At 71.3% G+C, this 52,990-nt stretch carries 52 protein-coding genes; 28 read left to right on the top strand and 24 right to left on the bottom strand.

The features are described from left to right. Both AC5020_RS12820 and guaA read left to right on the top strand, forming a co-directional pair. Positions 1-316: DUF3817 domain-containing protein (locus AC5020_RS12820; RefSeq protein WP_464988589.1), on the top strand; the 316-nt coding region annotated here is incomplete at its 5' end. 155 nt (positions 317-471) lie between these two features. After that, positions 472-2,073, top strand: coding sequence for a glutamine-hydrolyzing GMP synthase (guaA, locus tag AC5020_RS12825; protein WP_464988590.1), 1,602 nt, complete (start codon positions 472-474; stop codon positions 2,071-2,073). 311 nt (positions 2,074-2,384) lie between these two features. On the opposite strand, the gene AC5020_RS12830 is transcribed toward guaA, so the two are convergent. The 4 genes from AC5020_RS12830 to AC5020_RS12845 form a co-directional block, all read right to left on the bottom strand. Continuing rightward, a complete protein-coding gene (locus tag AC5020_RS12830; protein ID WP_377803413.1) occupies positions 2,385-2,990 on the bottom strand; it encodes a hypothetical protein in 606 nt (201 codons plus the stop codon). A gap of 123 nt (positions 2,991-3,113) precedes the next feature. Next, positions 3,114-3,578: a hypothetical protein gene (locus AC5020_RS12835; protein WP_377803412.1), complete on the bottom strand. Its 465-nt coding sequence runs from the start codon at positions 3,576-3,578 to the stop codon at positions 3,114-3,116. Between the two features lie 70 nt (positions 3,579-3,648). After that, positions 3,649-4,761, bottom strand: a complete 1,113-nt coding sequence (locus AC5020_RS12840) for a GNAT family N-acetyltransferase (RefSeq protein ID WP_464988591.1) — start codon at positions 4,759-4,761, stop codon at positions 3,649-3,651. Between the two features lie 104 nt (positions 4,762-4,865). After that, positions 4,866-6,692 carry an MDR family MFS transporter gene (locus AC5020_RS12845; protein WP_464988592.1) on the bottom strand — a complete coding sequence of 609 codons (1,827 nt, stop codon included), beginning with the start codon at positions 6,690-6,692 and terminating at the stop codon, positions 4,866-4,868. Positions 6,693-6,868: 176 nt separating this feature from the next. Here AC5020_RS12845 and AC5020_RS12850 point away from each other — a divergent pair, with 176 nt between their 5' ends. Further along, complete coding sequence (locus AC5020_RS12850) at positions 6,869-7,480, top strand: TetR/AcrR family transcriptional regulator (protein WP_377793346.1); 612 nt, start codon at positions 6,869-6,871, stop codon at positions 7,478-7,480. A 37-nt stretch (positions 7,481-7,517) separates the two neighbouring features. Here AC5020_RS12850 and AC5020_RS12855 read toward each other — a convergent pair whose 3' ends face one another. Then, positions 7,518-8,522 (bottom strand): acyltransferase domain-containing protein, encoded by a 1,005-nt coding sequence (locus tag AC5020_RS12855; protein WP_464988593.1) that lies wholly within the window; start codon positions 8,520-8,522, stop codon positions 7,518-7,520. Between the two features lie 108 nt (positions 8,523-8,630). Here AC5020_RS12855 and AC5020_RS12860 point away from each other — a divergent pair, with 108 nt between their 5' ends. Then, positions 8,631-10,292, top strand: coding sequence for a helicase HerA-like domain-containing protein (locus AC5020_RS12860; RefSeq protein ID WP_377793344.1), 1,662 nt, complete (start codon positions 8,631-8,633; stop codon positions 10,290-10,292). A gap of 95 nt (positions 10,293-10,387) precedes the next feature. On the opposite strand, the gene AC5020_RS12865 is transcribed toward AC5020_RS12860, so the two are convergent. The 4 genes from AC5020_RS12865 to AC5020_RS12880 form a co-directional block, all read right to left on the bottom strand. Then, complete coding sequence (locus tag AC5020_RS12865; RefSeq protein WP_464988594.1) at positions 10,388-11,014, bottom strand: C39 family peptidase; 627 nt, start codon at positions 11,012-11,014, stop codon at positions 10,388-10,390. Between the two features lie 174 nt (positions 11,015-11,188). After that, entirely contained in the window at positions 11,189-11,935 is a 747-nt protein-coding gene (locus tag AC5020_RS12870) for a phosphoglyceromutase (protein WP_377016330.1), read from the bottom strand. A gap of 47 nt (positions 11,936-11,982) precedes the next feature. Beyond that, positions 11,983-12,408, bottom strand: a complete 426-nt coding sequence (dtd, locus tag AC5020_RS12875) for a D-aminoacyl-tRNA deacylase (protein ID WP_377803405.1) — start codon at positions 12,406-12,408, stop codon at positions 11,983-11,985. Positions 12,409-12,464: 56 nt separating this feature from the next. Further along, positions 12,465-14,285 (bottom strand): phosphotransferase, encoded by a 1,821-nt coding sequence (locus AC5020_RS12880; protein ID WP_464988595.1) that lies wholly within the window; start codon positions 14,283-14,285, stop codon positions 12,465-12,467. Positions 14,286-14,340: 55 nt separating this feature from the next. Here AC5020_RS12880 and AC5020_RS12885 point away from each other — a divergent pair, with 55 nt between their 5' ends. From AC5020_RS12885 to purM, 7 genes are all read left to right on the top strand, one after another. Beyond that, a complete protein-coding gene (locus tag AC5020_RS12885; RefSeq protein WP_377016336.1) occupies positions 14,341-14,769 on the top strand; it encodes a DUF3151 domain-containing protein in 429 nt (142 codons plus the stop codon). A gap of 264 nt (positions 14,770-15,033) precedes the next feature. Beyond that, complete coding sequence (locus AC5020_RS12890; protein WP_464988596.1) at positions 15,034-16,332, top strand: adenylosuccinate synthase; 1,299 nt, start codon at positions 15,034-15,036, stop codon at positions 16,330-16,332. A 1-nt stretch (position 16,333) separates the two neighbouring features. After that, a complete protein-coding gene (locus AC5020_RS12895) occupies positions 16,334-16,738 on the top strand; it encodes a sterol carrier family protein (RefSeq protein WP_377793340.1) in 405 nt (134 codons plus the stop codon). Continuing rightward, positions 16,735-17,532 (top strand): copper homeostasis protein CutC, encoded by a 798-nt coding sequence (locus tag AC5020_RS12900; RefSeq protein ID WP_464988598.1) that lies wholly within the window; start codon positions 16,735-16,737, stop codon positions 17,530-17,532. The genes AC5020_RS12895 and AC5020_RS12900 overlap by 4 nt, the downstream gene beginning before the upstream one ends. Beyond that, complete coding sequence (locus AC5020_RS12905; protein ID WP_377016344.1) at positions 17,529-17,906, top strand: hypothetical protein; 378 nt, start codon at positions 17,529-17,531, stop codon at positions 17,904-17,906. The genes AC5020_RS12900 and AC5020_RS12905 overlap by 4 nt, the downstream gene beginning before the upstream one ends. Positions 17,907-18,051: 145 nt before the next feature. Continuing rightward, positions 18,052-19,542, top strand: coding sequence for an amidophosphoribosyltransferase (gene purF, locus AC5020_RS12910; RefSeq protein WP_377793337.1), 1,491 nt, complete (start codon positions 18,052-18,054; stop codon positions 19,540-19,542). Further along, positions 19,539-20,702 (top strand): phosphoribosylformylglycinamidine cyclo-ligase, encoded by a 1,164-nt coding sequence (gene purM, locus AC5020_RS12915; protein WP_464988599.1) that lies wholly within the window; start codon positions 19,539-19,541, stop codon positions 20,700-20,702. The genes purF and purM overlap by 4 nt, the downstream gene beginning before the upstream one ends. Positions 20,703-20,788: 86 nt before the next feature. Here the strand turns inward: purM and AC5020_RS12920 are convergent, their stop codons facing one another. Then, positions 20,789-20,983 (bottom strand): DUF3073 domain-containing protein, encoded by a 195-nt coding sequence (locus tag AC5020_RS12920; protein WP_377016350.1) that lies wholly within the window; start codon positions 20,981-20,983, stop codon positions 20,789-20,791. A gap of 372 nt (positions 20,984-21,355) precedes the next feature. Here AC5020_RS12920 and AC5020_RS12925 point away from each other — a divergent pair, with 372 nt between their 5' ends. From AC5020_RS12925 to AC5020_RS12935, 3 genes are read left to right on the top strand one after another with little or no spacing between them, the layout of a single operon-like run. Continuing rightward, entirely contained in the window at positions 21,356-21,574 is a 219-nt protein-coding gene (locus AC5020_RS12925; protein ID WP_377016352.1) for a BldC family transcriptional regulator, read from the top strand. Next, positions 21,571-22,626 (top strand): alpha/beta hydrolase, encoded by a 1,056-nt coding sequence (locus AC5020_RS12930; protein WP_464988600.1) that lies wholly within the window; start codon positions 21,571-21,573, stop codon positions 22,624-22,626. Before AC5020_RS12925 ends, AC5020_RS12930 begins: the two co-directional genes overlap by 4 nt. Next, the gene (locus AC5020_RS12935) at positions 22,607-23,092 is read left to right on the top strand and encodes a hypothetical protein (RefSeq protein WP_377016356.1); all 486 of its coding nucleotides are present in this window, start codon (positions 22,607-22,609) and stop codon (positions 23,090-23,092) included. The genes AC5020_RS12930 and AC5020_RS12935 overlap by 20 nt, the downstream gene beginning before the upstream one ends. Before the next feature lie 72 nt (positions 23,093-23,164). On the opposite strand, the gene AC5020_RS12940 is transcribed toward AC5020_RS12935, so the two are convergent. After that, complete coding sequence (locus AC5020_RS12940; RefSeq protein ID WP_464988601.1) at positions 23,165-24,331, bottom strand: lysylphosphatidylglycerol synthase transmembrane domain-containing protein; 1,167 nt, start codon at positions 24,329-24,331, stop codon at positions 23,165-23,167. Positions 24,332-24,391: 60 nt separating this feature from the next. Between AC5020_RS12940 and AC5020_RS12945 the strand changes: the two genes are divergently transcribed. Together AC5020_RS12945 and AC5020_RS12950 are read left to right on the top strand one after the other, a co-directional pair. Beyond that, positions 24,392-24,727, top strand: a complete 336-nt coding sequence (locus tag AC5020_RS12945; protein WP_377016360.1) for a hypothetical protein — start codon at positions 24,392-24,394, stop codon at positions 24,725-24,727. Positions 24,728-24,951: 224 nt separating this feature from the next. Beyond that, on the top strand, positions 24,952-27,834 hold the full coding sequence (locus AC5020_RS12950) for a UvrD-helicase domain-containing protein (protein ID WP_464988602.1): 2,883 nt from the start codon (positions 24,952-24,954) through the stop codon (positions 27,832-27,834). A 9-nt stretch (positions 27,835-27,843) separates the two neighbouring features. On the opposite strand, the gene AC5020_RS12955 is transcribed toward AC5020_RS12950, so the two are convergent. Then, a complete protein-coding gene (locus AC5020_RS12955; RefSeq protein WP_464988603.1) occupies positions 27,844-28,395 on the bottom strand; it encodes a hypothetical protein in 552 nt (183 codons plus the stop codon). Between the two features lie 29 nt (positions 28,396-28,424). Here AC5020_RS12955 and AC5020_RS12960 point away from each other — a divergent pair, with 29 nt between their 5' ends. Next, positions 28,425-29,018, top strand: coding sequence for a TetR/AcrR family transcriptional regulator (locus tag AC5020_RS12960; RefSeq protein WP_464988604.1), 594 nt, complete (start codon positions 28,425-28,427; stop codon positions 29,016-29,018). 249 nt (positions 29,019-29,267) lie between these two features. Here the strand turns inward: AC5020_RS12960 and AC5020_RS12965 are convergent, their stop codons facing one another. The 3 genes from AC5020_RS12965 to AC5020_RS12975 are packed head-to-tail and all read right to left on the bottom strand — an operon-like array spanning position 29,268 to position 30,738. Continuing rightward, positions 29,268-29,810, bottom strand: a complete 543-nt coding sequence (locus tag AC5020_RS12965) for a GNAT family N-acetyltransferase (protein WP_377020249.1) — start codon at positions 29,808-29,810, stop codon at positions 29,268-29,270. Beyond that, on the bottom strand, positions 29,807-30,448 hold the full coding sequence (locus tag AC5020_RS12970) for a hypothetical protein (protein WP_464988605.1): 642 nt from the start codon (positions 30,446-30,448) through the stop codon (positions 29,807-29,809). Before AC5020_RS12970 ends, AC5020_RS12965 begins: the two co-directional genes overlap by 4 nt. Positions 30,449-30,462: 14 nt before the next feature. Next, positions 30,463-30,738: a hypothetical protein gene (locus AC5020_RS12975; protein WP_377020251.1), complete on the bottom strand. Its 276-nt coding sequence runs from the start codon at positions 30,736-30,738 to the stop codon at positions 30,463-30,465. A 199-nt stretch (positions 30,739-30,937) separates the two neighbouring features. Between AC5020_RS12975 and sucC the strand changes: the two genes are divergently transcribed. From sucC to AC5020_RS13000, 5 genes are all read left to right on the top strand, one after another. Next, the gene (gene sucC / locus AC5020_RS12980) at positions 30,938-32,107 is read left to right on the top strand and encodes an ADP-forming succinate--CoA ligase subunit beta (RefSeq protein WP_377793328.1); all 1,170 of its coding nucleotides are present in this window, start codon (positions 30,938-30,940) and stop codon (positions 32,105-32,107) included. Between the two features lie 12 nt (positions 32,108-32,119). Then, positions 32,120-33,010, top strand: a complete 891-nt coding sequence (gene sucD / locus AC5020_RS12985) for a succinate--CoA ligase subunit alpha (protein ID WP_377020253.1) — start codon at positions 32,120-32,122, stop codon at positions 33,008-33,010. A gap of 212 nt (positions 33,011-33,222) precedes the next feature. Beyond that, positions 33,223-33,942, top strand: a complete 720-nt coding sequence (locus tag AC5020_RS12990) for a metal-dependent transcriptional regulator (RefSeq protein ID WP_377803392.1) — start codon at positions 33,223-33,225, stop codon at positions 33,940-33,942. A gap of 188 nt (positions 33,943-34,130) precedes the next feature. Continuing rightward, positions 34,131-35,027 carry an NlpC/P60 family protein gene (locus tag AC5020_RS12995; protein WP_377020255.1) on the top strand — a complete coding sequence of 299 codons (897 nt, stop codon included), beginning with the start codon at positions 34,131-34,133 and terminating at the stop codon, positions 35,025-35,027. Between the two features lie 108 nt (positions 35,028-35,135). Further along, positions 35,136-35,957, top strand: a complete 822-nt coding sequence (locus AC5020_RS13000; RefSeq protein ID WP_464988606.1) for a hypothetical protein — start codon at positions 35,136-35,138, stop codon at positions 35,955-35,957. Between the two features lie 9 nt (positions 35,958-35,966). Here AC5020_RS13000 and AC5020_RS13005 read toward each other — a convergent pair whose 3' ends face one another. Genes AC5020_RS13005 through AC5020_RS13015 form a run of 3 tightly spaced genes read right to left on the bottom strand, consistent with a single transcriptional unit; the run spans position 35,967 to position 40,196 of the window. Further along, positions 35,967-36,794, bottom strand: a complete 828-nt coding sequence (locus AC5020_RS13005) for an HAD hydrolase family protein (RefSeq protein WP_464988607.1) — start codon at positions 36,792-36,794, stop codon at positions 35,967-35,969. A gap of 52 nt (positions 36,795-36,846) precedes the next feature. Further along, the gene (locus tag AC5020_RS13010) at positions 36,847-37,749 is read right to left on the bottom strand and encodes a putative RNA methyltransferase (protein ID WP_494564439.1); all 903 of its coding nucleotides are present in this window, start codon (positions 37,747-37,749) and stop codon (positions 36,847-36,849) included. Positions 37,750-37,769: 20 nt separating this feature from the next. Continuing rightward, positions 37,770-40,196: an ATP-binding cassette domain-containing protein gene (locus tag AC5020_RS13015; RefSeq protein WP_464988609.1), complete on the bottom strand. Its 2,427-nt coding sequence runs from the start codon at positions 40,194-40,196 to the stop codon at positions 37,770-37,772. Positions 40,197-40,330: 134 nt separating this feature from the next. On the opposite strand from AC5020_RS13015, the gene AC5020_RS13020 reads away from it, so the two are divergent. Next, on the top strand, positions 40,331-41,128 hold the full coding sequence (locus AC5020_RS13020) for a MerR family transcriptional regulator (protein WP_464988610.1): 798 nt from the start codon (positions 40,331-40,333) through the stop codon (positions 41,126-41,128). Next, positions 41,125-42,570 (top strand): mycothione reductase, encoded by a 1,446-nt coding sequence (locus AC5020_RS13025; RefSeq protein ID WP_464988611.1) that lies wholly within the window; start codon positions 41,125-41,127, stop codon positions 42,568-42,570. The genes AC5020_RS13020 and AC5020_RS13025 overlap by 4 nt, the downstream gene beginning before the upstream one ends. 58 nt (positions 42,571-42,628) lie before the next feature. Here the strand turns inward: AC5020_RS13025 and AC5020_RS13030 are convergent, their stop codons facing one another. Then, positions 42,629-44,176: an LCP family protein gene (locus tag AC5020_RS13030; RefSeq protein ID WP_464988612.1), complete on the bottom strand. Its 1,548-nt coding sequence runs from the start codon at positions 44,174-44,176 to the stop codon at positions 42,629-42,631. A gap of 1,370 nt (positions 44,177-45,546) precedes the next feature. On the opposite strand from AC5020_RS13030, the gene AC5020_RS13035 reads away from it, so the two are divergent. Together AC5020_RS13035 and galE are read left to right on the top strand one after the other, a co-directional pair. Next, complete coding sequence (locus tag AC5020_RS13035) at positions 45,547-47,034, top strand: GuaB1 family IMP dehydrogenase-related protein (protein WP_377794208.1); 1,488 nt, start codon at positions 45,547-45,549, stop codon at positions 47,032-47,034. Positions 47,035-47,050: 16 nt separating this feature from the next. Continuing rightward, complete coding sequence (galE, locus tag AC5020_RS13040; protein ID WP_377794207.1) at positions 47,051-48,049, top strand: UDP-glucose 4-epimerase GalE; 999 nt, start codon at positions 47,051-47,053, stop codon at positions 48,047-48,049. Between the two features lie 124 nt (positions 48,050-48,173). On the opposite strand, the gene ilvA is transcribed toward galE, so the two are convergent. Genes ilvA through AC5020_RS13055 form a run of 3 tightly spaced genes read right to left on the bottom strand, consistent with a single transcriptional unit; the run spans position 48,174 to position 50,313 of the window. After that, positions 48,174-49,523: a threonine ammonia-lyase IlvA gene (gene ilvA, locus AC5020_RS13045; RefSeq protein ID WP_464988613.1), complete on the bottom strand. Its 1,350-nt coding sequence runs from the start codon at positions 49,521-49,523 to the stop codon at positions 48,174-48,176. Beyond that, on the bottom strand, positions 49,520-50,017 hold the full coding sequence (gene ispF / locus AC5020_RS13050; RefSeq protein WP_377020266.1) for a 2-C-methyl-D-erythritol 2,4-cyclodiphosphate synthase: 498 nt from the start codon (positions 50,015-50,017) through the stop codon (positions 49,520-49,522). The genes ilvA and ispF overlap by 4 nt, the downstream gene beginning before the upstream one ends. Then, positions 50,014-50,313, bottom strand: a complete 300-nt coding sequence (locus tag AC5020_RS13055; protein WP_377020267.1) for a PTS sugar transporter subunit IIB — start codon at positions 50,311-50,313, stop codon at positions 50,014-50,016. Before AC5020_RS13055 ends, ispF begins: the two co-directional genes overlap by 4 nt. A gap of 148 nt (positions 50,314-50,461) precedes the next feature. Between AC5020_RS13055 and AC5020_RS13060 the strand changes: the two genes are divergently transcribed. Both AC5020_RS13060 and AC5020_RS13065 read left to right on the top strand, forming a co-directional pair. Continuing rightward, entirely contained in the window at positions 50,462-51,214 is a 753-nt protein-coding gene (locus AC5020_RS13060) for an IspD/TarI family cytidylyltransferase (protein ID WP_377020268.1), read from the top strand. A gap of 10 nt (positions 51,215-51,224) precedes the next feature. After that, positions 51,225-51,536 carry a hypothetical protein gene (locus tag AC5020_RS13065; protein ID WP_377020269.1) on the top strand — a complete coding sequence of 104 codons (312 nt, stop codon included), beginning with the start codon at positions 51,225-51,227 and terminating at the stop codon, positions 51,534-51,536. Positions 51,537-51,674: 138 nt separating this feature from the next. On the opposite strand, the gene AC5020_RS13070 is transcribed toward AC5020_RS13065, so the two are convergent. Continuing rightward, positions 51,675-52,454 carry an IspD/TarI family cytidylyltransferase gene (locus tag AC5020_RS13070; RefSeq protein WP_464988614.1) on the bottom strand — a complete coding sequence of 260 codons (780 nt, stop codon included), beginning with the start codon at positions 52,452-52,454 and terminating at the stop codon, positions 51,675-51,677. A gap of 14 nt (positions 52,455-52,468) precedes the next feature. After that, on the bottom strand, positions 52,469-52,951 hold the full coding sequence (locus tag AC5020_RS13075; RefSeq protein WP_377020271.1) for a CarD family transcriptional regulator: 483 nt from the start codon (positions 52,949-52,951) through the stop codon (positions 52,469-52,471). Positions 52,952-52,990 lie beyond the last annotated feature (39 nt).

The following is a 52,990-nucleotide window of genomic DNA, read 5'->3' on the forward strand; positions in this document are numbered from 1 at the left end:
GATGCGCTACGTCGTCTTCGGCGGGGAGACCTGGTTCTCCTCCACCTCGGCCACCTGGGACCAGATCTCCGAGGTGTGGTCCCCGATCCACGGCCTGATCTACATGGTCTACGTGATCCTCGGCTTCGACCTGTGGCTGAAGATGCGATGGGCACTGCCGCGCATGCTGCTGCTGATGTTCTTCGGGGTCGTCCCCGTGCTGTCCTTCTTCGGGGAGCGCTGGACCCACCAGGCCGTGGAGACCGACCTCGCCCAGCGGCCGACTCTGCAGGACGAGGACGGCGCCGGCCGCGGTGGCCGGTCCAGCACGGCCTGAGCCACCGTGGCTGCAGGTGGAGAACGCTCCGCCCGCAGCCGCCGATCCAGCCCTGGCCGCATCCGCGTGCCACGCCTTGCCAGCGTGACGAGCATTGCGCCGCCCGCACCCGGACGGAGCACCCTGACGGCGCGGCGCGCCCGTAGACTCGGAGGGTGACCGACACCGATCAGCGCCCCGTCCTCGTCGTCGACTTCGGCGCCCAGTACGCCCAGCTCATCGCCCGCCGAGTCCGCGAGGCCCGCATCTACTCCGAGGTCGTCCCGCATACGACGCCGGCCGCGGAGATCCTCGCCAGGCAGCCGCGCGCGATCATCCTCTCCGGCGGGCCCAGCTCCGTCTACGAGGAGGGCGCCCCGCGCCTGGATCCCGAGCTGCTGACCGCGGGCGTGCCCGTGCTCGGGCTCTGCTACGGCTTCCAGTCGATGGCAGCGGCCCTGGAGGGCACCGTCGCCCCGACGGGTGTGCGCGAGTACGGCGCGACCCGTCTGGAGGCCGTCGATTCCGCCTCGCAGCTGCTGTCCGACCAGGATGTCGATCAGAACATCTGGATGAGCCACGGCGACTCCGTGACTGCGGCTCCCGAGGGATTCCGCGTCATCGCGACCTCCGCAGGCAGCCCGGTCGCCGCCTTCGAGCACCCCGAGAAGTGCCTGTACGGCGTGCAGTGGCACCCCGAGGTTGGCCACTCCGACCGCGGCCAGGAGGTGCTGGAGAACTTCCTGTACCGCGGGGCGGGCCTCGAGCCGACCTGGACCACCGGCAACGTCATCGACGAGCAGGTCGAGCGGATCCGTGGGCAGGTCGGGGAGGGCACCGCCATCTGCGCGCTCTCGGGCGGGGTCGACTCCGCCGTCGCCGCCGCGCTGGTCCAGCGCGCCATCGGCGACCGCCTCACCTGCGTCTACGTCGACCACGGCCTGATGCGGCAGGACGAATCCGCGCAGATCGAGAAGACCTTCGGCGAGTCCACCGGCGGCGCGAAGCTCGTCGTCGTCGACGCCGAGGAGCAGTTCCTCACCGCACTCGCCGGGGTCGATGACCCCGAGCAGAAGCGCAAGATCATCGGTCGCGAGTTCATCCGCACCTTCGAGCAGGCCCAGGCGGACATCCTCCGCGAGCGCGGCGTCATCGAGGACGAGGGCGGCGAGGCGCACGCCGAGGCGAAGGCCTTCCTGGTCCAGGGCACGCTGTACCCCGACGTCGTCGAGTCCGGCGGCGGGGAGGGCGCCGCGAACATCAAGAGCCACCACAACGTCGGCGGCCTGCCCGAGGATCTCAACTTCGAGCTGGTCGAGCCGCTGCGCACCCTGTTCAAGGACGAGGTGCGTGCCGTCGGCTCCCAGCTGGGCCTGCCCGACGAGATCGTCTGGCGACAGCCGTTCCCCGGGCCGGGCCTGGGCATCCGCATCATCGGCGAGGTCACCAAGGAGCGCCTGGACGTGCTGCGCAGGGCCGACGCGATCGCCCGCGCCGAGCTCACCGCCGCCGGCCTGGACCGCGACATCTGGCAGTGCCCCGTGGTGCTGCTGGCCGACGTGCGCTCCGTCGGCGTCCAGGGTGACGGCCGCACCTACGGCCACCCGGTGGTGCTGCGCCCGGTCACCAGCGACGACGCCATGACCGCGGACTGGGCCAAGGTGCCCTACGAGGTCCTCGGCCGCATCTCCACCCGCATCACCAACGAGGTCGCCGAGGTCACCCGAGTGGCGCTGGACATCACCAGCAAGCCACCGGGGACCATCGAGTGGGAGTGAGCCTCCCGGCCAGTAGAGCCACGTATGTCGAATATCGCGCGGGCGCGCCAAATCCCGTCTTGATGCCATTGGCAGATCTTTGTGAGTAGGCATGTTCATGAGGTTGGGTTCGATGGGGGCGCGGCATCACCGGTTGTCTCTTAGGTTTCGCCCTAGAGTGACTTTTCCTCGCGTCGCTGGCTCTGGCAGCGGTTCGGTCCTCGACAGCGGGTTGGAAACCACGGAAATCGTGGGCGGCATTCGATCTTATTCGATCGGAAGGTTCCTGGCGCTGGAAAGGTCCGCTTCGATCCGAGGAAAGCTGGTCGCCGTCACTCAGAAGGCGAGACCGCCCAGTCGACCTCAAGGAATCTGACCGAGGTGATCTCTACGTCAGGTGGCCCGTCGATTAGGACCCAGCCTCGGTAGCACTCATTCGCGGCTGGCATTGCGCTGTAGAGGTCGAGCAGCGGCTGAACGATGTCATCCGAATGAGAAGACGGAAAATCGAGCACGTACCCTTCCTCGGTTCGCATGATCCAGTCCATCGTGAAGCTCTGGAAGGCGTACGCATCGGGCACGGTGTCGCTCAGGCAGTAGGACACATCGACGGCATGCCAGGCGCCGCCACCGTCGGACTCCCAGTCGTAGGGGATGTTGAGTCGGACTTCGTGCGCGGTGATCTCGCTTCCGAGATCGGTGGTGAAGGTGTCGCCGAGCTCGAGCTCGACCAGGCCGCTATCGGCTGGCTGGGTGGTGGGTTCTTCGCTGTGCCCTGCAGCCTCAGGGTTCTCGGTCGGACTGGCTGAAGCCTCTGTGGTGGTCTCAGGTGCGGCAGACTCATCGTCGGCGGGTGGAGAGCTGCAGGAAGCCAGGGCGAGCACCAGGCCGGCCATCACGGCCGCGCAGCGGGACGACGGCAGGATAGTGCGGCGCATGCGGGAGCTCCTCGAAGGTGTGGCGATGCCTTGAGGGTAAGGGACTCGAATGCCTTTCCGGGCGGGCGTGATGGGACCGTGATGATGCGGGACTGCGGCCATCGCCTGACCGTTGATGAGCTCTCATGCCTTAGCGCGATGGGCTCGTCTGGGAGATGTGTTGTCGCTGGCTGGGACCTCATAGAGCTGGCTGACCCCCGCCAGTTCGAGCAGCAGGCAGAAAATTGCGACCGGCGAGGCGACGAGCCACGCCCACCAGGTCGATGCCCAAAGGGCAAGTCCCACAGAGCCTCCGCCGACGAGCGCCACGAACACGACTGTCGCGGCAGTCGTGCCGCTGAGCTTCCGAACTCGCAGGTAATGGTACTCCGCGCGGAGGTCCGAGACGTATTCACTGATCTCGGCCTCAAGCGGTCCGTGGTGGCAGTCCGAGACTTTCGGGATCAGTTCAGCGAGTTCATTGCATCGCTCCCTCAACTTTTCGGCAGGGGACTTGCGCCCCCGAAGAAATCCAAGCACCGTGAGGAGAGCGGTGATGAGGGGAGCGATGAGAGGTGTTGCCTGGCGGAGGAAATCGAGAACGGCCATGCGGGGGATCGTAAATGAAGGTTGCCTGGCCCGGGGCGCGCCATGTGCCCGGGTCGAGCGTGGCGCGCGCTCAGGCCTCCGGGGGCTCGAGCAGCCGGGACGGGTGCGCATCGGCCCCGGCGTGCCAGGACTGAGTGCGCTCGAAGGTCTCCCAACCCATTGCGGCGTAGAGCCCGTCGGCGCCGGTGGGGGAGTCGGCGTCGACCTCGAGATCGACGTGGGTGCGGCCGCGCTCGGCGGCGTCGGCGATGGCCACACGCAGCAGCGCCTTGGCGATGCCGAGCCCACGTGCGGAGCGGTGCACGCCGAGGTACTCGAGGTAGGTGCCCTCTCCGCGGGCCACGGGATCGGTGAGCTCCGGGCGCGCACGCAGTTTGGCGGTGACCAGGCCTCCGGCGGGCAGCCAGCGACCGTCGCGCTCGGCCTCGGCGATCCACCAGTGGTCCCAGTCCGCCTCGTCGGGCCCCTCGATCAGGCGCTGGGCGAACTCGACGAACGACTCCCGGTACGAGCTGAAGTGATCGGCGAAGGACTCCTCGAGCATCCGGTGCACGGTGCGTACGTCCTGTGCGACGGGAAGACCCGAGGGGTGGCAGTGCACGCGGCGCACGCGGGTACCGGGTCGCGTGGCCGGCGGTGGCCCGGTCTCCTCGAGCGTGACGGGGCGGCGCATGTGCAGCCAGGTGCGCATCATCGTGTAGCCCGCGGCGGTGAGCAGCCGAGCGCGGTCGGTGTCGGCCTCGTGCGCGCTCACGTCGAGCTGGGTGGTCTTCACGCCGCGATGGCGGGCGAAGGACCCGGCCGCCTCCTCCGCCCAGTCCAGCAGCGCCGCCGCCAGCTGGTCCCGCTCGGGCACCTCGCGGCCCACGACGAACTGCACGTCCGAGCGTCCCGCGGCCCGGTCCTCGACGGCCACCCAGGCCACCGGTGGCTGATCCAGGGTCGGGGAGCCGTCGGGCGCGGAAGGGACCACGACGACCTGTCGCCGGGCCCACGACCTCAGCCCCACGAGCCGGGAGCGGAGCCCGTCGACATCCTCGACGCCATCCGGCGTGTGGGAGCGGATGTCTCGCGTGACCAGCTCGGCGAGCGGTTCGACGTCGGTCTCCACCGGCAGCCGGGTGGTGAGGGAGCCGGTGAGCGCGGCGGGCATCGTGGGCGGGAAGTGATCAGTCAGAAGCACCCGTTCATGGTCCCACGCCGCCGGTGGACGCGGCAGAGAGAACGGGCCGGCGGCACCGTGGTGGTGCCGCCGACCCGTTCTCTCTCTATCCTCGTCCGGGGAACTCAGCTTTCGGTGTGCTGGTCCTCGTCGGATCCGGATCCGGTCGCGCCGGAGAGCCCGGTGGCGCCGGAGCGCGCGTACCCCTCGGTGCCGCTGGTCTCGAGGCCGTCGCCGGAGCCGGTCACCGATTCGGTGGCCCCGACCGCGGCGATCGCCCCGGTGCTGGTGCTGACCAGCTCCTCCTCGCCGAACTCCTCCGCGGCGGGGCCGGCGCCGGCGGGTGCGCTCGCAGCGGCGTCGTCGGCGGAGTGCAGGGTGTTGCGCAGCGGGACCTGCTTGACGAACAGCGAGAGCAGCAGGGCCGCGGCGACGAACGGCACCGCGGTCAGGAACACGGCGTGCATCGCCTCGCCCATGCCCATGCGGATCGGCTCCACCAGGAAGCCGGGCAGCTGGGAGAGCGCGTCGGGCTCGAGCACGGCGGACTCCAGCTGCGAGGCGTCCATCTGGGTGCCGGACTGCTGCAGCGCGGCCTGCTGCTCGGCCGGCAGGGCCTGCATCTGCTCGCGGATGGAGCTGCCCATCTGCGCAGTCATCACGGTGCCCAGCACCGCGGTGCCGATGGTCGAGCCGACGTTGCGGAAGAACTGGACGGCGGCGGTGGCCACCCCGAGCTCCCGCTGAGGCACGGCGTTCTGCACGACCAGCGTGTACACCTGCATGCACAGCCCCAGCCCGAGGCCGATGACGATCATCGCCAGGGTCAGGTGCCACTGCGAATCGCCGTACTGCAGGCGCGTCAGCAGCCAGTAGCCCGTCACCAGCACGATGCCGCCGAGGACGAGGAACACCTTGTAGCTGCCCAGGCGCGTGATGAGCAGGCCCACCACGATCGAGGTCAGGATCATCGCCACCGACAGCGGGATGAGGATCGCCCCGGAGTTGGTGGCCGAGACGCCCAGGACGCCCTGCGCGTAGACCGGGATGTAGATGATCGCGCCGAACATGGCGACGGCGATCGCGAACGACGCGGCCACCGACAGCGCCACGATGGGGCGGGTCAGCAGATGCATCGGCAGCAGTGGCTCGGCGACGCGGTTCTCGATCAGCACGAAGGCGATCAGGAACAGCGCCGCGACGGCGTACATGCCGATGATGATCGAGGAGCCCCAGTCGTAGGACGTGCCCCCGAGGCTGGTGGCCAGCAGGGCGATCACGAGGCCGGGGGTGAGGGTGGAGATGCCCCACAGGTCGACCTTGCCGTGCTGGGCCGCGCGCTCGAGGTGGAGGAACTTCCAGATGAACACGAAGGCGACCACGCCGACGGGCAGCGTGAGGTAGAACAGCCAGCGCCAGCCCAGGTTGTCGGTGACGGTGCCGCCGATGAGCGGGCCGATCACACTGGTCACGCCGAAGACGGCGCCCATGATGCCCTGGTACTTGCCGCGCTGGCGCGGGGGGATGATGTCGCCGATGATCGTCTGGGACAGCGGCAGGATGGTGCCCATGCCGGCGCCCTGGACGGCGCGGGCGAAGACCAGGAACCAGAAGCCCTGGGACATCCCGGCCAGGATCGAGCCGATCATGAACACGGCGACGCCGCCGAGGTAGAACCAGCGGCGCCCGTAGAGGTCCGAGAGCTTGCCGACGATCGGCACGGCCACGGCGGAGACCAGCATCGCGGCGGTGGCGATCCAGTTGTAGTGCTCCACGCCGCCGAGCTCGGCGACGATGCGCGGCATGGCGGGGCCGACGATGGTCTGGGACAGGGATGCGACGAACATCCCCAGCATCAGGCCGGCGAAGACGAGTTTGCCCGTGCGGTCCAGGCCGGTGAAGGCGGTGGGGGCGGTGCCGTCGGGCGCCGCCGGGGTCGTTGCAGTGCTCACTGAGCTCCTCGGGGAGAGTCGAAGGGACGAAGCTGAAGGATCCGGACGTGGCTGGACGCGGCCGGAGGTCGCAGCACATCGGTGGGCCTCGACCGCTCCACTCTAACCAAGTGTTGCATTCACTGCACTATTTCACTCAGTGCAACTTCTGTGACATCGCGGACTACGATGGGCGCGTGAACGACGACGAGACATCTGATGAGGCCTCCATGGGCCTGCGAGAGCGCAAGAAGCGCCTGACCAGGGTCGCCATGCACCGCGCCGCGCTCGAGCTGGTGCTCGAAGAGGGGCTGTCGAACGTGACGGCCGACATGATCGCCGCGCGCGCCGGCGTCTCGACCCGCACCTTCTTCAACCACTGGAGCACCAAGGAGTCCGCGATCCTCGGCATCCTCTCCGGGGAGGGGGAGAGGCTGGTCGAGAGCCTGCATGAGCGGATCGTGCGCTCCGGCACGCGGGACGCGCTGCGTTCGGTGCTGCGGGAAGCGCTGGAGTCGACACCGGCCGATCCCAGCCTGCGAGAGCTGAAGAAGCAGGTCATGGCGAGGGAGCCGAAACTGCACTCGATCTCCTCGGGCAACCTGATCTCGGTCCAGACGGAGATGGTCGACGCCATGGCCGAGGCCTTCGACGGGCCCGATGCGCACGAGCGCGCGGTGATCACCGTCCAGCTGGGCTTCGCCCTGACCCGCAGTGCATTCGCCGTCTCCATGGCGCGCGGGATCGACCTGGTCACGGCGTTCGACGAGGTCGTGGCCCTGCACGATGCGGGGCGAGTGCCCTTCTAGAGCGCGGGATCGCGGCGCTGCCGAGCCAGCGCAGAGGTCAGCGCACCAGGGCGCCGGTTCCGCTATCCCACCCGCGGCCGTCGGCCAGCCGCTCGGCGACCGCGCGCTCGAGCCGGGTGGAGCGCGGCAGCGTGGCCGGGTCGTAGGGCGGGCGAACACCGAAGACGAAGAACGCGGCTCCGTCGCCCCCCGGCGCGGTGTCGATGATCTCCCAGCGGCTGACGAACGCGCCGATGTTCGACTCCGCGCCGAGCTCCTCGACGAGCACAGGGTTCATCAGCCACGACTCGCAGCGGAACTCGTGGCCGAAGCGAGGGGCATCGGCGGGGCGAGCGGTGTCGAGGTCGCCGAAGTGCTCGGTGAAGAACGCTGTGGCGCGGGCGAAGGAGTCCTCGACGGCGTCGGGATCCAGCGGGCCGTCGGCAGGGATGTGCGTACCCACCACCCAGCGTTCCCGGCCGGTGCCCTCGTCGATGCGGTGCAGGTCGAACTGCAGCCGCCCCAGATGGAACAGCCGCCCGGCCCAGTTCAGCGCCGTCCACCCCACCTGGTGCAGCCCCAGGCGCCCGCTGCTGCGACGGTGGACCCGCATCTGCTGGCCGAGGTCGGCCAGGACCAGCCACGACTGCTGCGCGGTGAGGCCGCGCGCCGCGTGCCACTCGCGCACCGTGCTGGTGCTGACCAGGTGCGCCAGGATCGCGATCAGGCCCTCGCCGGGCACCAGTCGCTCCTGCAGGGCATTCTGCGCCTGCGCGAACGACTCGAGGCCGACGGTCGGCGTCGTGAGCCCGGCGCCGGCCCGCAGCAGGTTCGCCGTCCTCGTGACCTCCGCGAGGATCTCCGCGTCCTCCGCAGCACGCGGCAGCAGGGGAGCGAGCTCCTCGGCGTCCTGACCCGTGATGCCCAGTTTCTCCATCAGGGCGGGGGCCGAGGGGGCGGTCAGCATCTGGGCGATCGCGTCGGCCGGGAGCTCGTCGTCGCGGCGGACGGCGGTGGGCGGATCGCCGAGGATCTCGGGGCGCGCATCGAGGCGTTCGGTCATGAGCTCACCGTATCCCGGGACAGCCTGCCCTCTGTGATCTGCGCCGCTACGATCACAGAGTCGACGCCACGCGCCCGTCGGCCCGGCCGACGCAGGAGGAGCACGAGCATGAACACCGAGAAGACAGCCCCGGCCTCCCCGGACCAGACCGCTGCGGCCCCGGGCCCGGCCGGCGGGGGAGCCGAGCTGAGCCCGTCGGCCGCCGCCGTGAGGGACGCCTACGCCTTCGAGGGCGGCCGTATCCACCTCGGCGCGATGCTGGAGGACGGCGAGCCGAACCCCGCCGCGGCGGTGAACCTGGCCGTGGGGATGCTGAACCGGCACGGGCTGATCGCCGGCGCGACCGGCACCGGCAAGACGCGCACCCTGCAGGTGATCGCGGAGCAGGCCGCCCACGCCGGCGCATCCGTGTTCGTCGCGGACATGAAGGGCGACCTCTCGGGTATCGCCGTGCCCGGCGAGGAGTCCGAGAAGCTCTCGGCCCGGGCCGCCGCGCGCGGCCAGGAGTGGGTCTCCCGCGCAGCGCCCACGGAGTTCTTCACCCTCGGCGGGCAGGGCGAGGGAGTGCCGATCCGCACCACCGTCAGCGATTTCGGCCCGGTGCTGATGTCCAAGGTGCTGGAGTTGAACGAGACCCAGGAGAGCTCGCTGGGACTGATCTTCCACTACGCCGACAGTCAGGGCCTGGGACTGCTCGACCTCAAGGACCTGCGGGCCCTGATCCAATTCCTCACCTCCGACGAGGGCAAGGACGAGCTCAAGGGCATCGGCGGGATCTCCACCGCCACCGCCGGGGTCATCCTGCGCTCGCTGACCGCCTTCGAGGCCTCCGGGGCGGACGTGTTCTTCGGCGAGCCGGCCTTCGACGCGCAGGAGCTGCTGCGCCATGCCGAGGACGGCTCGGGGATCATCTCCTGCCTCGAGCTGCCCGGGGTCGCCACGCGGCCGGCGCTGTTCTCGACCTTCATGATGTGGATGCTCGCCGAGCTGTACGAGGACCTCCCCGAGGTCGGCGACCTCGAGGTGCCCAAGCTGGTGTTCTTCCTGGACGAGGCGCATCTGCTGTTCAAGGACGCCTCCGAGGCGTTCCTGGATCAGGTGGTCCAGACCGTGCGCCTGATCCGCTCCAAGGGGGTCGGCATCTTCTTCATCACCCAGACCCCCAAGGACATCCCCGGCGACGTGCTCGCCCAGCTCGGCAACCGGGTCCAGCACGCTCTGCGTGCCTTCACCCCGGACGATGCCAAGGCACTGAAGGCCACCGCGTCCACGTTCCCCACCAGCGAGCACGACCTGGTCGAGGTGATCCCGGCGCTGGGCACCGGTGAGGCCATCGTGACCGTGATGAGCGAGACGGGAGCCCCCACGCCGGTGGCGATCACGGCGGTGCGCGCCCCGGAGTCCTCCATGGAGCCCGCGGGGGAGAAGGCCATCTCCGACTGCGTGGCGGCCTCCGAACTCACGGAGAAGTACGGCGAGGTGGTCGACCGCGAGTCCGCCTACGAGGTTCTCGCCGCCCGTGCGGAGAAGCAGGCCGATGCGCAGGAGAAGGCGTCCCGCACCGAGGAGAGTGCACCGGCGGACGAGGACGAGTCCTCCACCCGGGCAGGCTCGGAGAAGTCCTCCCCTCGCGGCAGATCCTCCCGTTCCTCGTCGAAGGACACGGGCCTGTTCGACAACCCCGCCGTGAGGTCGTTCCTGCGCTCGGCCGGGACCGCGCTGGGGCGCGAGGTCACCCGCGGACTGTTCGGCACCAAGCGTCGCCGCTGACCACCGGCCCGGGCGTCGCCGCTGATCGCCGGGTCGAGCCAGCCTGATGAGCCGGTCAGCACGGGAGGATCAGCGGCGGACGCCGGGAATCGGGGTCACCAGAAGTAGCCGCGCCCCGCGCAGTAGCCCGCGACCTGCTGCGGGGTCAGCCAATGGTGGGCAGGCAGGCCGGAGACGAGCGTGGCCCCGGCGGGATCGGCCACACGCAGCGTCCGGTACTCGGTGTCGTAGCCGTCGATCGTCACGAAGTGGAAGATGTCGCTGGTGTTGCCGCCCCAGCTCGGGTACTGCCCGGCCAGGACCCACCAGTTGCACACGGTCGCGTAGCCCGCGTCGACGTTGGTGACCGCCCGGTCCCACAGCAGGTTCGCATCGGCCTCGCTCGCTCCGGTCCGGGCCATCCACTGGTCACGGTAGACGGCGCCCGGCAGGCGATTGGTCAGCACGGGGGAGATGGCGCCGAAGTTCGTGCCAGCCGACGTGGTGCCGAGCTCCGCGGCCAGCGTGTCCAGGCTCGGCGGCTGCACCTTCGCGCTCAGGGCGATCCACACCGCGGTGGGACCGCAGTAGAAGAAGTTGGGCTGCTGGAGGTAGGTCGTCGGCAGCAGCGACTCGCCCGCAGCGGAGGCCGACGGGGCCAGCGTCGTGGCGCCGAGGCCGGCCAGCGCGGTGACGCCGAGGGTCCGGAAGAACGTTCTGCGGTCGGGGGCGATCATCGTCATGGCATTCCCTTTCCAGGGGGTGTCGGAGGACGTGCCGTACCGGAGCCGGCCGGCCCGATCACGCTACGGGGACGACGAACGCCCCCGGGGCGGAACCCGGGGGCGTTCACCATGTCGTCGCCGAGCGTTCCGACGCGAGCCGACGGACGCTGCGACGCAGTCAGCGGCCGACGGTCACTTCTTGCCCTGGTTGGCGACGGCCTCGGCGGCGGCCTTCGCGGCGACCGGGTCGAGGTAGCGCCCGCCCTTGGCGACGGGCTCGAAGTTCTCGTCGAGCTCGTAGACCAGCGGCTGGCCGGTGGGTATGTTCAGGCCGGGAATCTCCTCGTCGGAGATGCCGTCGAGGTACTTCACCAGCGCGCGCAGCGAGTTGCCGTGGGCCGCGATCAGGACCACCTTGCCGTCGGTCAGGTCGGGCTTGATGCCCTCCTCCCAGTACGGCAGGAAGCGCTCGACCACGTCCTTGAGGCACTCCGACTTCGGCAGCTGATCACCGAGGTCCGCGTACTGCGGATCCTGGTCCTGGCTGAACTCGCTGCCGAACTCGATCTCCGGCGGGGGAGTGTCGTAGGAGCGGCGCCAGGCCATGAACTGCTCCTCGCCGTACTTCTCGCGGATCTCCGACTTGTCCAGGCCCTGCAGAGCGCCGTAGTGGCGCTCGTTCAGGCGCCAGTCGCGCTTGACGGGGATCCAGTGCCGGTCGGCCTCGTCCAGGGCGAGGTTCGCGGTCATGATGGCGCGGCGCTGGAGGGAGGTGTGGACGACGTCCGGGAGGATGCCGGCCTCCTTCATGAGGGTGCCGCCGGCGATGGCCTCCTTCTCGCCCTTCTCTGTCAGGGCCACGTCGACCCATCCGGTGAACAGGTTCTTCGCATTCCAGTCGCTCTCGCCGTGGCGGAGCAGCACGAGTGTGTAGGTCATGGTCCCCAGGGTACGGGAGAGCCTCGAGGTCGTCGGGCGTGGTCCATTCACGCCTCGACGAGGATGGTCACCGGTCCATCGCCCGTGAGGCCGACGCGCATGTGTGCACCGAAGCGCCCGGTCGCGACGCTCACCCCGCGCTGCCGGATCGCCTCGACGACCTGCTCCACCAGCGGCTCGGCGACCGCAGCGGGGGCCGCCCCGTTCCAGGACGGCCGCCGCCCTTTGCGCACGTCCGCGTAGAGCGTGAACTGCGAGATGACCAGCACCTGAGCGCCGGCATCGAGCACGGAGCGCTCGCCGGTGAGGAGGCGCAGCTCGCAGATCTTGCGCGCGATGGTCGCGACCTGCTCGGGGCCGTCCTCGTGCGTGACGCCGACCAGAGCGACCAGTCCCTCGCCCTCGACCGCGCCGATCACCTCTCCGTCGACCTCGACCTGGGCACCATCGACTCGCTGGATCACTGCACGCATGGGCCGATCGTGGCACAGGTGCCGAGCCAGGTGCAGTCAGCCGGGGAGGACCGCCCTCATCCGGGCAGGATCGACCCGATCCGACGCTCCTGGGTGGGGGAGTCGTCACCGCTGTCGACGGTGTCACCGGCGTCCGGCCGATCACGCAGCGGGATGGGCTGCGTGGTCGCCTGCCCGGCTGCGGCAGCCGGGGGTTGCTGCTGCGCGGCCGCCTGGCCGGCCGCGGCAGCCGGGGACTGCGGCGGGTGCTGCTGCGCGGCCGCCGGCGGCTGCGGGGGAGCGGGACGCCTCGCGGGTGCTGCGCCGTTCGGTGCCTGGTATCCGGGCGGCACGTTCTGTTGCTGGGGCTGCGACGGCGCGGCAGTCCCGTGGGAGGGAGGCGGCTGAGCAGGGGGAGCCGGTCGCTGGCCGGTCGCCGCGGAGGGGGCGGGCCGCGCGGGCTGCGCTGCGGGCGGCTGCTGCGGCGCCGGCGGGACGCCGGTGGCGCCCCGGGGCGGGGGGCCGCTGGGGACGCTCGTGGCCGATGGGCGGGGTGGGCCGGCGTACGGTGCGGGAGAGGGCGGGGGAGCGTCCCCGGCGGCGGCCGCCATGCGGCGGGACTCCGCGGCGCGCGCCCGCTCGACCCATTCCTCGGCCACCCGCACGATCGCCTCGGTGGCCGCTTCCCACGCCGCCTCCTGCTGGCGATGGGGCCCGGTGGCCAGGGACAGCACCACGCCTGCGCAGCGCAGCGCCAGCTCGGTGGGATCCACGCGCTCGGCGAACGTCTCGTGCCAGGTGGCGATGGCCTCCTCGACGCGCTCCTGCATCGCGCGATCGATGCGCCCGGCGTTGCCGTAGTCGGCCAGGACGCTGAGATGGGCGAGCAGGCAGGCCAGGTCGTCGGCGCGGCGACCCGGACCGACCGTGTCGATATCGAGCAGACCCACCACCTTGCCGTTCTGCACGAAGACCTGTGCCTCGTAGAAGTCGCCGTGGACCACGTCGTGGGGGCGCATGTCCATCCGCTGTTCCAGCGCCGCCAGCCCGTCGCGGATCGAGCGCACGAGCGCATCCAGCCGCGGCCCGAGGGCGGGCACCGAGGAGCCGACGATCCCGGCGTAGAACTCGACCGAGTCCGTCCACGGCGGGCGCAGCGGCAGCGGATACATCGAGGCCGGCAGCCGATCCAGCAGGGCGACCAGATCCTGGGCGGTGCACGATTCGACGCCCTCGTCGATGACGACGCGAGCCAGCGGCCGTCCGGGCAGCTCCTCGAGCACGACGAGACCGTCGTGGTGGGCGCGCACCTCGGGGACCGGGACGCCGGCGGCGAGCAGACGCTGATGACGATCGACGATCTCGCCGCTGCGATGAGGCTGCATGACCTTCAGGAACACGGCCCGGTCACCCTGGCTGGCGCGCAGCACCGCGCGCCGGCCGGGACGGTAGGAGACGACGTCGATCGCGATCGGGACGTCGGGGTCGCTGCCGATCGCCACCCCGAGGTCACGGAGGGTGCGGCCGACGACGTCGGGGTAGCAGACCTGCGGGAGCATCGGCAGCCACGGGTCGTGGGGATAGCGCCAGACGCGGACGTTGATGTCGCCGTCGGTCATCACCAGGGTCTGCTCGGCGACGTAGAGGTTCTTCTCACGCTCGCCGATGTGGGCGCTCGCCCCGAACAGCTCTTCCCGGGCGGGGGCCTGCGGTCCGTCCAGCTCGGGCCAGGAGACCATCGTGCGGTAGAGCGCCTTCGTGCTGCGGCCGGGACGATGATCGACGTGGTCCAGCTGCCAACTGTGCAGCACACCACCGGAGTTGCCCACGGCCGAGCGGAGCAGTCCTCCGGCTCCGGGCCCGGTGAGCAGCTCCGAGCCGTCCTGCGTGTGTGACATGGGTGTTTCTATCTGGTCCGGGTGGTCATCAGGCGCCAGCGCCTACGATGCTTGCATGGCTGATCGTACCGATAACCTCACCAGCGGTAATCTCCTCGGCATTCCGGAGACCCGTCTGCCCGACGACTTCATCGACGTCCAGGTCACCGACGAGCTCGCGGAGCACGGGGAGCCGCGGGAGATCGCCGCCCGTCACCCCGAATCCCCGATGGTCTGGGCGGTCCTCGCTCAGGACGCGCTGACCGACGGCGACGAGGTCACCGCCTACGCCTTCGCCCGGACCGGCTATCACCGTGGCCTCGACGCCCTGCGCAAGGCCGGCTGGCGCGGCCAGGGTCCTGTCCCCGCCTCTCACGCGCCCAACCGCGGTTTCCTGCGGGCCCTGGCGATGCTGGGGGAGACCTCTCGCCGCATCGGCGACCAGGCCGAGGCGGACCGGGTCACCGAGTTCCTGCGCGAGGCCGATCCCAGCCTGCTGGGCTGAGCCGGCCGTCCGAGCCGAGCCGGCCTGCCGGCCCGGTCGCGCCTGCCGGGCCGGTCGCGCCTGCCGGGCCGGGCCCACAGGCCCGGTCCGACGCGGCCGTGGGCCCCGTCGGGATCACGTGGGCCCCGTCGGGATCAAGGCTGTGCTTGGTACGATCCACGCGCACTTCCTTCCCGTCCTCACGGCCCACGGTGCGTCACCGCCCGTGGGTGATGTGCCGCTGTCCGTCCATCACCACCCGTCTCCGCCCGTCTAGGAGTTGCCATGCCCGCCGTCGTGATCGTCGGAGCCCAGTGGGGTGATGAGGGGAAGGGCAAGGCCACCGATCTCCTCGGAGACAGGGTCGACTACGTCGTCAAACCCAACGGCGGCAACAACGCCGGTCACACCGTCGTCGTGGACGGCGAGAAGTTCGAGCTGAAGCTTCTGCCCGCAGGGATCCTCTCCCCGGATGTCACTCCGGTGATCGGAAACGGCGTGGTCATCAACCTCGAGGCGCTGTTCGAGGAGGTCGAGATGCTCTCCGCGCGCGGCGTGGAAACGTCGCGGCTGCGCATCAGCGCCAACGCGCACATCGTCGCGCCGTACCACCAGACCCTCGACAAGGTCACCGAGCGCTTCCTGGGCAAGCGCGCGATCGGCACCACCGGGCGCGGCATCGGCCCCGCCTACATGGACAAGGTCGGTCGCCTCGGCATCCGCGTCCAGGACCTCTACGACGAGTCGATCCTGCGCCAGAAGGTCGAGGGAGCGCTGCGCCAGAAGAACGAGCTGCTGGTCAAGCTGTACAACCGTCGGTCGGTGGACATCGAGGAGGTCACGGCCTCCCTGCTGTCCTACGCCGAGCGCCTGCGCCCGATGGTCGTCGACACCACCGAGATGCTGAACTCCGCGCTGGACCGCGAGGAGGTGGTGCTGATGGAGGGCGGTCAGGCCACCTACCTCGACGTCGACCACGGCACCTACCCCTTCGTCACCAGCTCCAACCCCACCGCGGGCGGCGCCTGCACGGGCACCGGCGTCGGCCCCACCCGCATCGACCGGGTCGTCGGGATCGTCAAGGCGTACACCACCCGCGTGGGCGCCGGGCCGTTCCCCACCGAGCTCGAGGACAAGTGGGGCGAGTACCTCCAGACCACCGGCGGCGAGGTCGGTGTCAACACCGGGCGCCCGCGCCGCTGCGGCTGGTACGACGCGCTGATGATCCGTCACGCCGTGCGCATCAACGGCTTCACCGACATCGTCCTGACCAAGCTCGACGTGCTCACCGGCCTCGACGAGGTCCCGATCTGCACGGGCTACGACGTCGACGGGGTCATCCACCGCGAGATGCCGATGACCCAGACCGAGTTCCACCACGCGGTCCCCGTCTACGAGACGCTGCCCGGTTGGACCGAGGACCTCTCGCAGTGCTCCACCTTCGAGGAGCTGCCCGAGAACGCCCGCGCCTACGTCAGCCGGCTCGAGGAGCTCGCCGGGTGCCGCATCAGCACCATCGGCGTCGGCCCGGACCGCTCGGACACGATCGTCGTCCACGACCTGCTGCCGCGGGCGACGCACTGACGTGGTGACCCGCCGCACCGATCCCGACGCGGGGCGCGCGGCCCTCGCCGCCTGGGCCATGGACCCCGCCACCACCGCCCGCTCCGTGCTGGCCCCCGCCGTCCGCCACACCCTGGAACTGTTCGCCGAGGAGTTCCCCGGCGGCGCCGTCGAACTGCGCGTGCCCCCGCACGCGGCGGTCCAGGCGATCGCCGGGACGAGGCACACCCGCGGCACTCCGCCCGCCGTGGTCGAGACCGACGCCGCCACCTGGCTGGCTCTTGTCAGCGGCGAGACGACCTGGGCCGACGCCGTGGCCGATGGCCGCGTCCGCGCCAGCGGTGAACGCAGCGACCTCGCCGAGCTGCTGCCGCTGCCCGGACCCCGCCGCACCGTGCGCACCGCCCGCCAGAAGGAGACTCCATGAGCATCGCCGTCGAGATCGCCGTGCAGGACCTCGCCGGGCTCGAGGTGGCCGCGCTCGCCGGGGCCGACCGCGTCGAACTGTGCGTGGACCTCGCCAGCGGGGGCACGACGCCTCCGCCCGAACTGGTCGAGCAGTGCACCCGGCGGGCGTCCGAGCTGGTGGCCGCCGCCGACGCGAAGCCGCACTTCGACGTGCACGTCCTGATCCGTTCACGCGCGGGCCGAGGGGACTTCCTCGGCAGACCCGAAGAGTTCGTGGTCGACGCCGACGAGGTCGACCTGATGGCCGGCCAGGCCGGGGAGTCCGTCGCCGCCGGAGCCGCCGGTGTCGTGCTCGGTGCGCTGACCACCGAGGGAGCGCTCGACGTCCCCGCGATCGAGACGATCCGTGACGGTGCCCTGCGCTCCGCCCAGGCAGCTGTGCGCGGGGTGTCGCTGACCTGCCATCGCGCCGTCGACGCGATGAGCTCGCGCGAGGAGCGCGCCGAGGCCGTCGCCACCCTGCTCGGCCTCGGCTTCCACCGGGTCCTCAGCTCCGGCGGCGCCGAACATGCACTGGAGGGGGCCGACGACCTCGCCGCCATGGTCGATGCGGCGGAGGACCTGCTGGCGATCTGCGCCGGGGGAGGAGTCCGCCCGGCCGATATCGGTGACCTCGTGCGCCGCAGCGGCGTCACCGACGTGCACCTCTCCGCCCGCCGCCGCCCCGGCGCCGCGCGCGAGGACGGCGCACCCGACACCGAGACCGACCCGGCCATCGTCGCCGCCGTGGTCGAGACCGCAGGAGAGCTGTGAACACCTCCGAGATGCCCGAGAACCGCGAGATGCCCGAGAGCGCCGCGAACCACGAGAGCGCCGGGAACCACGAGGCACCCGAGAGCGCCGCGAACCCCGAGGGCGCTGAACGCCCCGCCGCCCCGGACCCGGAGGCGACGACGCTGTACGTGCGCCGCCGCCGCACACCCACGCTGGGCTTCTGGGTCGCACTCGCCCTGGCGGTGCCCGCCGTGGTCGCGCTGGTCGCCGCGCCCCTGCTGCCCCTGGAGGACGCGGGGTCCGCCCTGAACCTGGTGCTCCTGGCCGTGGTCTTCATCGGCCTGCCCCTGGCGGCCATCGCCGCTCTGGTCGATGCGATCAGGCACCGCCGGCACGGGCGACGGGACCGCTGACACACACTGCACATCCCGCCGAGGGGCCGCTGACAGCCACTGCGGATCTCGCCGAGGGGCCGCTGACCTGCCGGCCCACGAGCGCCCCGTCGGCCCGCCGAGCGACGCCGCGAGCACAGCTGCCGGGGTGTGCCATCATGGACCAGTGGCACGCGGCGACGGCAATCTCTCCCATGACCTGCTCCCCGGGGAGAAGGGCCCGCAGGATTCCTGCGGGGTCTTCGGCGTGTTCGCCCCAGGGGAGGACATCGCGAAGCTGACCTACTACGGTCTGTACGCCCTCCAGCACCGCGGCCAGGAGTCGGCAGGCATCGCCACCTCCGACGGATCCCAGATCCTGGTCTACAAGGACATGGGCCTGGTCTCGCAGGTGTTCGACGAAGCCTCCTTGGAGACGCTGCAGGGGCACATCGGGATCGGGCACACCCGCTACTCCACGACCGGCGGCTCCGTCTGGTCCAATGCCCAGCCCACGCTCGGCCCTCGGCCCGACGGCACGGTCGCCCTCGCCCACAACGGCAACATCATCAACACCGACGAGCTGCTGGCGCTGGTCGAGGAGCGCCACGGCAGGCCCCGCACCGGTGAGCTGGCGCGTGGCAACACGACCGACACCGCCCTGGTCTCCGCGCTGCTGAACACCGAGGGCACGCTCGAGAGCGCGCTGCGCGATCTCATGCCGCGACTGCACGGCGCCTACTGCTTCACCCTGCTCAGCGAGACCGCCCTGTACGCGGCACGCGACCCGCAGGGCATCCGCCCGCTGGTCCTCGGCCGCCTCGAGCGCGGCTGGGTGGTGGCCTCCGAGACCGCCGCCCTGGACATCTGCGGGGCCAGCTTCGTGCGCGAGGTCGCTCCCGGCGAGATGATCGTCATCGACGAGCAGGGGCTGCGCAGCGAACAGGTCATGGACTCACGGCCCAAGGGCTGCGTGTTCGAGTACGCCTACCTCGCCCGTCCCGACACCCACATCGCCGGCCGTTCGGTGAACGAGGCCCGCACCGAGATGGGTCGCCGCCTCGCCCGCGAGCACCCTGTCGACGCGGACCTCGTGATCCCCACCCCGGAATCGGGCACCCCCGCGGCCATCGGCTACGCGCAGGAGTCGGGCATCCCGTACGGCCAGGGCATGGTCAAGAACGCCTACGTCGGCCGCACGTTCATCCAGCCCAGCCAGACCATCCGGCAGCTGGGCATCCGGCTGAAGCTGAATCCGCTGCGCGAGGTCATCGAGGGTAAGCGGCTCGTGGTCGTCGACGACTCCATCGTGCGGGGCAACACCCAGCGCGCCGTGGTGCGGATGCTGCGGGAGGCCGGCGCGGCGGAGGTCCACGTCCGGATCTCCTCTCCGCCGGTGCGCTGGCCCTGCTTCTTCGGCATCGACTTCGCCTCCCGTGCCGAGCTCATCGCCAACGGGCTGGACCTCGAGGAGATCGCCCGCTCGCTCGGGGCGGACTCGCTGGGCTACATCTCCGAGGAGGGCATGGTCGCCGCCACCGAGCAGCCCGCCGATTCGCTGTGCACCGCCTGCTTCTCCGGCAAGTACCCGATGTCGCTTCCCGAGCCCGTCGCCAGGACGCAGGGGATCCTCGCTCAGCCTGATCCTGAGCTCGCCGTCGCCGGGAAGGACGCATGAACACCACCAGCGCCAGCACCAGCAGAGATGCGGATCCGGCCATCACCTATGCGGGGTCCGGGGTCGACACCGCCGCCGGCGACCGCGCGGTGGAACTGATGAAGGAAGCCGTGGCCGCCACCCACGGCCCCGAGGTGCTCGGCGGGATCGGCGCCTTCGCCGGACTCGTCGACGTCAGCGCCCTGAAGGACTACCGGCGGCCGCTGCTGGCCTCGTCGACGGACGGGGTCGGCACCAAGATCGCGATCGCCCGTGAGCTCGACGTGCACGACACCATCGGCCGCGACCTCGTCGGCATGGTCGTCGACGACATCGTGGTGGTCGGCGCCGCCCCGCTGGCCATGACCGACTACATCGCCTGCGGCAAGGTGGTTCCCGAGCGGATCGCCGACGTGGTGCGCGGGATCGCCGAGGGCTGCCGGCTCGCCGGCTGCGCGCTCGTCGGCGGCGAGACGGCCGAGCATCCGGGCCTGATGGCGCCCGAGGACTACGACGTCGCAGGCGCCGCGGTCGGTGTGGTCGAGGCCGATTCCCTGCTGGGCCCGGACCGCGTGCGCCGCGGCGACGTGGTGATCGGGATGGACGCCTCCGGCCTGCACTCGAACGGGTACTCGCTGGTGCGCGCCGTGATCGCCGCCCAGGGCCTCGGACTGCAGACGCACATCGAGGACTTCTCGCGCACGCTGGGCGAGGAGATCCTCGAACCCACCCGCATCTACGCCGCCGACGTGCTGGCAGTGCTGGCCGATCCCCGCTCCGCCGGGGCGGTCCACGCCCTCAGCCACGTCACCGGTGGCGGACTGGCCGCCAACCTCGCCCGGGTCATGCCCGCCGGGCTCGCTGCGCGCCTGGACCGCTCCACCTGGGAGCCGGGCGCAGTGTTCGCCCGGATCGCCCGGTGGGGCTCGGTGCCGCAGACAGACCTCGAAGGCACACTGAACATGGGCATCGGGATGGTCGCCGTGGTCGACGCCGAGCAGGTGGAGGCGACCCTCGCCGTGCTCTCCGCCCGCGGACTGGGCGCACGCGTGATCGGGGAGATCGTCGGGGAGGACTTCCTGCCGGAGCCCGGCTCACCGCTGGAGCAGGTCGTCGCCGGCGCCAAGGGAGTCGAGGGTGGATCCGTCATGCTCGCCGGTCAGCATCCCGGCTGGACCTGAGGGGCCCTGAGGAAAATGGCCGGATACGACTCGAGGGCCGACCCGGTGGGTCGACCCTCGATCGTCGTCACGGTGGTGGCCAGTCCTCAGCGACGGCGTGCGGACTGCGCATCCTCATCGGCCCAGTCGTCACTGCCCTCGGCCAGGTCGTCGCCGTCAGCGCCCTCGCTCCGCTCGGACTGCAGCTCTCGCTGCAGCGCGGTGAGGTCCGTGGGCGGGCTGTAGTACTTGAGGTCCCGTGCCACCTTGGTGTGCTTGGCTTTCTGTCGGCCGCGACCCATGGAACTGACCCCCTGTGCGTCGGCTGCCGGGCCTCGTGTCAGCCCGGAAGATGGCATTGATTCGGAATCCAAGAGTACATGCATGCCCTCGCATCCCGCGAACCCCGCACCGGGAGACGTGCCCAACATCCCTTCTCCGGCCCCGTGCGCGGGGACGCGGCACAGGGCCCGTGGAGGCCGGAGCATCCACGATCTTTGGCCGGAACCGGGGCAAATGTTTGCCCGACACCGTAAGTCTGACGTCTAGGCTGACTGACCCGAGTGCCCGGCCGTAGACCGTGGCTCGTCCAGCCGGCCCCGGGGTCCTGGGCGTGCCCGAACGGTGGCCGACGCCTCCTGTTACGAAGTCCCGCTGGAAAGGTCGCACGCCCGATGAACGGATCCACGGATCTCTCGCCTGAGAGCGAAGACCCGACGGCAGAACTGTTGACGCCGGCTCAGGTCGCCAAGATGTTCCACGTCGATCCCAAGACCGTCACCCGCTGGGCACAGTCCGGCAAACTGACCTACATGCGCACCCTCGGCGGACACCGCCGGTACCGACGGGACGAGGTCCTCGAGCTGCTGCGGGCGAGCACCGGAGCCCTATGAGCGCTGACCCGGTGCTGGGAGAGGGATATACGGCCCGGCGGATCGAGCTGGGAAATGACTCCGAGGGCCCGGTCATCGCCACCCTGATCCATCGTGAGCCGGGCACCGGCGATGCTGAGCCGCCCACGGGCCGCCAGGTGGCTCCGGTGCTGGTCCTGCACGGCTGGTCCGACTACGTCTTCGACCGGGGCCTGCTCGAGCACCTCGGTGGCCTCGGCCACGACGTCTGGGGACTGGACCTGCGCAAGCACGGCCGCAGCCTGCTGGACGGGCAGACTCCCACGGCGATCGATCACCTCAGCCGCTACGACGAGGAGATCGGGGCAGCGCTGCGCATCATCGGCCGTGATCGGCCGCCCGTCCTGCTGGCCCACTCCACCGGCGGCCTCATCGCCGCCCTGTGGGCCCAGCGCCACCCCGGCACCCTCCGCGCGCTCGCGCTGAACTCCCCATGGCTCGAGAGTCACCTGGGCTCGGCGCCCCGCCTGCTGCTGGCGCCCGTCGTGCAGGCCGCCGCGCAGCGGCTCCAGAACAAGCCCATCCTGCCGCCGGGCACCTCCCACTTCGCACGCACCGTCCACACCCGGTACGGCGGACCGTTCGACTACGACCTCGCCCTCAAACCCGAGCGCGGGCACCGTTTCCCCGCCTCCACGCTGGCCGCCGTGCTGGACGGGCAGGCCCGGCTGGCAGCGGCGGGACCCCTCGCGATCCCCGTCCTGGTCCTGCACGCGGCCCGCTCCGCGATCGGTGTGCGCTTCCGCGAGGACATGCGCCGGGCGGACACGGTGCTCGACGTCCGCTCGATCGCCGCAGCAGCCCGACGGCTCGGACCCGACGTCCGCATCGAGGCGATCGACGGGGCCCGCCACGACGTCTTCCTCTCCGAGGATGACGTCCGCGCACGAGCCCTCGAGGTCTTGGACGACTGGCTGGAGACTGTGGCCGGCCGACCGCCTACGATGAAGGCACCCGACGGTGCCGACCCCCGCAGCAGCCCGGGCACCGGGAGCGGCGGGAAGGAGAAGCCCGATGAGCTCGGACCCGCGTGAGCTCCGCGCGCAGGCCGGCGCGCTGCGACGTGCCGCAGACCGGCTCACCCTCGTCCGGCTGCGACTGGCCAACACGATCGGTGACGTCGCCCGATCCGGGAGCGAACCCACCCGCCGGCTCGGCGAAGATCTGCATGAGCGCTGGACCAGCGAGGTGTACCCGGAGCTGGGCCGGATCGTGAGCGGTCTGCGCAGCAGCGCCACCCAGCTCGACGAGGTCGCCACTGTGCACGAGCGTTCCAGCGGGCGGAGACTGGGCGGCTACGCAGGGGCGGGCTTCCTGGGCCGCGGGGAGGAAGCGCACCGGCACGTCGGCGACGTCGCGCACTTCGTCGGCACCCAGCACGGTGCGAGCATCGGCGGCTACCCGCTGGCTCCGTCCGCACCACGTCCGTTCCTGCCGGACGTCTCGCACTCCTTGGGCACCCAGACCCCGGACTTCGACGAGGACGACGACCGGGAGTGAGGGACGCGAGAAGAAGGTGAGAGCGGGCGGAGGCCTCAGCCCAGCGCTTGCGGCTCTCAGCGCTTGCGGCGCTCAGCGCCTGCGGGCCGGAGCCCGCGTCATGGCCATCGCCGCCGCGACCCCGCCCGCCAGGCATGGCACCACGAACGTCGCCACCGCCAGGAGCAGCATGGCGGTCGCCGCCGCATCGCCGGCCGTCCCGAGCGCGACCAGTGCCGCCGCCCCCACGGTCTCGGCGATCCCGGTCCCGCCCGGGGTGAGCGGAACCAGCGCCAGCACGCGTCCCAGGGCGAAGATCGCGAGCGTCACCAGCAGCGGGACCTCGATGCCGAGCGTCCGGATCGCTACCAGCAGCGCCAGCCACTGCACCGCCCGGGCGAGGACCGTCGGCCCGATCAGGCCCGCGGCGCGCGTGCGCAGCAGGGCCACGAGCGCATCGCGCTGGCGCAGGATCGCTTCCGGGTCGGCCACCGGGAGCACCTGGGATATCTGCGCGACCACGGAGGCCAGGACGCTGCGGCGCATGAGCAGGGCGGCCAGGCCCAGCGTGACCAGCCCGCCCGCGACAGCAGCGAGTGCGGCCCACAGCCCACCGGGCAGGTCCGGGGCCTCCGGGCCGACCAGGGGCGTGAGGGCATAGGCCACCAGGCCGAGCAGCGGGATCCCCGCCGACGTCAGGGCCATGTCGACCAGCGACGCCGCGATCACGCCGGTGATGATCGCCTGCATGCCCAGGCCGGAACGCCGCATCAGGTAGCCCAGCAGGACGGTGCCGATCATCGACCCGCCCGGCACGGCCATCCCCACCGCCTGGGAGGCGGCATGGCCCTGCACGGCGTCGCGGTAGCGAGAACCACGGAAGGCGGTGCGCACCGTGGCGGACTCCAGAGCCAGGGCCACCGCCCCGAGCACCACCATCAGCGGCACCGACCAGATGGGCATCTCGGCGAAACGTCGCCCGATCTGCGCCCAGCCGGCCCCGGTCACCAGCGGCAGGCCCCAGCCCAGCAGTGCCAGGACCAGCAGCAGCGATGCGAACGCCGCAGCGATCCGCCGGCCACCCAGGCGCGGCGGGTGCTCGAGATCCAGATCTCCGGAGAGCCAGGCGGCCGGGCCGCCGGTCGTCTCGGGACCCCCGGTGACCTCGGGGTCGCCGGCGCGCCCCCGGCCCGGGGCGGCCCCATCGCCGGGATCACCGGGGGACGGTTCACCGCGAGGGGTGGAGCCAGGGGTGATCATGCGGTGATTCTCGCATGTGGCCTGGAGGAACCGGTGAGGAAGCCGACGTATCGTGGCACCATGTCCGTCCTGATCTCTCTGCTCGTCGTCCTCCACATGATCTGCTGGGCCGTGGCCCTGGGGACCTGGGTCGCCGCCGCCCGCACCCGCGTCCCCAATCCCGGCATGTCCCATGCCGCCGCCGGGGCGCTCGTGCTCGGTCTGGTGCTGATGGTCCTGGTCCCGCTCACCGGCGACGCGAACTCCATGAAGCTCGGCATCAAGTTCCTGGTCGCGGCAGTGGCGACGGCGTTCGCCTACGTGGCCGCCAATCGCCGCGAGCAGACCCCGTCGGTGATCTGGTTCGGCATCCCCACCGCGATCATCGCCAACATCGTCATCGCCGTCTTCGTCTGAGACTCGGTCGGTCCGGGCCGGCTGGTCCCGGCCGGCTGGTCCCAGCCGGCTGGTCCCGGCCGGTTGGTCCCGGTCCGTCCGGTACTCGGCCTCTGTCGTCACTGCTCGTCGGCCCTGCCACGGTCTCGGGCCCCGGCGTCGGATCGGCGCGCAGCGTGCCGTCGTCCACACCAGGGCCGCGCCACGTGCTGACCGTCGGCCCCCGCGCCTATCCTGGTGTTCCCATGAGTTCACTTTTCGACGACCTCTCCCTGCCCGACTCCTTCCGCCGTCTGGACGGTGTGCGGGTGGCGCCGGCGAGCCCGGATCCCGCGGCCGCCGGTGAGCGCGCAGGGACAGCAGGCGAGCGCACAGGGGCCGGCGACGCCGGCGCGCCGGCGGTTAGCGGCATCGACGGCGCACCGGCAGCGGATCCCGTCCCGGACTCGCGAGGGCTCGCGGAGGTAGCGCTGGATGCGCCCCCTCTGGAGGAGCCGCCGCCGGAGGAGCCCCCGTTCGATGAGCCGCCCCACGACGAGGAACCACCTCAGGCCGCCGTGCCGCAGCCTCCGGCCCATCACGACCAGGCTCCCCACCCCGCGGACCGTGACAGCCTCGACCACATCCGTCGCGGCGCTCCGTGGGGCGGCCCGGACGCCACGCTCCTGGGTGAGCTCACCGATGACCTCAACCCCGCCCAGCGCGAGGCCGTCGAGCACCGGGGCAGCCCGCTGCTGATCGTCGCCGGTGCGGGCTCCGGCAAGACCCGCGTCCTCACCCGGCGCATCGCCCACCTGCTGCGCACCGGCGAGGCGATGCCGGGGGAGATCCTCGCCATCACCTTCACCAACAAGGCCGCCGCCGAGATGCGCGAACGCGTCGGCGAGCTCGTCGGCCCCGCGGCCCGCAGCATGTGGGTCTCCACGTTCCACAGCGCCTGCGTGCGGATCCTGCGCCGCGACGCCCAGGCCGCCGGCCTGAAGAGCTCGTTCACCATCTACGACAGCGCCGACTCCCTGCGGCTGATCACGACGATCGCCAAGGATCTGGAGCTGGACACCAAGAAGCATGCGCCGCGCATGCTGGCCTCGCGCATCTCCTCGCTGAAGAACGACCTCACCGACCCGATCGACTTCGCCGACCAGGCCGAGACCGCGAAGAACCCCTTCGAGAAGACGCTGGCGCGGATCTACACGAACTACACCGAGCGGCTGCGCCAGGCCAACGCCGTCGACTTCGACGACCTCATCGGTCTGACGGTGACGATGCTGCGGGAGAACCCGGCGATCCGCGAGGGGTACCGGCGTCGCTTCCGGCACCTGCTGGTCGATGAGTACCAGGACACCAACACCGCCCAGTACGCCCTGGTGCGGGAACTCGTGGGGGAGGATCCCCGAGCGGATCTCACCGTGGTCGGCGACTCCGACCAGTCCATCTACGCGTTCCGGGGCGCCACGATCCGCAACATCGTCGAGTTCGAGCAGGACTTCCCCTCGGCGCGCACCATCGTGCTCGAGCAGAACTACCGCTCCACCCAGCGCATCCTCTCGGCGGCGAACGCGCTGATCGAGGGCAATGAGGGCCGGCGCAAGAAGAACCTGTGGACCGACCAGGGCGACGGTGACCAGATCACTCTGTACGTCGCTGACGACGAGCAGGCCGAGGCCCGGTACATAGGGCGCCAGATCGATGCGCTGGTCGACGGTGGCCGCTCCGCCGGGGACATCGCGATCTTCTACCGCGCCAACGCGCAGTCCCGCGCGCTGGAGGACCAGCTGATCCGCGTGGGCCTGCCCTACCGCGTCATCGGCGGCACCCGCTTCTACGAGCGCCGCGAGATCAAGGACGCTGTCGCCTACCTGCAGGTCCTGGCCAACCCGGCCGACGAGATCAACCTCCGTCGCATCCTCAACGTGCCCAAGCGCGGCATCGGTGACCGCGCCGAGGCCACGATCGCGATGCTCGCCGAGCGCGAACGGATCAGTTTCGGCGAAGCGCTGCGCCGCGCCGACGAGGCCCCCGGGATCGCGACGCGCTCGTTGAACGCGGTACGCAGCTTCGTCGCGATGCTCGAGGACCTCCAGGAGATGGCTCGGCGCGGGGACGGCCCGGCCGAGCTGATCGAAGCGATCCTGCAGCGCTCGGGGTACTACGCCGAGCTGCAGGGCAGCGAGGATCCGCAGGACGAATCCCGGCTCGAGAACCTCGCGGAGCTGATCAGCGTCGCCGCCGAGTTCGAGGCGCAGACGGAAGCGGCCGATGCCGCCGCCAGCGAGTTCGAGGAGGACGAGGCGGACGAGACTGAGGGGACCGCCGCACCCGAGGGCGCCGCCTCGGACCACGCCGTCCCGGATGTCGCCGGCCAGGACGTCACCGGAGCGGATGTCGCTCCGGACGCGGCGCTGGCGGCCCCCGAGGATCCGGACGCCTCGCTCGTGGATCGCTTCCTGGAGAAGGTGTCCCTGGTCGCCGACGCCGACCAGATCCCCGGCGCCGAGGACCAGTTCGTCACCCTCATGACCCTCCACACCGCCAAGGGACTGGAGTTCCCGGTCGTCTTCCTCACCGGCATGGAGGACGGCACGTTCCCCCACAACCGCACCCTCGGCGACCCCCAGGAGCTGGAGGAGGAGCGGCGCCTGGCCTACGTGGGCATCACCCGTGCCCGCGAGAAGCTCTACCTCACCCGCGCCCAGATGCGCGCCATGTGGGGCCAGACCCAGTTCATGCCCGCCAGCCGATTCCTCGATGAGATCCCCGAGGAGGTGCTCGACGTCGCCCGCGCCGGTTCCACCCTCAGCGGGGCCGGCTTCGGCCAGGGCTCGTCCGGGGGCTATGGGGCGGGCGGCTACGGCGGCGGCCAGCGAGGTCCCTCGTTCAGCGGCGGCCTCGGCGGCGGCCGGCGGGACGTCAGTCGCCCCAGCCTCGGATCCGGACGTGCGCCCACCCCTGCCTCGGCGATGCCGCAGCTCGCGGCCGGGGACCGCGTCACCCATGACTCCTTCGGGATGGGGACGGTCACCGAGGTCGCCGGTCAGGGCGAGAAAACCCAGGTCGAGGTGCAGTTCAAGCCGCCGAACGGGAAGAAGCGCCTGCTGCTGCGCTACGCCCCGATCACCAAGCTCTGAGTCGCGTCCTCAGGATCGACGTCTCATTCCGTACCCGACAAGCGCGAGCGTGATGGCGACCGGCCACAGCATGAACGGCACGTAGCAGACGGCCAGCATGGCGCGCTCCGCGCCGTCCATGCCCCGATCCGGCGTCCACGCCTCGGTGGCGCCGGTCCAGCTGCCGACGAACGATGCCAGCAGCAACCCGAAGATGGCGTACATGGCCACGTTCCCGGCGCCTCCGATCGCGAGCGGCACCGCGCGGGGGATGGCACGCCCGCCCAGGCCGGGAACCCGCCGGGGGAGCCGTTCGCCCCAGGGCATGATCAGCCCCAGGCACAGCCCGCCGACGACGAGCTCGACGGCGTTCATGCCCAGCACGTACATCGTGGGCCCGGGCTGACCGCGGAACAGCTCCGCATCGGCGAAGCCGACGTCGACGCCGGCCAGCATGGCGAGCCGCCAGAGGACGGAGGGCAGCGGCAGCAGCAGGCACGCCCAACCTGCCGCGCGTGCCCAGCGGGGAGGGGGCCTGCCGGTGGCCCCCACCTTTAATAGAGAGCGGATTCCAGAACGCATGATCTGAAACCTAGCTAGGATCCCGTCCCATGGCAAGACCCGCCCGCTTTACCGAGGACGACGTGCTCGACGGGGCCGCCCGTGCCCTGCTCGACGTCGGCCCCACGGTGACAATCGCCGACGTCGCCCGAGAGATCCAGGGGCCCAGCGGATCGATCTATCACCGCTTCGCCTCGCGCGAGGAGCTGCTGGGCCGCCTGTGGATCCGCTCCATCCGGCGCTTCCATGTCGGCCTGCTCGAGGCCGCCGCGCGCCCGGACCCGCGAGAGGCCGTGCTCGCCTCCGCCCGGCACATCCCCGCCTTCTGCCGACGCCATCCCGCGGACGCTCGCGCGATGCTCCTGTTCAGTACCCGGCGCCTGCTCGAGACCGGACCGGCGTCGCTGCACGGGGAGGTCGCCCACCTCAACGACGACGTGGACCAGGCGCTCGAGCGGTTGGCAGAGCGGTTGTACCCGGAGCCGACCCCGCAGCGCCGCGAGCTCCTGATGGTCGCCACCCGGCTCGCGCCCTACGGGATCACGCGCCCCTTCATCGCCCGCGAGATGCCCGACTGGCTCGAGGACGCCGTCGAGGCGGCGGCGACGTCGATCGCCGACCTCGGTGGTGCCCTTCACCGATAGTGCTGGTCCGGCCCGGGCCGCATGGCCGGGACCAGGGCCGCTCGGCCGGGGCCGGGACCACAGAACCAGGGCCGGGACCGGGACCGCAGGACCAGGGCCGGGACCGGGACCGCAGGACCAGGGCCGGGACCGGGACCGCAGGACCGGGGGTGCACGTCTATGACCGGGGCCCGTGGCCGGGACGGTGTGGCAAAAAGGTGTAGGTGAGCGGCACCAGACCCCTCTCAGAGGAGGGCGAGTGCCGCTCAGCTACAGGTTCGTGCCGGAGGCCGGGGGTGAGGCAGGAGGATCCAGCGGGCGGGTGAGGATCGCAGTGGTGGATCGAATCGTGCCCGCCGACACGGAGTGCTCCTCGCCGGTCGGTCGGTAGCCCAACCGCTCCCAGAACCCCTGTGCCGCGTCGGCGTTCGTCCCGACGATCCCGGCGCGGAGCTGCGCGATGTCACCGCGGGCACGCAGCTGGGCGATCACGCTGTCGTGCAGCAGGCGCCCCAGACCGCTGCCCTGAGCGGCATCGTCGACCAGCAGCAGGCCGATGTGGGCGGTCTCCGGGGACGGCCACCCGTGGATGACGTCGCACAGTCCGCGCAGCGCCCCGGAGTCGTCGCGCAGGCCGAAGACGGTCTTTGCGGACGCCTCCGTGCCCGGCGGGCGGTCGGTGAGGACGCCGTGGCCGTCGTCGGCGGCGACCGAGCGTCCCCGGGTTCGCAGCGTGTAGCCGGGGGAGCGGCCCAGAAGCGCCTGGACGTCCTCGGCGTCGTCGGCCGTCAGCGGCAAGATCGTGAAGGTCATGCCGGGCCGGGCCCGTGGTCCTCGGCCGGGTCGTCAGGGGCGGCCGGGGTCCTGCGCCGGGCCAGCAACCCGGTCGCGAAGCTGATCGCGACGATGACCAGCACCACGATCAGCACCGTCGTGAAGGGGATCTGGATGCCGGCGGCTGCGAGCACGATCCAGAAGACGAACAGGGACAGGCCGATCAGCAGGGCGTCACGCAGGGCGCGCATGAACCGCGGGACGATCTGTGCCGAGTGCACGCGCCGCTCGGCGACCGTGTAGTACGCCGCTGCGTCCTTGCGCAGACGACTCGTGTCGACCGCCGGGCGCTCGCGCGCGGTAGTCGCAGCCGGCCGGGAGGACGCGGAGCGGCGAGGTTCCTCCCGGGCTCCGCCGGTGTCCTCGTGCCGGCGGGGCTCCCGGTCCCGATCGGAGGCATCGCGACGGCGAGGTTCCTCCCGAGCCCCCTCCCGCTCGCGGTCGGCGCGCCGGCGGGGCTCCTCGTCCTCCGACCGGCCCTCATCGATCGCCTTGCCGGCGGCGCGGACATAGCCGCTCGCGCGGGACGAGGCGCGCCGGGCGGCGTCACCGGCGGCGGGCGCCTGCTTGCGGGCCGTGTTGCGTGCGGCCTTCGCGTAGGTTCTCCAGTCGGCCATGGCGTCTCCTCGCCTCAGCGGTCCTCACGCGGACGGTCGTCCTCGCGCCACCGGATGTCGCCGCCCCCGCGCTGCTCGACATGGGGGCGAGGGGAGCGGGCGCGGCGGTCGTTGTAGTAGGACAGCCCGACGTTCAGGGCGAGCGTGATCGCCACGGACAGGGCGAAGCCCGCGAACGTGGAACGGACGCCCACCAGGCGCAGCACGATGAACAGTACGCCGATCGCGACCACGCTGAAGCCGAGGTGCTCGCGGATGCGTTGGGCGAGACTGCGGTTTCGTCGGCTCATCTCCGCATCGTATCCGGGGCAGCTGAACGGCAGGGGGCGGGGGAGGCGGTTTCCCGGCCCCGGGTGAGACACCGCGCACACGGGTGGTGGCCGTACGAGCCGGTGCGGCGGAAGCGATACCCTGGCCGTATTCCCAGGGGTGGCACCGAGGCCGAGTGAGGCCTGCCGCCCACTGCCGATATCGAGAGGAATGCACCCCGTGGACCTGTATGAATACCAGGCCCGCGATCTCTTCGAGAAGCACGGTGTGCCCGTGCTCGGAGGAGTCGTCGCGGAGGACCCCGCCACTGCCAAGGCTGCTGCCGAGCAGCTCGGCACCCCGGTCGTCGTCGTCAAGGCGCAGGTGAAGACCGGTGGCCGAGGCAAGGCCGGCGGCGTCAAGATCGCCAAGTCCCCCGAGGAGGCGGAGCAGAAGGCCTCCGAGATCCTCGGCATGGACATCAAGGGCCACACCGTGCATCGCGTGATGATCGCCGCCGGCGCGGAGATCGCCGAGGAGTACTACTTCTCGCTGCTGCTGGACCGGGCGAACCGCAACTACCTCGCCATGTGCTCCGTCGAGGGCGGCGTCGAGATCGAGCAGCTCGCCGTCGAGCGCCCCGAGGCCCTCGCTCGCGTGGCTGTCGACCCCAATGTCGGCATCGACGAGGCCAAGGCCGCCGAGATCGTCCAGGCCGCGAACTTCGACGAGGAGACCGCCCACAAGGTGGCCCCCGTGCTGCAGAAGCTGTGGGACGTCTACCGCGAGGAGGACGCCTCGCTGGTCGAGGTCAACCCCCTGGTCAAGACGGGCGACGGCAGCATCATCGCCCTCGACGGCAAGGTGACCCTCGACGAGAACGCCGCGTTCCGCCACGAGGACCACGCCGAACTGGTCGACGCCAGCTCCGAGGACCCGCTGGAGACCAAGGCCAAGGCGCTGGACCTCAACTACGTCAAGCTCGACGGCGAGGTCGGCATCATCGGAAACGGTGCGGGCCTGGTCATGTCCACCCTCGACGTCGTCGCCTACGCCGGTGAGCAGCACGGCGTCAAGCCCGCCAACTTCCTGGACATCGGCGGCGGCGCCTCCGCCGAGGTGATGGCCAACGGCCTGGACGTGATCCTCGGTGACGAGCAGGTCTCCGCCGTGTTCGTCAACGTCTTCGGCGGCATCACCGCCTGCGACGCGGTCGCCAACGGCATCGTCGGCGCCCTGCAGAAGCTCGGCGACGCCGCCACCAAGCAGCTGGTGGTCCGGCTCGACGGCAACAACGTCGAGGAGGGCCGCAAGATCCTCGCCGACTTCGCCCACCCCCTCGTCACCCAGGCCGACACCATGGACGGCGGCGCCGCGAAGGTCGCCGAGCTCGCCGCCGCAGGAAAGTGAGCAGCACTCGACATGTCTATCTTTCTCGATGAGAACAGCAAGGTCATCGTCCAGGGCATGACGGGCTCGGAGGGCATGAAGCACTCCCAGCGCATGCTCGACTCCGGCACGACCATCGTCGGCGGCACCAACCCGCGCAAGGCGGGCCAGACGGTCTCCTTCGAGGGCGGCCACGAGGTCCCCGTCTTCGGCACCGTCGCGGACGCCATGGAGGCCACCGGCGCCAACGTCTCGGTGGTCTTCGTGCCCCCGAAGTTCGCCAAGGCCGCCGCGATCGAGGCCATCGACGCCGGCATCGAGCTCCTGGTGATCATCACCGAGGGCATCCCGGTCAAGGATTCCGCGGAGTTCTTCAACTATGCCCAGGCCAAGGGCGGCACCCGGATCATCGGGCCGAACTGCCCCGGCGTGATCAGCCCCGGCAAGTCCAACGCGGGCATCACCCCGGCCAACATCACCGGTCCGGGCAAGCTCGGCCTGGTCTCCAAGTCCGGCACCCTGACCTACCAGATGATGTACGAGCTGGCCGACCTCGGCTTCACCACATGCATCGGCATCGGCGGTGACCCGGTCATCGGCACCACCCACATCGACGCCCTGGAGGCGTTCGAGGCCGACCCGGACACCGTCGGCGTGGTCATGATCGGCGAGATCGGCGGAGACGCCGAGGAACGCGCCGCGGCGTACATCAAGGACAACATGACCAAGCCCGTCGTCGGCTACGTCGCGGGCTTCACCGCCCCCGAGGGCAAGACGATGGGCCACGCCGGTGCCATCGTCTCCGGCTCCGCGGGCACCGCGCAGGCGAAGAAGGAGGCCCTCGAGGCCGCCGGGGTCAAGGTCGGCAAGACGCCGACCGAGACCGCAGATCTGATGCGCGAGATCGTCTCCGGGCTCTCCTGAGCGCGGAGCTGCCCCCACCGGGCACCTGAGATCCTCGTCGGGGCCCGTCCTCGACCACCCGTGGCACGCCCCGGACCCGCGCGGTCCGGGGCGTGCCGCTGTGTGCGGTGGCTGTGCGCGGCGGGCGCTGCGGACGGCCATCCCGCCTGACGGACTAAGCTTGTCGCAGCTACCGCGCGCCCGCCGAGCGCGCCTACCAAGGGAGGGGCCTCGTGACCGGAGATCTCATCGACACCACCGAGATGTACCTGAAGACGGTGTTCGAGCTCCACGAGGCCGGTGTCGCCCCGATGCGTGCCCGGATCGCCGAGCGACTGGGCCACTCGGGCCCGACGGTCTCCCAGACCGTCGCCCGCATGGAGCGCGACGGTCTGCTCCATCTCGACGATCAGCGCCGCATCCGCCTGACCGAGCAGGGCACCGAGGTCGCCGTCGACGTGATGCGCAAGCACCGGCTGGCCGAGCGCCACCTGCTGGACGTGATCGGGCTGGACTACGCCCACGTCCACGAGGAGGCGTGCCGCTGGGAGCACGTGATGAGCCTCGAGGTCGAGCGGCGGCTCGCCGAGAAGCTGGAGCCGCCGTTCACCGATCCGTACGGCAACCCGATCCCGGGCCTCGCCGCCCTCGGCATCGCGGAGACCCACGCCACCACGGAGGGTAAAACCCCCGCCAATCCGCCTCTGGAGCTGCTCGAGGCCATCGCCGACGGTGGCACTGCGACGATACGGCTGGACCGGATCGGCGAACGCGTCCAGAGCGACGTGGAACTTCTCGGTGAACTCGCAGGTCAGGGCATCTTTCCCGGGGTCGAGATGCGCGCGGAGAGGGTTGCCGGGACGGTGGTTCTGCGAGGCCCGGCCGGCGGGGAGGTCGCTGTGCCCGAGATCGTCGCGACCCAGCTCCACGTGACCCCTCTTCTGGCCGGGTAAAGCCTCCGTCAAGCTCTTCCCCAGAAGCTTTCAGTTCGGCTCTCAGGGGCGCCTGTGACCCCTAGGGTCGAACACGTTCCGAGGCGGCCGAGCCTCGACATTCCCCCCGGACGAGCCCATCGCGCACCGGGTGCGGAGTACGAGAGCTGCAGAGCGCGAGGGCCGATGCCCGGGGCTGGGAGCGAAACGTGTCGAAGACTGCGAACAACACTCACCGCCGCGCGATGCGCACGGTGACCCCTGCTGTCCGCGCCGGACGCGCCGCCGCCGGAACGGTGATGGCCGCCGGCCTGCTGCTGGGCGGTGCCGCCGCCGCGACCGCCGAGCCGCAGAACGACGCTCCGCAGGCCCCGCAGGCTGAGGGTGCCGCTCCCGCGGTCCTGCCCCCTGTGACCGCTCCCGCCGTCGGCATCCCCGCAGCCGAGTCCGCCGAGGGCGACGACGAGGCCGAGAGCGCCACCGCCGACATCGCGGACATCACCGTCGAGCTTCCCGAGCCCGAGCCGGAACCTGAGCCCGAGCCCGTCGACGAGGAGTCCGACGAGGACGCCCAGAGCGACGAGGCCCAGCAGGATTCCGAGGACGAGGGCGACCAGCAGCGCGAGAGCCGCGAGGACGAGGACGCCTCCCGGTCGAACGAGCGCTCCAGCCGCGAGGACTCCGAGGACGAGCGCTCCGAGTCCGAGGACGATGAGTCGCAGGAGTCCTCCGAGTCCTCCGAGGAGAAGTCGGCACCGGCCCCGTCGGCCGCGAAGGGCAGCTCCGTGCTGGCCACCGCCCGCTCCGGCATCGGGACGCCGTACGTGTACGGCGGTGCCTCGCCGTCCGGCTGGGACTGCTCCGGCTTCGTCCAGTGGGTCTACGCCCAGCACGGCGTCAGCCTCCCGCACAGCGCCGGTGGCCAGGCCTCGGCGGGCACCGTGATCCCCAAGTCCCAGGCCAAGCCGGGCGACCTGGTCTACAAGCCGGGCCACATCGGCATCTACGCCGGAGGCAACACCTTCGTCGACGCCGGCAACAAGCGCGTCGACACCTCCGAGCGCAACATCTACTCCGGCAGCTGGACCTACATCCGCATCGGTTGATCCGTCCCGCATCGAGCACGGCCCCGTACCACCTGGTGGTACGGGGCCGATCTCGTCCCGGCGGTCGGGGTACGGGGATCTCCCGGGCGGTCCCGGTACCGTGTGCGGGTGTCTTCCGCACGTGATCTTCTCGCCGCCCTTCTGCTGACCCTCGCCACCGTCCTCGGTGCCCTCTGGCTGCCCGGCGTGTGGCTCCATGAGCACGTCATCGACCAGGAGGGCTTCCTCGACGTCGCCCAGCCGCTCGCGGAGGATCCCGAGGTCCAGCGCACCCTCTCGGACAGCGCGGTGGAGACGCTGCTGGACGATGATCGGATCCCCGGCTGGGTCGCGGACCAGGTCGCTCCCATCGCCCAGGAGCAGGCCCCGAGGATCACCGGCACCGACATGTACGCGACCCTCTGGGACGAGACCATGGCGGACCTGCACGAGGCCCTGTTCACGCCGGGCGAGGACGCGCTCGGCGTCGACCTCGGCCCCGTGATCGACGAGCTCCTGGTCTCCGTCGAAGAGGTCATCCCGTTCGATATCCCGCGGCCCGACGATGCCACCGTCACGCTCGCGACCATCCCGGACGTGCCGCTGCTGAACCAGGCAGCGACCCTCGCGCCCTGGACCCCCTGGATGGGACCGGCAGCCCTCGCCCTCGCCGTCCTCGCTCTGGCGATCGCCGCGCACCGCCGCTCGTTCCTGGTCCTGGCGGGCATCGCCGGGATCCTGGCGGGCGCGCTGACGTGCCTGCTGGCTGATCAGATCGGCACCGTGGTCCCGGACTCCGTGGACCGGGCGGATTTCATCGGTCCCATCGTCCAGGCCTTCGAGGTCCGTTTCGCGGCCGACCTGATGCCCCAGGGCGTGATCCTGCTCGGCGTCGGTGCCCTGGTGGCAGCCGCGGGACTGGTCCTGGTCGGCCTCCGCCGCCGCAGCTGACCCCGTGCCTCAGAGCAGCCCGAGGCGCTCGAAGGCGATCAGTACACCGTGCTCGGCGGGGCCGGGCACCTCCAGATCTGCTGCCTCGCGCAGCGCAGCCGGTGCTCCGTGGATCACGACGCCCGTCCCGGCGGCTCGCACCATCCCCAGGTCGTTCATCCCGTCCCCGATCCCGACCGTCGCGGTGAGGTCGATGCCGAGGTGCCCGGCCACCTGGCGGACGCCGTCGGCCTTGTCGATCTCCCGCAGGTGCAGCTCCCCGGAGCTGGTGTCGTCCTGCGCGATCGAGTTCGGCAGCGCCCCGACCTCCGGGCCGATCTCCTCGGCGAGCTGTTCGACCCGGACCGGCGAGCCCCACAGCGAGATCTTCGCGAAGGAGCACGACGCGAGGTCCGCGGGCGTCCGCGCGGCGTCCACGATGTCCTGAGGGCCGCGGCCGACACCGCCGGCGAGACCGGGCTGCGGGGAGCCGACGCCGGCGCGGATCCGTGCTGCGGTCTCGGGCGTGCAGTACAGCGCTTCGGGGGCCTCGAGGGCGAAGGCCACGCCGTGCCCCTCCAGGATCTCCACGGAGCGACGGCCGAGCTCCTGGGGGAAGCGTGTATCGCGCAGGACGTCCGTGCCCACTCGGACGTACGCCCCCGCGGACGCGACCACCCCGTCGAAGAGCTCGGCGACGTCGGGCGCGACGATGGAGGCGGGCCGCCCGGTGCACAGCAGCACCGTGTGTCCGGCCGAGCGGGCACGGCGGACGGCGTCGGCATGCTGGGGCGGGGCGACGCCGTGAGCGGCGAAGGTGCCGTCGAAGTCGATGAAGACGCAGTGTCGTGCGGGCATGGATCCTCCGGTGCGGGGTGCGGGGTGCGGGGTGCGGGGTGCGGGGTGCGGATCAGCGCGGGCGGTGCACACTGATCAGCACGGAGACGGTGACCGGCGGCGGTGAGGCCGGGTCGAGACGGGCGAGGGCAGCATCCAGATCGGCGACCTCGAGGTGCCGGGCGCTCGGGGTCATCCAGGCCAGGTCCCGGGCGGTCTCCGCGGACAGGAACAGGTCGACGTGGAGCTCGCGCCGGGCGGTCTCCGCGAAGTGCGGATCCAACGCGGCGTGCAGCCGCTCCTCCTTGTGGGGATCGACGGCGACCATGCCGGGGACCAGGTCGCGCAGCTGGGCGAGGTGCCCCTCGAGCGGCCGCACCACGATCAGGCTCCCGCCGGGGCGCAGCACGCGCGCGAACTCGGTGGGGTTGCGCGGGGCGAAGGCATCCAACAGCAGGTCGGCACAGCCGTCGGCGAGGGGGAGCGGGGCGAACACGTCAGCGCTGCAGACCGCCGCGCGGTCATGGCTGCGAGCGGCGAAGCGCAGTGAGCGGACGGAGGTGTCGAAGCCCAGCCCGCGAGCGGCGGGGAAGCGATCCAGGAGCCCGGCGAGGTAGTAGCCGGGCCCGCATCCGGCATCGAGGATGGTCGGGGCCGGGCTGCTGCTGCGGGGTGCGTCCGCGGCCAGGTCCGGGACGTGTGACTCGGCGAGGTCACCGATCGCCTCGAGAAGGGGAGCGTAGGCCCCGGTGGCCAGGAACCGCTGTCTGGCCCGGGCCATCTCGTCGTCGTCCCCGCTGGTGGCGCCGCTGCCGCTCAGCAGTGAGACGTAGCCGGCGCGAGCGAGGTCGAAGGTGTGCCCGTGGCTGCAGCGCAGCATGTTCTGCGAGGCCTGCAGGGCGCCTCCGCAGGCGGGGCAGCGCAGCGCATCGAGGAGCCCTGCCAGGGCGGAGGGGACGGCGGTCGGCACCCACATAGAGTACGTGCCGTCGGCCCTCAGGCCTCAGCCCCCTCCACGGCGGCGGTCGCGTGCTTTCCGGCCGAGGAGATGTATTCCCGCAGATGCTGGCCGGTCAGCGTCGAGGCATCCGCGACCAGCTGCGCCGGAGTGCCCTCGAAGACGACCTCGCCGCCTTCGACGCCGGCTCCCGGTCCCAGGTCGATGATCCAGTCCGCGTGCGCCATCACGGCCTGATGGTGCTCGATCACGATGACGGTCTTCCCGGTCTCGACCAGCCTGTCCAGCAGGGCCAGCAGATTGCCCACGTCGGCCAGATGCAGCCCCGTGGTCGGTTCGTCGAGGACGAAGACACCACCCTTGTCGCCCATGTGGGTGGCGAGCTTGAGCCGCTGGCGCTCGCCTCCGGAGAGCGTCGTCAGCGGCTGCCCGATCGTGAGATACCCGAGCCCGACATCGCTCATGTGCCCCAGCAGCTTCGCCGCGGTCGGCACCTTCGACTCCGGGGCGGAGAAGAACTCCCGGGCCTCGTCCACCGACATCAGCAGCACGTCGGCGATGTTCGTCCCGCCGAGCGTGTACTCGAGCACGGCCGCCTGGAACCGCCTGCCCTCGCACTCCTCGCACGGGGTCGTGACCGTCTCCATGAAGCCGAGCTCGGTGAAGATCACGCCCGCGCCCTTGCAGACCGGGCAGGCCCCCTCCGAGTTGTTGGAGAACAGGGCGGGCTTCACGCCATTTGCTTTGGCGAAGGCCTTCCGGATGGGCTCGAGCAGCCCGGTGTAGGTCGCCGGGTTGGAGCGGCGGGAGCCGCGGATGGCGGATTGGTCGACGACGGTGACGTCGGCCCCGCGCGGCAGGCTGCCGTGGACCAGTGAGCTCTTGCCCGACCCGGCGACCCCGGTGATGACGCTGAGCACCCCCAGCGGGATGTCGACGTCGACGTCGCGGAGGTTGTGGTGGCTCGCGCCGCGGATCTCGATCGCCCCGCTCCGCTCGCGCACCTGCTCTTTCAGAGCGACGCGCCGGTCGAGGTGGCGGCCGGTCAGGGTGGCGGAGGCGCGCAGGCCCTCCACGTCCCCTTCGTACTGAAGCCGGCCGCCCTCGGCGCCGGCGCGGGGGCCGAGGTCGACGACGTGGTCGGCGATCGCGATGGTCTCCGGCTTGTGCTCGACGACCAGCACGGTGTTGCCCTTGTCGCGCAGCGCGAGCAGCAGCTGGTTCATGGTGGCGATGTCGTGGGGATGCAGACCGATGGTGGGCTCATCGAACACGTAGGTGACGTCGGTCAGCGCCGAGCCGAGGTGGCGGATCATCTTGGTGCGCTGGGACTCGCCGCCCGAGAGCGTGCCGGAGGGGCGGTCCAGGGACAGGTACCCCAGCCCGATCATGACGAACGACTCCAGCAGGGCCGAGAGATTGCTCAGCAGCGGCGCGACCGTCGGCCCGCTGTGCCGCTCGCGCAAGGACTCGACCCAGCCCGCCAGATCGGTGATCTGCAGGGCGCTCGCGTCGGCGATGGAGACTCCGTCGATGGTGGAGGTGCGCGCGTGCTCCGCCAGACGCGTGCCCTCGCAGTCCGGGCAGACGATGAACTTCACGGCACGGTCCACGAACGCGCGCACATGGGGCTGCATGGACTCGCGATCCTTGTTCAGCATGGATTTCTGGATCTTCGGGATCAGACCCTCGTAGGTCATGTTCATCCCGTCGATCGAGATCTTCGTCGGCTCCTTGTACAGGAAGTCGTGCATTTGGCGCTTGGTGAAGGACTTGATCGGCTGATCCGACGGATAGAAACCGGAGGAGGCGAAGATCTTCACGTACCAGCCGCCCGCGGAATAGTTGGGGATCGTGAAGGGTCCCTCGTCCAGTGACTTGTTCTCGTCGTACAGCTCGGCGAGGTCGACGTCGGAGATCTGTCCCATGCCCTCGCAGCGCGGGCACATCCCGCCCACCCTGGAGTAGCTCGCCTTCTGGGCGATCGTCTTCTCGCCCTTGTCGACGGTGACCGCGCCGGCGCCGCTGACGCTCGGCACGTTGAAGGAGTAGGCGCCCGGTCCCCCGACATGCGGCTCGGCGAGCTTGGAGAACAAGGTGCGCAGGTAGGCGCCCGCATCGGTGACGGTGCCGACGGTGGAGCGCACGTTGGCGCCCATCCGCTCTTGATCCACGATGATCGCCGTGGTGAGGTTCTGGAGCTCGTCGACATCCGGACGGGCGAGGGAGGGCATGAAGCCCTGCACGAAGGAGCTGTAGGTCTCGTTGATCATCCGCTGCGACTCCGCGGCGATCGTGCCGAAGACCAGCGAGCTCTTCCCGGAGCCGGAGACCCCGGAGAAGACGGTCAGCCGGCGCTTGGGGATGTCGAGCGAGACGTCGCGGAGGTTGTTCTCCCGGGCACCGCGCACCCGGATCGCATCGTGGGCATCGGCAGGCGGCTGGTGCGGCGAGGGGGCGGTCATCGGTTCCTCCAGGGCGTCGAGATCGTGCGGCCGGTCCGGGTCCTGCGGTCCTCCAGCCTATCCTTGAAGAGCCGGTTGAGACCTGGTAGCCGGTGGCGCAGCCACGGGCACGAAAATCCTCAAAGGAGGTCGAGATGCGGCCCATCGACCTGGCCCGTGAGCACGGGCTGTCGTCGCAAGCGGTGCGCAACTACGAGCAGGCCGGCGCCCTGCCGCCCGCGGAGCGCACCGCCTCCGGCCACCGGGTCTACACCGCCCGGCATGCGGCGGCGCTGCGGGCGTTCCTCACCCTCGTGCAGGCGAGCGGCCACCGGCCGGCGCTGGAGATCATGACGGCACTGCACGCCGACGACGTCGAGCGGGCACTGGCGCTGCTCGACGGCGCGCATGCCCAGCTGCTGCGGGACCGCTCCACCCTCGACACGGTCGCACAGGCGGCCGGCGCTCTCACCGGCGAGGGCGACACCGCGGAAGCCGCCGGGTCGACGTCGGCGCGCGGCGCGGGGACGCGCGGCACCGGCACCGGCGACACCCGGGCGGGAGGCGTCGCCCGGCTCCGGGACGCCCCGGGGCGCGATCTGCGCATCGGTGAGCTCGCGGCCCGGCTCGAGATCTCTCCGGCCACCCTGCGGGCGTGGGAGGACCAGGGACTGATCGCCCCGCCTCGCGAGCGGGCCAGCGGCCAGCGGCTGTATCCGCCGGCGCAGGTGCGCGACGCCGAGCTCGTCCACCTGCTGCGCCGCGCGGGCCACCGGCTGGAGGACATCGCCCTCGTCCTCGACCAGGTGCGCAGCATGGGGGAGACCTCATCGGTTCGCACCGCCCTGGAGGCCTCCCGCCGGCAGGTCACGGCGCGAGGCCTCGCCCTGCTCGAGGCGTCCGCCGCACTGGCCGCCTACGTCCGCCCGGAGGCGACTAGCCTGAGACGGTGACCGATGAGCAGACGCACGATGAGCCCACCCATTACGACATCGCCCTGATCGGGTCGGGCTCGGCCAATTCGTTCCCCGGCCCCGAGTTCGCCGATCGTCGCATCGTGCAGATCGACCGCGGAGTGGGCCCGGACCACGTGTTCGGCGGAACCTGCCTGAACGTGGGCTGCATCCCCACCAAGATGTTCGTCCACACCGCGAACCTCGCCCACGTGCCCGCCGAATCCGGCCGCTTCGGCCTGACCGAGCAGCTGCGCCACGTGGACTGGCGCGCCATCCGCGACCGCATCTTCGGGCGCATCGACCCGATCACCGCGGGCGGGGAGGCGTACCGCCGTGATCACGAGGACAACTCCAACCTCACATTGATCCGCGGCACCGCCACCTTCACCGGTCCCAAGACCCTCTCCGTCCTCGACCGCGACGGCGGCACCCGCACCATCACCGCGGACGACATCATCCTCGGCGCCGGGTCGCGCCCGATCCTGCCCCCGATCGACGGCCTCGAGGACGCTGAGCCCCACACGTCGGACACCATCATGCGCATCGAGGAGCTGCCCGCCTCCCTCGCGATCCTCGGCTCCGGCGTGATCGCCGTGGAGATGGCGCACGTGTTCGCCTCCCTCGGCGTCGAGGTCACCCTCATCGCCCGCTCCGAGCAGGTGCTGCGGGCGGCCGACGCCGACGTCTCGGCGCGGATCACCCAGATCCTCGGCGGTCGACTGACGCTGCACACGCGACTGTCGACCACGTCGGTCCATCGCACCGACGAGGGGGTGCAGCTGCGCGGCCAGCGCGACGGAGAGGAGATCGTGGTCCGCGCCGAGGAGCTGCTGGTCGCCACCGGGCGCCGCCCGAACTCCGATCTGCTGGACGTCGCCGCCGCCGGCATCGACACCACCGCCGACGGTCGCGTGCTGGTCGACGCGCATCAGCGCGTCCTCGGCGGCGGCGAGGTGCTCGAGGGGATGTGGGCGCTGGGAGACCTCTCCAGCCCCCACCAGCTCAAGCACGTCGCCAACCACGAGCAGCGCATCGTCCGGCACAACCTCGCCCACCCCGAACAGCTGCGCCGCTCGGACACCATGCCGGTGCCCAGCGGGGTGTTCACCCATCCGCAGATCGCGTGGGTCGGGATGGACGAGGCCGCGGCGCGGGCCGACGGGCGGGACGTGAAGGTCGCCGTCCAGGAGTACGCCTCGATCGCCTACGGCTGGGCCATGGAGGACACCACCGGTTTCGCCAAGATCATCGCCGACGCCGAGACCACCGAGATCCTCGGCGCCCACATCATCGGCCCCGAGGCCACCACGCTGATCCAGCTGCTGATCCAGGCCATGAGCACCGGCCAGACCGCCCGGGACATCGCCACCACGCAGTACTGGATCCATCCGGCGATGCCGGAGCTGGTCGAGAACGCGCTGCTGCAGCTGGTGGACTGACCCGGCGGCGGGCCCCGGCCCGGTCGCCGGCCCGCCGCCGGGAGCCGGCGAGAAGTGCTCAGCCCTGTTCGGCGCCGGGGAGGCAGGACTTCAGCGGATCCTGTTCGATCTCGGGCGCCTTCTGCGACGAGTCCCCGGAGCCCTCGCTCGGCGTGGAGGACTCGTCGGTCGGTTCGGCCTCGGTGGTCTCCTCCTGCGAGGGAGTCTCCTCGGCGGGCGAGTCGCCCTCGTCGGTGCCGGCCTCGCCCTCGGGCGGGGCACCGGTCTCGGCGGGCTCGTCCGAGCCGGGCTCGGTCTCGCCGATCACGGATTCCGGCGGATCCTGCTTCATGGAGTCCTCGATCGAGGCGTCGACCCAGTCCTCGAGGTAGTCCCAGTCGGCGTCGTAGGACGGTGTGACGTCCTGTGTGATCGGGTAGGAGGTGAACCCGCCCTCCTTGACCCGCAGGGCGAGATCGATGAAGGCGTCCAGGTTCGAGACGGGGATGTCCGTCTGGATGTTCTCCTCGGTCGCGTTGACCAGCTTCGGGATGGACATGGCGACCGTCGCGGGGTCGGCCTCCTCGGTGACCGCGCGCACGATGCGCTGCTGGCGGCACATGCGGTTGAAGTCGTTCGACCCCTCGCGGGAGCGTGCGTACCACAGCGCGTGGTAGCCGTCGAGCTCCTGCTCGCCGGGCTCGATGTATCCGGAGATGGGGCCGGCGCCGCCGCCGATGGGGATGCGGCGCTCGACGACCATCTCCACGCCGCCCAGGGCGTTGACGAGGTCCTCGAAGCCCTGGAGGTTCACCATCGCGTAGTAGTCGGTCTCCAGGCCGAGGGTCTCCTCGACCGCCCACGTGGTCGCCGTCAGCCCCGGGTTCGGGTCGTCCGGGAAGAGATCCGGACGGTCCTCCGCCCAGGTCCACACGGCGTTGATGAGGTTCTGCTGCGGCCCGAAGTAGTCGAAGCCGTCGGGGAACACCTCGGCCGCCGCCGTGCCCTCGGGGAACTCGACGCTCTCGAGGTTGCGGGGGATGGAGAACAGGGCCGTCTGCCCCGTCTTGGTGTCGATCGAGGCGACCATGAGCGTGTCCGGACGGGTCCCGGTGCGATCCGCACCGGCATCCTGCCCGAGCAGGAGGATGTTGACCCGTTCCTTGCCCGCCCAGGGATCCTTGCCGTCGGCCAGCGGATTGTCCCCGTTGCGCCCCCCGAACACCGTGTCGGACCCGAGCAGCCCCTGGTACGCCCACAGCGACTGGACGCCCCGACCGAACGGGACGGCGACGGCCACCACCATCAGTGCGGCGAGACCGAGGGCGACGAAGTGCTTGGCCCCGGCCAGACGCTGCTCGGTGGAGTGGGCGAGGTTCGCCAGCACGATCTGCAGGCCCCAGACGAGCCCGACGACCACGACCGTGACCATGGCCCCGATCAGCAGGCCGCGGTTGGTGATCAGCATCATGGCGTTGCGCAGCGGATCGCCCACCTGCATGAACGCCACGACGGATACGAGCGCGAGAGCGAGCAGCGCCAGGAGCACCCAGCCCAGCCGGCGCATCCGCGTGGTCAGCAGGCCCGCCCCGGGAAGGATGGAGGTCAGGACGGTCCAGAACGCCACCTTCGGCAGCGACCCGGAGTCGGCGTCCGGGGCGCCCTCGCCGTCCGCGTCGCGTCGGGTGCGCAGGGGGCGCCGACCGTCGGCATCCGCGGCGCCCTCGGAGGGGACCGCGGAGGACGCAGGATCGTCGGAGTCGCCGCCGGATGAGGGGGCACCGGGGCCGGCGGACGAGGCGGGACCACCGGGGGACGCAGGACCGTCGACGGCGGACGTCGGTCCCGCGGCCGCAGCCGCCTGCTGCCCCTCCGGGGCAACCGGTGCAGAGGGGACGGACGGTGCGGACTGCGCCGAGACGGGCGTCGTGCGTCCCGGGACGACGGTCGGGCCGCGCCCGCTCGAGTCGGGTTCGCCGCGCCGGTTCTGGCGCGCGGACTGCCCGCTGGACGAGTCCTCCGCCGTAGGGGCCTCGTCCGCCGGGCGCGATCCTGAGGGGAACGTCCGCGCCTGCGAGTAGTCCCGCGCGGCATCTCGCCGTTCGGCACCGAGGCCTTCGCTGGCACCCGGGGCGCCGGATCCGGCGCTGCTATCGGGGGTGATGGGCGGCGACGCGCCGGCGCCGGGCGCGAGAGGCTCGGCGGGGGATCGGGGAGCGTGCTCGCTCGACCACGCGTCGGGCTCCGGAGAGCCCTCGGCGGCGGACCAGGCATCGTGCTCCGACGTGGACGACGCCGACGATGCGGAACCAGCGGAGGACCAGGCGTCGTGCTCGCCGGCGGACGCGGGCCCGGCGGCGTCAGCCGAGCCGGCCGCGCCAGCGGCTCCGGCGGCTCCGGCCGCGGCAGATCCCTGGAGCGGGAAGGCGGCACGGCGACCACGGGCACGTCTCGGCGCGGATCCGGTCGGCGACTGCGGCTCGCCGGACGGCTGCCTTCCGACCGGCGACGACGGCGACTGCGAGCCGGGCGGCGGCTGCGCGCCACCCGAGTGCGGCTCGGCGGAGGGCTGCTCTCCGCCGGAGGACCGAGAGCCGGAGGACTGAGAGGCTGCGGTCTCCTCCGAACCGCCCGCGGGGGAATCGGGGAGGTCAGTGGCCGGCAGCTGCGCCGTGGGGGGCTCGGCCGCCGATGCGGGCTCTGCAGAGCCTCCGGAGGCCGGGGTCCCGCCGATCCACGTGCGCTTGGGTTTGCGGGCGCCGAAGGCGGCGTCACGATTCCTCTGCGCCTGGTCCGGCGGCAGGCTCGGGGAGTCGGCACGTCGGGCCGGATCTTGGTGTCTGCCGGACCGACGGCGCCGGCGCCGGGGGGCCGAGGGCGGGTCCGTCATGCACTACATCCTAGGTTCACGGCGTCGGATCCTCTCGCATGTCGCTGTGAGAACGTCGTGGAGGTCATGTGCAATATCCATCCGGGGTGCAACCGTATCCTGGTCCCATGCGCCTGATCCACACCCCGACGACGGACCTGACCTACGACGACTGCTTCTTCCTGCCGGCTCGTTCCGCGGTCACCTCCCGTTCCGACGTCGACCTCAGCAGCGACGACGGCACCGGCACCACCATCCCGCTGGTGGCCGCGAACATGACCGCCGTGACCGGCCGCCGGATGGCCGAGGTCATGGCACGGCGCGGCGGCCTCGCCGTGCTCCCGCAGGATCTCTCGCCGGAGCGGATCGACTCGATCGTGCGCTCGGTGAAGCAGCGAGACCTGCTCGTCGACCACCCACTCACGCTCACGGCGGACGGCACCCTGGGTCAGGCCGCGGAGCTGCTGCTCAAGCGCCCGCACCCCATCGTCGTCGTGGTCGATGAGCACCACCGCCCCCTCGGCGCCGTCTCCGCGGAGGAGATCGCCGGACGCGACTCCTTCGCCGCCGTGGGCGACGTGCTCAGCGAGGACGTTCCCATCCTCGGGACGGCGGACCTCGCCGTCGAACCCGCCGCACTGCACGGACGGATCGCCGCCACCCACCACGACGCCGCCATCGTCGTGGACGACGCACCCGGCCGGAGCGAAGGCGGAGGTGCCGGTGTGCTGCGGGGCGTCCTGACCGCCACCAGCGTGCTGCGCTCGACGATCTACCGCCCCGCCACCGACGACGCGGGCCGGCTGCGCATCGCCGTCGCCGTCGGCATCAACGCCGACGTCGCCACGCGGGTCCGCGACCTGGTCGATGCCGGCGTCGACGTGATCGTGCTGGACACGGCCCACGGCCATCAGGACCGCATGCTCGAGGCCCTGCGCAGCGCCCGCGGCGTGCTCGGGGACAGCGGGAGCACGCCCGTGCGCCTGGTCGCCGGGAACGTGGTCACTGCCGAGGGCACGCGCGAGCTGATCGAGGCCGGCGCGGACATCGTCAAGGTCGGTGTCGGTCCAGGCGCGATGTGCACCACCCGCATGATGACCGGCGTCGGCCGCCCGCAGTTCTCCGCAGTCCTCGAGTGCGCCGCCGAGGCCGAGCGGCTCGGCGGCCACGTGTGGGCCGACGGCGGGGTCCGCCACCCCCGTGACGTGGCGCTCGCGCTGGCGGCGGGCGCCTCCAACGTGATGATCGGCTCCTGGTTCGCCGGGACCTTCGAGTCCCCGGGCCAGATGCGCACCGACGAGAGCGGCCGCCGTTTCAAGGAGAGCTTCGGCATGGCCTCCAAGCGAGCCGTCTCCCATCGCACGGCCCACGAGGACGCCTTCGCCCGCGCCCGCAAGGGCCTGTTCGAGGAGGGCATCTCCACCTCCCGCATGTACCTCGCCGACGGTAGGGGAGGAGTGGAGGACCTGATCGACGAGATCACCGCCGGCGTGCGCTCCTCCTACACCTACGCGGGGGCCCGCACCACGGCCGAGTTCCGCGAGCGCGCCGTGATCGGGCTGCAGAGCGCCGCAGGCTATGCGGAGGGCCGGCCTGTCGCGGCGTCCTGGAGCTGAGCGCTAGGCTTCGACCATGACGACTCTCGTGATCGGTGGCGCCGGGTACATCGGATCGCACGTGGTGCGACTCCTCGTCGAACGAGGGGAGACGGTGGTCGTGGTCGACAACCTCTCCACCGGGATCGAGCAGCGCACCGAGGGTGCCGAGCTGCTCGAGCTCGACATCACCGCACCCGACGCCAGCGAGAAGCTCGCCTTCCAGCTGCGGGCCTCCGGCGCGGACTCGGTGATCCACTTCGCCGCGCACAAGCAGGTCGGCGAATCCGTCGAGAAGCCCGAGATGTACTGGCACGACAACATCGGCGGTCTCGCCAACGTGCTGGCCGCCTGCGCGAGCGCCGAGGTGCGCGACGTCGTCTTCTCCTCCTCCGCCGCGGTCTACGGGATGCCCGACGTGGACCTCGTGACCGAGGAGCTCGAACCCCGGCCCATCAACCCCTACGGCGCGACCAAGTACGTCGGTGAATGGATGCTGGCCGACGCCGAACGCGCCCACGGGATGCGCACCGTGGCGCTGCGCTACTTCAACGTCGCCGGCGCCGGCTGGCCCGAGCTGGCCGACACCGCTGTGATGAACCTGGTGCCGATCGTCCTGGACCGCCTCGAGCAGGGGAAGGCGCCCGTGGTCTTCGGCGACGACTACGACACCCCCGACGGCACCTGCATCCGGGACTACGTACACGTCCTGGACCTCGCCCACGCCCACATCGCTGCGCTGGACTACCTGCGCGGCGAGGATCGCCCCCACCGGGTGTTCAACGTCGGCACCGGCGAGGGCTCCAGCGTGCTGGAGGTCATCGACGCCATCGCCCGCGCCAAGGGTATCGAGATCACGCCCGAGATCGGTGAGCGCCGCCCCGGGGACCCCGCCCGCCTGATCTGCTCCGGGGACCGCATCGCCCAGCACCTCGGGTGGAAGTCCGAGCACGGGCTCGATGACATCGTCCGCTCGGCTGTCGAGGCTCGCTCCGCGACCGTGGAGCCCGACGTCGAGGCGTACCCAGGGGCCTGACCGCACATCCCCTCGGAGCCTGAGTCCGCTCGTCCAGAGACCTGACGGTGCCCACGCCGGCAGCCCATCCGCAGCCACCGCCCCGTCGGCGGATCGGCCATGCACGAGTGCTCAGGACGGGTGCTCAGGTGAGGTAGCGGTAGATCGGCTCGCTGGGGTCGATCCGTTCGATGTGCAGGTTCGAGGCCGCCATGCGAGACATCAGCGGTTCGAGGTCCGTGCGCTCGCCAATCTCGATCCCCACCAGCGCCGGCCCCTCCTCGCGGTTGTTGCGCTTGATGTAGTCGAACAGCACGATGTCGTCGTGGGGGCCGAGCACCCGGTCCAGGAAACGGCGCAGCGCCCCCGGCTCCTGGGGGAACGTGACCAGGAAGTAGTGCTTGAGGCCCTCGTGGACCAGGGAGCGCTCGACGACTTCGTGGTACCGGGAGACGTCGTTGTTGCCGCCCGAGAGGATGACGATGATGTCGCCGGTGCCCTCCGACGCGGCGTCGGCCGGCTCGCCGTCCACCTGACCTGTGCCGCCCTGTCGTGCGGTCGCTCCGGTTCCCCCGATCGCACCGGTGGACACGGCGGTCGCGGCCAGCGCTCCGGCGGGCTCGGCGATGATGCCGTCGACCTGATAGAGCTCGAGCATCTCGGTGCAGACGGCGCCCTCGTCGACCGTCGTCAGCTCGGGCTCGGCGGCCTGCACCATTCGCAGGGGGTCCGCGCCGACCCGGCGCACCGAGGCCCCGTCGACGAAGCGATCCATGTCCTGCAGGGTCACGGGGTGACCGGCCTCCAGCGCGGCGGCCATGGACGCCGCCCCGGCGGGTTCGACGCCGAGCATCCGCACTGACGGGGCGCGCTCGCGCAGCCAGGCGGCACAGCCGCCCAGCAGGCCGCCGCCGCCGACGGGGAGCACCATGGCGGCCGGCTCACGGCCGTGCTCGCTGCGCAGCTGTTGGACCGCCTCGAGCGCCACCGTGCCCTGTCCCGCCATGACCAGGGGGTCATCGAACGGCGGGACGGGGGTGGCGCCGGTGCGCTCGGCGTCCGCGGCCGCGGCCTCCGCCGCGTCGTCGAAGGTGTCGCCGATCAGCACCAGCTCGACGAGGTCACCGCCGATAGCGGTGATCCTCTCGCGCTTCTGCCGGGGTGTGGTGCCCGGGACGTAGATGCGGCCGTGGATGCCCAGGGATCGGCAGGCGTGGGCGACGCCCTGGGCATGGTTGCCCGCGCTCGCGGCCACCACGCCGGCCTCGCGGGCGGCCCGGTCGAGGGAGTCGAGGAACAGATGGGCGCCGCGCAGCTTGTACGAGCGCACCGACTGGAGATCCTCGCGCTTGAGCCACACCGGCACTCCGGCCAGATCGCTCAGCCGCTCGCTGCGCAGCAGGGGAGTGCGCCGCAGGGCCGGCTCGAGGCGCACGGCCGCGGCTTCGACGTCCTCGGCGGTCAGCGGCAGCGTCGCACCGGACGGCGCCGTCACGACTCCTCCTGAGCGGCCACCAGGGCGGTCGCCATCGCCGCCAGCCCTTCGCCGCGCCCCGTGAGGCCCAGAGCGTCCGTGGTGGTGCCTGAGACGGACACCGGAGCCCCGGCGGCCTCGCTCATCGCGGCGCAGGCCTCGTCGCGTCGGCGCGAGAGGTGCGGGCGATTGCCGATGACCTGCACCGAGACGTTGGAGACGGTGAATCCGGCCTCGCGGACCCGCCGGGCCGCCTCGGCGAGCAGACGCGCCCCCGAGGCCCCGGCCCACTCGGGCCGGTCGGTGCCGAAGTGCGCGCCCAGATCGCCGATCCCGGCTGCCGAGAAGAGCGCATCACAGGCGGCATGGCAGGCCACGTCGGCATCGGAGTGCCCGGACAGCCCGCGCTCGCCCTCCCAGTGCAGCCCCGCGACCCACAGCTCCCGCTGAGCACCCTCCGGGGCGAAGGCGTGCACATCCACGCCGATGCCCACGCGCGGCAGGCCGGGCGTCATTCCCCGCCCTGCGCGTCGATCCGGGCCAGCAGACGGTCGATGTCGTCGTAGGTGACCTGGGGGCTGGTGCCCAGCAGCAGGGGCATCCCCGACACCGTCGGGACGCCGAGAGCGGCCGGCAGATCCACGGTGCTGACGACGAGATCGGCGTGGAAATCCGCCGAGAGCAGGTCCATCACGGTCGCCTGGACGACGTGCGCGTCGCGGCCCTGGGAGGCGATGTGATCACGCACCTGCTCCGCGACGAGCGCGGAGGTGGCGATCCCCGCGCCGCACACGATGGCAATGGTGAGCATTCGATCTCCTGGACAGGTCGGAAGTGGGAGGCCGGCGGCCACGGACGACTGCGGTCCGCGGGCGTGACGGTGCCCGGGCGCCGGTCGATTCTGTCACGAGCAGGCTGAGCGGTCCACGAACGCTCCCGCGGACGTCTACGATGCCAGCGTGAATTCGTCCCGTCGCCACCGTTCCCGCCGGCGCGGCCGCGCCGCGGCAGTGGTGCTGGCCGGCGGGTCCGGCAGCCGGGTCGGCGCCGGGATCAACAAGGCCTTCCTGCCGCTGGCCGGGCGCAGCATCGCCAGCTGGGCGCTGAACACGCTGGCCACGGTCGAGGGCGTCGGGATCCTGGTGTTCGTGGTCCGGCCCGACGATCTCGAGCACGCGCGCTTCGTGGCCGGCCGCGAGACCGACGAGCCCCCCGAGATCATCACCGGCGGCGACACCCGCCAGGAGTCGGAGCTGCTGGCGCTGCGTCATCTGGCCGACCGCATCGACACCGGCGCGGTCGACACCGTCCTCATCCACGACGCGGCCCGGCCGCTGGTCTCCCACGGGCTCGCCGCCGCCGTGCTGCACGCCGCGCGGGAGAGCGGGGGAGCGGTCCCCGGGATGCCCGCCGTGGACATCGCACCCGTGGGCCGGCCCGGTCGCCTCGCCGCGGGGGACGGGTTCCGCCCGGACAGCCTGGTGCGGGTCCAGACCCCGCAGGGCTTCCACGCCGCCACGATCCTGGACGCCTACGAGGCCGCCGCCCGGGACGGCTTCGTCGGCACCGACACCGCCTCCTGCGCCGAGGCCTACACGGATACCCGCGTGACCTGGGTCCGCGGGGAGGAGACCAACTTCAAGATCACCTACGGCCAGGATCTGCTCCTGGCGCAGGACGTGGTGACCGCGCTAGGTTTGAGGACCGGGTGAGGAGGAGCTGATGTCCGTCCAGGAGAGCTTCCTGCGATGCACCGCCTGCGAGCAGGAGGCGGAGCACGTCGTCATCTATGCCGGGCGCTTCGTCTCCGAGATCCAGTGCACCGGCTGCGGAGCGCTCACGCGCCTGGACGTCTCCGACGCCTACCTTCCCGATCTCCGGCAGCGCATCTCCAGCAAGCCGGGTCGCCTCGTGCGTCGCCTGCGCAACGATCCCGGGGAGCTCGCCACCAGCCTCCCCCATCGCACGCTGTCGAAGCCGAAGCGGATGGTCGAGGAGTTCCGCACCGTCTGGCGCAGCCGACGACGAGGCTGACCACGCTGATGACGCCCGGTCCCGGCTGAGGCCGGCCGCCGCGCTGGGCCACGGCGCTGGGGGCACCGCGGGGGCACAGGTTCCCCTCGGGCGCTTCGCCGCCGCCGAAGGGATCCGATGCGCGGCCGTGCGAGCCCGTCAGGACCGTCGAGCGAGACCGTGGTGCTGCGAGGTGTCGCGCGCCAGCCCCAGGGCGATCTGCGCTCTCCACAGACTCAGCCGGTCCACGACCGCGAAGCCGGCATGGGAACCGTGGACGGTGCGCACCTCCGCCCCGTCGGCCAGGGCCGCGAGAATCTCGTCGTACGGCTCCGCGGAGGCGGCACCGGCTCCGACCCCGTCGGAATGACCCGGACGTTCCGTCTCCCCCGCGACGCGGGCCTCCGGCCTGGCCAGGGCGCGCTCGAGCGTCGCCCGGCGCAGCAGGCGCGGGCTCTGCATCGCTGCCACGCTCGAGCGGTCGATGTTGTGCAGGCCGTCGTGGTCGACGCCCTTGACGGAATCGGTCATCGCGACCACGGGGACCACGGCGTCGATGCCCGCCCCGAGCGCGGCGAGCACCTCGGTCACGACCGTCGCCGGGGTCAGGGCGCGCTCGGCATCGTGGATCAGCAGCAGGTCGTCGGTGGTCGCCGCGAGGGCGACGGAGAGGCTCGCGCGCCGGTCACCGTCGCTCGCGAGCACCTGTGCCCGGTCACCGAGGACGCGGCGCAGCGCGGGCACCGAATCGTGAGGGGCCACGACCACGGGCGAGGAGAGGCCCGCACCCTCGAGTGTGGTGAGCAGGCGTTCGATCAGCCGCGAGCCCCCGAGCATCTCCAGACAGGGCGCCACGGCCCCGTGGGAGGCGCCGGGAGCCAGTGGCGTACGGGCGAGGACGATCGGCCGCACCGGGGGCGTCGTCGGGGAATCCGGCACCGAGAAGATCCGGTTCAGGAGGCGAGGACCTCGTCGAGGATCGACTCGGCACTGGCCTCGTCGGTCTTCTCCGCGAGCGCCAGCTCGGAGACGAGGATCTGGCGCGCCTTGGCGAGCATGCGCTTCTCTCCTGCGGAGAGCCCGCGGTCCTGATCGCGGCGCCACAGGTCGCGCACGACCTCGGCCACCTTCTTCACGTCACCGGAGGCGAGCTTCTCGACGTTCGCCTTGTAACGACGGGACCAGTTGGTGGGTTCTTCGGTGTAGGGCTGGCGCAGCACCTCGAACACCTCATCGAGCCCCTGCTTGTCCACCACGTCGCGCACGCCGACCAGGTCGACGTTGTCGGCGGGGACCTCGATGGTCAGATCGCCCTGAGCGACCTTCAGCTTGAGGTAGGTACGATCCTCTCCCTTGACGATGCGGGTCTTGACCTCTTCGATGAGCGCTGCACCGTGGTGCGGGTATACGACAGTTTCGCCAACGGCAAAATTCATGTGGTGGGCCCCTTTCCGCGCATCAGTCTATCACCGGTG

This window comes from Brachybacterium sp. SYSU DS0246, from assembly GCF_059391765.1.

Bases quoted from the DNA above. Each gene is read 5' to 3' on its own strand.
- AC5020_RS12830 (WP_377803413.1), bottom strand. From the start codon at position 2,990: ATGCGCCGCACTATCCTGCCGTCGTCCCGCTGCGCGGCCGTGATGGCC.
- AC5020_RS12835 (WP_377803412.1), bottom strand. From the start codon at position 3,578: ATGGCCGTTCTCGATTTCCTCCGCCAGGCAACACCTCTCATCGCTCCC.
- AC5020_RS12855 (WP_464988593.1), bottom strand. From the start codon at position 8,522: ATGACCGAACGCCTCGATGCGCGCCCCGAGATCCTCGGCGATCCGCCC.
- AC5020_RS12860 (WP_377793344.1), top strand. From the start codon at position 8,631: ATGAACACCGAGAAGACAGCCCCGGCCTCCCCGGACCAGACCGCTGCG.
- AC5020_RS12865 (WP_464988594.1), bottom strand. From the start codon at position 11,014: ATGACGATGATCGCCCCCGACCGCAGAACGTTCTTCCGGACCCTCGGC.
- AC5020_RS12870 (WP_377016330.1), bottom strand. From the start codon at position 11,935: ATGACCTACACACTCGTGCTGCTCCGCCACGGCGAGAGCGACTGGAAT.
- dtd (WP_377803405.1), bottom strand. From the start codon at position 12,408: ATGCGTGCAGTGATCCAGCGAGTCGATGGTGCCCAGGTCGAGGTCGAC.
- AC5020_RS12880 (WP_464988595.1), bottom strand. From the start codon at position 14,285: ATGTCACACACGCAGGACGGCTCGGAGCTGCTCACCGGGCCCGGAGCC.
- AC5020_RS12885 (WP_377016336.1), top strand. From the start codon at position 14,341: ATGGCTGATCGTACCGATAACCTCACCAGCGGTAATCTCCTCGGCATT.
- AC5020_RS12890 (WP_464988596.1), top strand. From the start codon at position 15,034: ATGCCCGCCGTCGTGATCGTCGGAGCCCAGTGGGGTGATGAGGGGAAG.
- AC5020_RS12900 (WP_464988598.1), top strand. From the start codon at position 16,735: ATGAGCATCGCCGTCGAGATCGCCGTGCAGGACCTCGCCGGGCTCGAG.
- purM (WP_464988599.1), top strand. From the start codon at position 19,539: ATGAACACCACCAGCGCCAGCACCAGCAGAGATGCGGATCCGGCCATC.
- AC5020_RS12920 (WP_377016350.1), bottom strand. From the start codon at position 20,983: ATGGGTCGCGGCCGACAGAAAGCCAAGCACACCAAGGTGGCACGGGAC.
- AC5020_RS12925 (WP_377016352.1), top strand. From the start codon at position 21,356: ATGAACGGATCCACGGATCTCTCGCCTGAGAGCGAAGACCCGACGGCA.
- AC5020_RS12930 (WP_464988600.1), top strand. From the start codon at position 21,571: ATGAGCGCTGACCCGGTGCTGGGAGAGGGATATACGGCCCGGCGGATC.
- AC5020_RS12935 (WP_377016356.1), top strand. From the start codon at position 22,607: ATGAGCTCGGACCCGCGTGAGCTCCGCGCGCAGGCCGGCGCGCTGCGA.
- AC5020_RS12940 (WP_464988601.1), bottom strand. From the start codon at position 24,331: ATGATCACCCCTGGCTCCACCCCTCGCGGTGAACCGTCCCCCGGTGAT.
- AC5020_RS12945 (WP_377016360.1), top strand. From the start codon at position 24,392: ATGTCCGTCCTGATCTCTCTGCTCGTCGTCCTCCACATGATCTGCTGG.
- AC5020_RS12950 (WP_464988602.1), top strand. From the start codon at position 24,952: ATGAGTTCACTTTTCGACGACCTCTCCCTGCCCGACTCCTTCCGCCGT.
- AC5020_RS12955 (WP_464988603.1), bottom strand. From the start codon at position 28,395: ATGCGTTCTGGAATCCGCTCTCTATTAAAGGTGGGGGCCACCGGCAGG.
- AC5020_RS12960 (WP_464988604.1), top strand. From the start codon at position 28,425: ATGGCAAGACCCGCCCGCTTTACCGAGGACGACGTGCTCGACGGGGCC.
- AC5020_RS12965 (WP_377020249.1), bottom strand. From the start codon at position 29,810: ATGACCTTCACGATCTTGCCGCTGACGGCCGACGACGCCGAGGACGTC.
- AC5020_RS12970 (WP_464988605.1), bottom strand. From the start codon at position 30,448: ATGGCCGACTGGAGAACCTACGCGAAGGCCGCACGCAACACGGCCCGC.
- AC5020_RS12975 (WP_377020251.1), bottom strand. From the start codon at position 30,738: ATGAGCCGACGAAACCGCAGTCTCGCCCAACGCATCCGCGAGCACCTC.
- sucD (WP_377020253.1), top strand. From the start codon at position 32,120: ATGTCTATCTTTCTCGATGAGAACAGCAAGGTCATCGTCCAGGGCATG.
- AC5020_RS13005 (WP_464988607.1), bottom strand. From the start codon at position 36,794: ATGCCCGCACGACACTGCGTCTTCATCGACTTCGACGGCACCTTCGCC.
- AC5020_RS13010 (WP_494564439.1), bottom strand. From the start codon at position 37,749: ATGTGGGTGCCGACCGCCGTCCCCTCCGCCCTGGCAGGGCTCCTCGAT.
- AC5020_RS13015 (WP_464988609.1), bottom strand. From the start codon at position 40,196: ATGACCGCCCCCTCGCCGCACCAGCCGCCTGCCGATGCCCACGATGCG.
- AC5020_RS13020 (WP_464988610.1), top strand. From the start codon at position 40,331: ATGCGGCCCATCGACCTGGCCCGTGAGCACGGGCTGTCGTCGCAAGCG.
- AC5020_RS13035 (WP_377794208.1), top strand. From the start codon at position 45,547: ATGCGCCTGATCCACACCCCGACGACGGACCTGACCTACGACGACTGC.
- galE (WP_377794207.1), top strand. From the start codon at position 47,051: ATGACGACTCTCGTGATCGGTGGCGCCGGGTACATCGGATCGCACGTG.
- ispF (WP_377020266.1), bottom strand. From the start codon at position 50,017: ATGACGCCCGGCCTGCCGCGCGTGGGCATCGGCGTGGATGTGCACGCC.
- AC5020_RS13055 (WP_377020267.1), bottom strand. From the start codon at position 50,313: ATGCTCACCATTGCCATCGTGTGCGGCGCGGGGATCGCCACCTCCGCG.
- AC5020_RS13065 (WP_377020269.1), top strand. From the start codon at position 51,225: ATGTCCGTCCAGGAGAGCTTCCTGCGATGCACCGCCTGCGAGCAGGAG.
- AC5020_RS13075 (WP_377020271.1), bottom strand. From the start codon at position 52,951: ATGAATTTTGCCGTTGGCGAAACTGTCGTATACCCGCACCACGGTGCA.